Origin of the sequence: Paenarthrobacter nitroguajacolicus (genome assembly GCF_029952445.1) — a bacterium.
Taxonomy (GTDB): Bacteria; Actinomycetota; Actinomycetes; order Actinomycetales; family Micrococcaceae; genus Arthrobacter; species Arthrobacter nitroguajacolicus_B.
Window position 1 is genome coordinate 1 of record NZ_JAQPPK010000033.1, and the last position, 49,009, is coordinate 49,009.

The 49,009-nt window shown below is 61.4% G+C and carries 54 protein-coding genes; 30 read left to right on the plus strand and 24 right to left on the minus strand.

Going from position 1 to position 49,009, the window contains the following annotated elements:
• The coding region (locus PJL15_RS19390; protein WP_281452818.1) for an integrase core domain-containing protein at window positions 1-132 on the plus strand (132 nt) is incomplete at its 5' end.
• Between the two features lie 48 nt (window positions 133-180).
• Here the strand turns inward: PJL15_RS19390 and PJL15_RS19395 are convergent.
• Both PJL15_RS19395 and purN read right to left on the minus strand, forming a co-directional pair.
• Complete coding sequence (locus PJL15_RS19395; RefSeq protein ID WP_281452768.1) at window positions 181-1,116, minus strand: endonuclease domain-containing protein; 936 nt, start codon at window positions 1,114-1,116, stop codon at window positions 181-183.
• A gap of 120 nt (window positions 1,117-1,236) precedes the next feature.
• Complete coding sequence (gene purN, locus PJL15_RS19400) at window positions 1,237-1,815, minus strand: phosphoribosylglycinamide formyltransferase (RefSeq protein ID WP_281452769.1); 579 nt, start codon at window positions 1,813-1,815, stop codon at window positions 1,237-1,239.
• 11 nt (window positions 1,816-1,826) lie between these two features.
• Between purN and PJL15_RS19405 the strand changes: the two genes are divergently transcribed.
• Window positions 1,827-2,276 (plus strand): hypothetical protein, encoded by a 450-nt coding sequence (locus tag PJL15_RS19405; RefSeq protein WP_281452770.1) that lies wholly within the window; start codon window positions 1,827-1,829, stop codon window positions 2,274-2,276.
• A 55-nt stretch (window positions 2,277-2,331) separates the two neighbouring features.
• Here PJL15_RS19405 and PJL15_RS19410 read toward each other — a convergent pair whose 3' ends face one another.
• Window positions 2,332-3,663: a cell division protein PerM gene (locus PJL15_RS19410; RefSeq protein ID WP_281452771.1), complete on the minus strand. Its 1,332-nt coding sequence runs from the start codon at window positions 3,661-3,663 to the stop codon at window positions 2,332-2,334.
• 874 nt (window positions 3,664-4,537) lie between these two features.
• Here PJL15_RS19410 and PJL15_RS19415 point away from each other — a divergent pair.
• Both PJL15_RS19415 and PJL15_RS19420 read left to right on the plus strand, forming a co-directional pair.
• Window positions 4,538-6,007 (plus strand): flotillin family protein, encoded by a 1,470-nt coding sequence (locus PJL15_RS19415; RefSeq protein ID WP_281452772.1) that lies wholly within the window; start codon window positions 4,538-4,540, stop codon window positions 6,005-6,007.
• Entirely contained in the window at window positions 6,000-6,254 is a 255-nt protein-coding gene (locus tag PJL15_RS19420; RefSeq protein ID WP_281452773.1) for a hypothetical protein, read from the plus strand. Before PJL15_RS19415 ends, PJL15_RS19420 begins: the two co-directional genes overlap by 8 nt.
• A 70-nt stretch (window positions 6,255-6,324) precedes the next feature.
• On the opposite strand, the gene PJL15_RS19425 is transcribed toward PJL15_RS19420, so the two are convergent.
• From PJL15_RS19425 to PJL15_RS19435, 3 genes are all read right to left on the minus strand, one after another.
• Window positions 6,325-6,702 carry a hypothetical protein gene (locus tag PJL15_RS19425; protein ID WP_281452774.1) on the minus strand — a complete coding sequence of 126 codons (378 nt, stop codon included), beginning with the start codon at window positions 6,700-6,702 and terminating at the stop codon, window positions 6,325-6,327.
• Window positions 6,699-7,091 (minus strand): J domain-containing protein, encoded by a 393-nt coding sequence (locus tag PJL15_RS19430; protein WP_281452775.1) that lies wholly within the window; start codon window positions 7,089-7,091, stop codon window positions 6,699-6,701. The genes PJL15_RS19425 and PJL15_RS19430 overlap by 4 nt, the downstream gene beginning before the upstream one ends.
• A 227-nt stretch (window positions 7,092-7,318) precedes the next feature.
• Complete coding sequence (locus tag PJL15_RS19435; RefSeq protein ID WP_281452776.1) at window positions 7,319-7,741, minus strand: Hsp20/alpha crystallin family protein; 423 nt, start codon at window positions 7,739-7,741, stop codon at window positions 7,319-7,321.
• 141 nt (window positions 7,742-7,882) lie between these two features.
• On the opposite strand from PJL15_RS19435, the gene PJL15_RS19440 reads away from it, so the two are divergent.
• Window positions 7,883-8,320, plus strand: a complete 438-nt coding sequence (locus PJL15_RS19440) for a MerR family transcriptional regulator (protein WP_281452777.1) — start codon at window positions 7,883-7,885, stop codon at window positions 8,318-8,320.
• A 27-nt stretch (window positions 8,321-8,347) separates the two neighbouring features.
• Here PJL15_RS19440 and PJL15_RS19445 read toward each other — a convergent pair whose 3' ends face one another.
• On the minus strand, window positions 8,348-10,240 hold the full coding sequence (locus tag PJL15_RS19445; protein ID WP_281452778.1) for an FG-GAP-like repeat-containing protein: 1,893 nt from the start codon (window positions 10,238-10,240) through the stop codon (window positions 8,348-8,350).
• Between the two features lie 228 nt (window positions 10,241-10,468).
• Between PJL15_RS19445 and PJL15_RS19450 the strand changes: the two genes are divergently transcribed.
• Together PJL15_RS19450 and PJL15_RS19455 are read left to right on the plus strand one after the other, a co-directional pair.
• Window positions 10,469-11,629: a glycosyltransferase family 4 protein gene (locus tag PJL15_RS19450; RefSeq protein WP_281452779.1), complete on the plus strand. Its 1,161-nt coding sequence runs from the start codon at window positions 10,469-10,471 to the stop codon at window positions 11,627-11,629.
• Entirely contained in the window at window positions 11,626-13,008 is a 1,383-nt protein-coding gene (locus PJL15_RS19455; protein WP_281452780.1) for a UDP-glucose dehydrogenase family protein, read from the plus strand. The genes PJL15_RS19450 and PJL15_RS19455 overlap by 4 nt, the downstream gene beginning before the upstream one ends.
• Before the next feature lie 23 nt (window positions 13,009-13,031).
• Here the strand turns inward: PJL15_RS19455 and PJL15_RS19460 are convergent, their stop codons facing one another.
• Window positions 13,032-13,727 (minus strand): uridine kinase, encoded by a 696-nt coding sequence (locus PJL15_RS19460; RefSeq protein WP_281452781.1) that lies wholly within the window; start codon window positions 13,725-13,727, stop codon window positions 13,032-13,034.
• Window positions 13,728-14,107: 380 nt separating this feature from the next.
• On the opposite strand from PJL15_RS19460, the gene PJL15_RS19465 reads away from it, so the two are divergent.
• From PJL15_RS19465 to PJL15_RS19480, 4 genes are all read left to right on the plus strand, one after another.
• Entirely contained in the window at window positions 14,108-14,614 is a 507-nt protein-coding gene (locus tag PJL15_RS19465) for a hypothetical protein (protein ID WP_281452782.1), read from the plus strand.
• Between the two features lie 69 nt (window positions 14,615-14,683).
• Window positions 14,684-15,100: an SRPBCC family protein gene (locus tag PJL15_RS19470; protein ID WP_281452783.1), complete on the plus strand. Its 417-nt coding sequence runs from the start codon at window positions 14,684-14,686 to the stop codon at window positions 15,098-15,100.
• A complete protein-coding gene (locus tag PJL15_RS19475) occupies window positions 15,100-15,528 on the plus strand; it encodes a MarR family winged helix-turn-helix transcriptional regulator (protein ID WP_281452784.1) in 429 nt (142 codons plus the stop codon). The genes PJL15_RS19470 and PJL15_RS19475 overlap by 1 nt, the downstream gene beginning before the upstream one ends.
• Before the next feature lie 80 nt (window positions 15,529-15,608).
• Window positions 15,609-16,022, plus strand: coding sequence for a hypothetical protein (locus tag PJL15_RS19480; protein WP_281452785.1), 414 nt, complete (start codon window positions 15,609-15,611; stop codon window positions 16,020-16,022).
• A gap of 238 nt (window positions 16,023-16,260) precedes the next feature.
• Here the strand turns inward: PJL15_RS19480 and PJL15_RS19485 are convergent, their stop codons facing one another.
• The 4 genes from PJL15_RS19485 to PJL15_RS19500 all read right to left on the minus strand — a co-directional run bounded on the left by PJL15_RS19485 (window position 16,261) and on the right by PJL15_RS19500 (window position 21,543).
• Window positions 16,261-17,523 (minus strand): APC family permease, encoded by a 1,263-nt coding sequence (locus PJL15_RS19485; RefSeq protein ID WP_281452786.1) that lies wholly within the window; start codon window positions 17,521-17,523, stop codon window positions 16,261-16,263.
• Between the two features lie 74 nt (window positions 17,524-17,597).
• Window positions 17,598-20,156, minus strand: coding sequence for a helix-turn-helix transcriptional regulator (locus PJL15_RS19490; RefSeq protein ID WP_281452787.1), 2,559 nt, complete (start codon window positions 20,154-20,156; stop codon window positions 17,598-17,600).
• A gap of 389 nt (window positions 20,157-20,545) precedes the next feature.
• Window positions 20,546-20,749: a transcription antiterminator/RNA stability regulator CspE gene (cspE, locus tag PJL15_RS19495; RefSeq protein WP_011773907.1), complete on the minus strand. Its 204-nt coding sequence runs from the start codon at window positions 20,747-20,749 to the stop codon at window positions 20,546-20,548.
• Between the two features lie 245 nt (window positions 20,750-20,994).
• Window positions 20,995-21,543 (minus strand): hypothetical protein, encoded by a 549-nt coding sequence (locus PJL15_RS19500; RefSeq protein ID WP_281452788.1) that lies wholly within the window; start codon window positions 21,541-21,543, stop codon window positions 20,995-20,997.
• Between the two features lie 163 nt (window positions 21,544-21,706).
• Between PJL15_RS19500 and PJL15_RS19505 the strand changes: the two genes are divergently transcribed.
• From PJL15_RS19505 to PJL15_RS19515, 3 genes are all read left to right on the plus strand, one after another.
• On the plus strand, window positions 21,707-22,006 hold the full coding sequence (locus PJL15_RS19505) for a hypothetical protein (protein WP_281452789.1): 300 nt from the start codon (window positions 21,707-21,709) through the stop codon (window positions 22,004-22,006).
• A 62-nt stretch (window positions 22,007-22,068) separates the two neighbouring features.
• Window positions 22,069-23,313 (plus strand): flavin-containing monooxygenase, encoded by a 1,245-nt coding sequence (locus tag PJL15_RS19510; protein WP_281452790.1) that lies wholly within the window; start codon window positions 22,069-22,071, stop codon window positions 23,311-23,313.
• A gap of 377 nt (window positions 23,314-23,690) precedes the next feature.
• Window positions 23,691-23,966: an HNH endonuclease gene (locus tag PJL15_RS19515; protein WP_281452819.1), complete on the plus strand. Its 276-nt coding sequence runs from the start codon at window positions 23,691-23,693 to the stop codon at window positions 23,964-23,966.
• A gap of 37 nt (window positions 23,967-24,003) precedes the next feature.
• Here PJL15_RS19515 and PJL15_RS19520 read toward each other — a convergent pair whose 3' ends face one another.
• Together PJL15_RS19520 and PJL15_RS19525 are read right to left on the minus strand one after the other, a co-directional pair.
• Window positions 24,004-24,624: a dihydrofolate reductase family protein gene (locus PJL15_RS19520; RefSeq protein WP_281452791.1), complete on the minus strand. Its 621-nt coding sequence runs from the start codon at window positions 24,622-24,624 to the stop codon at window positions 24,004-24,006.
• A 403-nt stretch (window positions 24,625-25,027) separates the two neighbouring features.
• Window positions 25,028-26,488: a hypothetical protein gene (locus tag PJL15_RS19525; protein ID WP_281452792.1), complete on the minus strand. Its 1,461-nt coding sequence runs from the start codon at window positions 26,486-26,488 to the stop codon at window positions 25,028-25,030.
• Between the two features lie 600 nt (window positions 26,489-27,088).
• Between PJL15_RS19525 and PJL15_RS19530 the strand changes: the two genes are divergently transcribed.
• Complete coding sequence (locus tag PJL15_RS19530; protein ID WP_281452793.1) at window positions 27,089-28,465, plus strand: MvaI/BcnI family restriction endonuclease; 1,377 nt, start codon at window positions 27,089-27,091, stop codon at window positions 28,463-28,465.
• 45 nt (window positions 28,466-28,510) lie between these two features.
• Here the strand turns inward: PJL15_RS19530 and dcm are convergent, their stop codons facing one another.
• Window positions 28,511-29,755: a DNA (cytosine-5-)-methyltransferase gene (dcm, locus tag PJL15_RS19535; protein ID WP_281452794.1), complete on the minus strand. Its 1,245-nt coding sequence runs from the start codon at window positions 29,753-29,755 to the stop codon at window positions 28,511-28,513.
• Window positions 29,756-30,388: 633 nt separating this feature from the next.
• Here dcm and PJL15_RS19540 point away from each other — a divergent pair.
• Together PJL15_RS19540 and PJL15_RS19545 are read left to right on the plus strand one after the other, a co-directional pair.
• Complete coding sequence (locus PJL15_RS19540) at window positions 30,389-31,612, plus strand: DUF262 domain-containing protein (RefSeq protein WP_281452795.1); 1,224 nt, start codon at window positions 30,389-30,391, stop codon at window positions 31,610-31,612.
• 5 nt (window positions 31,613-31,617) lie between these two features.
• Window positions 31,618-32,226 (plus strand): HEPN domain-containing protein, encoded by a 609-nt coding sequence (locus PJL15_RS19545; protein WP_281452796.1) that lies wholly within the window; start codon window positions 31,618-31,620, stop codon window positions 32,224-32,226.
• A gap of 96 nt (window positions 32,227-32,322) precedes the next feature.
• On the opposite strand, the gene PJL15_RS19550 is transcribed toward PJL15_RS19545, so the two are convergent.
• Together PJL15_RS19550 and PJL15_RS19555 are read right to left on the minus strand one after the other, a co-directional pair.
• On the minus strand, window positions 32,323-32,529 hold the full coding sequence (locus PJL15_RS19550; RefSeq protein WP_281452797.1) for a hypothetical protein: 207 nt from the start codon (window positions 32,527-32,529) through the stop codon (window positions 32,323-32,325).
• A gap of 184 nt (window positions 32,530-32,713) precedes the next feature.
• Entirely contained in the window at window positions 32,714-33,634 is a 921-nt protein-coding gene (locus PJL15_RS19555) for an alpha/beta hydrolase fold domain-containing protein (RefSeq protein ID WP_348651499.1), read from the minus strand.
• A 36-nt stretch (window positions 33,635-33,670) separates the two neighbouring features.
• On the opposite strand from PJL15_RS19555, the gene PJL15_RS19560 reads away from it, so the two are divergent.
• The 7 genes from PJL15_RS19560 (at window position 33,671) to PJL15_RS19590 (ending at window position 37,707) form a co-directional block, all read left to right on the plus strand.
• Window positions 33,671-33,988, plus strand: a complete 318-nt coding sequence (locus PJL15_RS19560) for an ArsR/SmtB family transcription factor (protein ID WP_281452798.1) — start codon at window positions 33,671-33,673, stop codon at window positions 33,986-33,988.
• A complete protein-coding gene (locus PJL15_RS19565; protein WP_281452799.1) occupies window positions 33,981-34,388 on the plus strand; it encodes an SRPBCC family protein in 408 nt (135 codons plus the stop codon). Before PJL15_RS19560 ends, PJL15_RS19565 begins: the two co-directional genes overlap by 8 nt.
• Before the next feature lie 377 nt (window positions 34,389-34,765).
• Window positions 34,766-35,410, plus strand: coding sequence for an FG-GAP repeat domain-containing protein (locus tag PJL15_RS19570; RefSeq protein ID WP_281452800.1), 645 nt, complete (start codon window positions 34,766-34,768; stop codon window positions 35,408-35,410).
• Between the two features lie 39 nt (window positions 35,411-35,449).
• Window positions 35,450-35,599, plus strand: a complete 150-nt coding sequence (locus PJL15_RS19575) for a hypothetical protein (protein ID WP_281452801.1) — start codon at window positions 35,450-35,452, stop codon at window positions 35,597-35,599.
• 95 nt (window positions 35,600-35,694) lie between these two features.
• Window positions 35,695-35,934, plus strand: coding sequence for a PLDc N-terminal domain-containing protein (locus PJL15_RS19580; protein ID WP_281452802.1), 240 nt, complete (start codon window positions 35,695-35,697; stop codon window positions 35,932-35,934).
• Between the two features lie 127 nt (window positions 35,935-36,061).
• On the plus strand, window positions 36,062-37,135 hold the full coding sequence (locus tag PJL15_RS19585) for a hypothetical protein (RefSeq protein ID WP_281452803.1): 1,074 nt from the start codon (window positions 36,062-36,064) through the stop codon (window positions 37,133-37,135).
• A gap of 44 nt (window positions 37,136-37,179) precedes the next feature.
• The gene (locus PJL15_RS19590; RefSeq protein WP_281452804.1) at window positions 37,180-37,707 is read left to right on the plus strand and encodes a hypothetical protein; all 528 of its coding nucleotides are present in this window, start codon (window positions 37,180-37,182) and stop codon (window positions 37,705-37,707) included.
• Between the two features lie 101 nt (window positions 37,708-37,808).
• Here PJL15_RS19590 and PJL15_RS19595 read toward each other — a convergent pair whose 3' ends face one another.
• Both PJL15_RS19595 and PJL15_RS19600 read right to left on the minus strand, forming a co-directional pair.
• A complete protein-coding gene (locus PJL15_RS19595; RefSeq protein WP_281452805.1) occupies window positions 37,809-38,114 on the minus strand; it encodes a winged helix-turn-helix domain-containing protein in 306 nt (101 codons plus the stop codon).
• Window positions 38,111-38,554 (minus strand): hypothetical protein, encoded by a 444-nt coding sequence (locus PJL15_RS19600; RefSeq protein WP_281452806.1) that lies wholly within the window; start codon window positions 38,552-38,554, stop codon window positions 38,111-38,113. The genes PJL15_RS19595 and PJL15_RS19600 overlap by 4 nt, the downstream gene beginning before the upstream one ends.
• Window positions 38,555-38,723: 169 nt before the next feature.
• Here PJL15_RS19600 and PJL15_RS19605 point away from each other — a divergent pair, with 169 nt between their 5' ends.
• The 5 genes from PJL15_RS19605 to PJL15_RS19625 all read left to right on the plus strand — a co-directional run bounded on the left by PJL15_RS19605 (window position 38,724) and on the right by PJL15_RS19625 (window position 44,284).
• Window positions 38,724-40,238, plus strand: a complete 1,515-nt coding sequence (locus tag PJL15_RS19605) for a purine-cytosine permease family protein (RefSeq protein WP_281452807.1) — start codon at window positions 38,724-38,726, stop codon at window positions 40,236-40,238.
• Window positions 40,231-40,836, plus strand: a complete 606-nt coding sequence (locus PJL15_RS19610; protein ID WP_281452808.1) for a TetR/AcrR family transcriptional regulator — start codon at window positions 40,231-40,233, stop codon at window positions 40,834-40,836. Before PJL15_RS19605 ends, PJL15_RS19610 begins: the two co-directional genes overlap by 8 nt.
• A gap of 83 nt (window positions 40,837-40,919) precedes the next feature.
• The gene (locus PJL15_RS19615; protein ID WP_281452809.1) at window positions 40,920-41,909 is read left to right on the plus strand and encodes a nitrilase-related carbon-nitrogen hydrolase; all 990 of its coding nucleotides are present in this window, start codon (window positions 40,920-40,922) and stop codon (window positions 41,907-41,909) included.
• Window positions 41,906-42,925: an agmatine deiminase family protein gene (locus PJL15_RS19620; RefSeq protein ID WP_281452810.1), complete on the plus strand. Its 1,020-nt coding sequence runs from the start codon at window positions 41,906-41,908 to the stop codon at window positions 42,923-42,925. Before PJL15_RS19615 ends, PJL15_RS19620 begins: the two co-directional genes overlap by 4 nt.
• A gap of 171 nt (window positions 42,926-43,096) precedes the next feature.
• A complete protein-coding gene (locus PJL15_RS19625; protein WP_281452811.1) occupies window positions 43,097-44,284 on the plus strand; it encodes a TerC family protein in 1,188 nt (395 codons plus the stop codon).
• A 78-nt stretch (window positions 44,285-44,362) separates the two neighbouring features.
• Here PJL15_RS19625 and PJL15_RS19630 read toward each other — a convergent pair whose 3' ends face one another.
• The 5 genes from PJL15_RS19630 to PJL15_RS19650 form a co-directional block, all read right to left on the minus strand.
• Entirely contained in the window at window positions 44,363-44,701 is a 339-nt protein-coding gene (locus PJL15_RS19630) for a YciI family protein (protein WP_281452812.1), read from the minus strand.
• A gap of 28 nt (window positions 44,702-44,729) precedes the next feature.
• Window positions 44,730-45,704, minus strand: coding sequence for a TIGR03086 family metal-binding protein (locus tag PJL15_RS19635; protein ID WP_281452813.1), 975 nt, complete (start codon window positions 45,702-45,704; stop codon window positions 44,730-44,732).
• On the minus strand, window positions 45,664-46,080 hold the full coding sequence (locus PJL15_RS19640) for an ArsR/SmtB family transcription factor (protein WP_281452814.1): 417 nt from the start codon (window positions 46,078-46,080) through the stop codon (window positions 45,664-45,666). The genes PJL15_RS19635 and PJL15_RS19640 overlap by 41 nt, the downstream gene beginning before the upstream one ends.
• A gap of 46 nt (window positions 46,081-46,126) precedes the next feature.
• Complete coding sequence (locus PJL15_RS19645) at window positions 46,127-47,491, minus strand: MFS transporter (protein ID WP_281452815.1); 1,365 nt, start codon at window positions 47,489-47,491, stop codon at window positions 46,127-46,129.
• 167 nt (window positions 47,492-47,658) lie between these two features.
• Window positions 47,659-48,396 (minus strand): ANTAR domain-containing response regulator, encoded by a 738-nt coding sequence (locus tag PJL15_RS19650; RefSeq protein ID WP_281452816.1) that lies wholly within the window; start codon window positions 48,394-48,396, stop codon window positions 47,659-47,661.
• A gap of 278 nt (window positions 48,397-48,674) precedes the next feature.
• On the opposite strand from PJL15_RS19650, the gene PJL15_RS19655 reads away from it, so the two are divergent.
• On the plus strand, window positions 48,675-49,009 hold a 335-nt coding region (locus PJL15_RS19655; protein ID WP_281452817.1), incomplete at its 3' end, for a hypothetical protein.

Genomic DNA, 49,009 nt, shown 5'->3' on the forward strand with positions numbered 1-49,009 from the left:
GGCACCGAAACCACCCGACGAGAGGCCCTACCCGCCTGGATCCACTATTACAATCACCACAGGCCCCACACCGCACTCGGGAACAAACCACCCGTCAGCCGGCTAACCAACCTCCCTGGGCAGTACAACTAGGTGACAGCACCTGTTCCATTGAACGCTCATTGGGACAGGTGCTGTTACCTACTTGGGTGTCCACCCGTGTTCCTCGAGCGCCCGACGGACCTTGCGTACCGCTGTTACTGCGTCGGTGGACATATGGCTCTTCGAGACCCTTACCAAGGTCCATCCTGCACGCGCAAAGTCCTCCTCCCTCTGGATGTCCCGGACAATCTGCTCCGGCCGCGAATGGCTTTCTCCTTCATATTCAACTGCGACCCGCCACCGGCGATAGCCCAGGTCAGGATGACGCACGACGCCGGGACTCAGCTCGGTGCGCACGTTGACTTCCGGTGTGGGCAGCCCAGCCCGGACAAGTGCCAGCCTAAGTCGCGTTTCCGGGGCCGAGTCGGCGCCAACGCGGGCTTGTTCCAAAGCCAAACGGGCCTTTCGGATGCCCGGTGTCCCCCAATGCCGGTCCAGCATCTCCTCGAGTTGGTCCATGGTGCAGTGGGGCGCCGTGCGGTTCTCAAACTCAGGCCTGGGGATGCGGAGCAAGTGATCCGCCACGACCGTGATCTCGTCAATGTCCATCCTTCTGGCGCAATCCAGCCACGTCCGGGCACGGCTGGTGATGTGCAGACCGTTCAGCGTGGTGATTTCGTCTTCAAAGAACTGGCCTCGATGGCCGATGACGCCCCTGCGCCGCGAGATACCCATGGTGTCCGGCCGCGAGATGTGGATCCTTGGCTCGTGGCTCCCCGGCAGGAAACCCGGAAACTCCCACAGGAGGAATGCGGTGGCATGGGAGGCGGCAGAAAAGGATGTCACGAGGGTCAACGGCCGCGTGCGGTCTGCAAGTGGGCCTTCGGCCCTTGAGCCGGGAACAAATATTTGCCGGCTCGGTGAGTCCAGGTCCCTGAAGCGCAATCGCCCCACTGTTACTCCGGCGTTGAGCGCTTCTCGTCGCGTGAAGGGTTTCGATGAAAGGTTTGCCGGCAGCGGCCGAGGGATCTTCATCAGCCCATGCTGGCAAATGACCCGAGTCCGTGGGTCGTTATCCACAGCCTCATGGCAGCGAGATGAAACTGGGTGACAGCAAACGTCGCTCTGAGCTCTCAGTGCGACGTTTGCTGTTACTTAGTTGGGTGAGGGGGAAGCTGCGGCGAGGTCGGCGAGCGTCTGAACCAGGAGTCGGCGCTCCACCACCTTGATGCGCTCGTGCAGGGTCTCCTCGGAATCCTCCGGAAGCACAGAGACGGCTTCCTGCGCGATGATGGGGCCCGTGTCCACCCCGGCGTCGGCCCAATGGACCGTGCAACCAGTCACCTTCACTCCGTACGCCATGGCGTCGCGGACACCGTGCGCGCCCGGGAAAGAAGGCAGCAGGGCAGGGTGCGTGTTGACGTACTTGCCCCCGAAAGCATCAATGAAGTCCGCGCTCACGATCCGCATGAACCCAGAGGACACCACAACGTCCGGCTTGTAGGAGAGCACCTTGTCACGCAGGGCCGCGTCCCACTCCGCACGGGTTTCGAAGGAATTGAAGTTCACCACAAATGTCTCAATACCGGCTTCGTCAGAGCGCTCCACGCCATAGGTGTCGGGGCGGTCGGCGCCCACAGCGGCGATCTCGACGTCCAGTTCACCCGACTTCACGGCGTCGATGACTGCCTGAAGATTGGAACCGGTACCGGAGACGAGGACAACAATGCGCATTGCACTAGCTTATGGGCGGCTCGCGTAGGCTGGAAAACATGAATCCCGACGTCGGTCCCGCCCCGAGCCAGCAACCTCGCTCCGAGGCCGAAAAGTCCGCCTTCGGCGTGACCCAAATCCTGTTCCGCGCTTTCCTCTTGTCGGCTTTGGGCTCGTTCTTCGTGTTCTCCCTGAATGTGAACTACGTGTGGTTGAGCGCCATTTTGACGCTGGCAGCTCTGGTGTTGGGGATCGCGGTGCTGGTGCGGACCGTCAAGTACAAGCACCCCCGGTTGATCCTTTTCGGAACGATCTCGGGCCTGGTTGTCACAGCTGTCATGTGCCTGCTCATCCTGACCACAGCGCTCTTCTTCCGGCAGGTCAGCACTTACCAGGATTGCGCCCGTGCGGCACTGACGGAATCGGCCAAGACCCAGTGCCTCACGCAACTGGAGAAGTCCATGCCGGGCTCGCTCAGGTAGCCACCCGGAACCGGGCCGACCGGAACTCAGCCCGACCGGAACCGGGCCCGACCGCTCAGGCGTGTTCGTCGTCGTACGCTGCTTCGTCAAGGTTGGCTTCGCGCAGCTTCTGGCGGCGTTCCAGCCACGGCCCCACTGCGTAGCCAATCACGACGCCGATCCCAACTTCCGCGGCCAGCCAGACTGCCGTCCACAAAGGGTGGGGTCCGATTTCCGTGAGCCGCCCAATGCCGGCAGAACCGCGTGCGATCCACGCCAGTGCGCCGCCGAGCAGGCCAGCGACGGAGCCAATGAACGCCCCCAGGAACAGGGTGGAAACGGTGGCCGTGAACCAGCGGGCCTTGATCTTGATGGAGAGCCACTCGTCAAAGTGGTTCTCGCCCTCCCGCAGGAACCACCAGCCAGCCAGAACCCCGGCAACTACCGGCAGCGCCAGGGCCATCGCTCCGAAATCGAGCTGCCCCGCGGGAAGGCTGCCGAGGATGGGTACGGCCGGAAGTGGGCCTACGGCGGTGCCCAGCGGACCCACTGTGGAGCCGATTCCCAGCGAAAAGCCTGCCCCGGAGGACCACGCCAACGCGAAAATCACCAGGTTCGGCAGGAACCCGAGCTGGGCGATCGTGAGCACAGCGCCGCCCAGGGCTCCTGCTTGCAGGCCCTCATAGACAGCGATGATGTCGGTCCAGTGCCACACAATGGTCACGGCCAAGAGCACAGCGGCCAGGCATACCGCGGCCATCGCCGCCACGAAACCGGCCTTCAACGCAGACCCCACGTACGAGCCCGCCCACCGCGAATGCTGGCTGGTCTTCGCGAGCCAGGCAACGGCGTCGACGCCGATCAGCCGGCTCCATGAGCCCGCCTCGCGTCGGGCACCAACGATCATGCCCAGGCCAAACGAGATCAGCGGTATGGCCGTGGCGAACCACAGGTTGATCACTACTTCGGGGGTGCGGCACACAAATCCGGTGGCTGCACCGAAGGCCGCGTACACAAGGAAAGCGCCAAGGAACGCCTGCCACAGCTGATCGGTGTATGAGGCGCGGGCCAGACGACGGCCTGCGCGCCACGCCAGGAGGAACGGGATGAGCGTCAAGCCCAACGGAATCAAGGACAGCAGCCCTGATCCCGGCTGCGCGGCGGTGCCGATATTCACGTGGGCAAGCTCCAGGGGAACGCCGTGAATCAGCAGCCACGCCTGGCCGGCCAGTCTCGCCAGGGAGTCCGCGTTGCGGTCTTGGAAACCGTCGGTCGCCCACACCCCGACCAGCGGAAGGACCACCACGATGGCCGAAATGAACGCTGCCTGGGCCGCCTCCAAGCCGCCCTGCAGCCAAAGGGGCATGGGGAGGCCACGGTTTCCGGTCTGATCAGCGCGCAGTTTCATCGTGATCCATCGTGCCACGAGGACCGCCGCTCCCCCGTCAGGCGCCCCTGAAATACCGCGAATTCCAGCGCTTTTTCCTGTGGGCCGCCGTAAGATGGGAGGTGTTCTCCCGGGGCAGCCCACCGCCCCCGACCGACGTTGAAGGCCCGGAAACAATCGAAGCCGGGAACTAGGAGCGGCCAATGGATAGGTGTCACAACTCATAACAGAAAGTCGTACTAGCAGCTGGTGCAGCCGCCTTTAGGATTCTTTCCAAGGCTGCACCAGCCTTCTTTTTGCCCTCGTCCCTTTCCGCCCTCACCCCACCTCCCGCCTCCCGCCGAGGGGTTAGCTCTCAACCCTTTGACGCGCCCTTTCAGTCGAAACCTCACCCCTCACCGGCACCACCCCCACCTCCCGCCGAGGGGTTAGCTCTCAACCCTTTGGGGCGCCCTTTCAGTCGAAACCTCACCCCTCGGCAATACGACCTCAACCCACCTCCCGCCGAGGGGTTAGCTCTCAACCCTTTGACGCGCCCTTTCAGTCGAAACCTCACCCCTCGGGGCACACCAAACGCTCGACGGCGGGTGGTTGGCTCGGCACCCCCGTCGAGGGGTTAGCTCTCAACCCTTTGACGCGCCGTTTCAGCCGAAACCTCACCCCTCACCGGCACCAACCCACCTCCCGCCGAGGGGTTAGCTCTCAACCCTTTGGGGCGCCCTTTCAGCCGAAACCTCACCCCTCGGGGACACACCAAACGCTCGAGCACAAATGACGCACAAATGTGCTGGACTTCCCCGCTCCAGCGGAACGAGACTGTTTACACGAGCAACCATTTGGCCTATTGGGGGTCAACCAAAGTGCGGAGCTCACACCGTCTGAAGGGACAAGGTCAATGGACGACCTCTCGGCTTTCTTTCCCCTGATTGCAGTCATTCTTGGGGTCGTTCTGGTGATCGGCTTTATTTGGCTTGCCACCAAAGCCATGTGGAAGGTGGCGGAACCGAACGAGGCGCTCATCATTTCAGGCCTGACGCGCGGAACACTGGAAAATACCGACGGCATGGACTTCAAGATCGTCACTGGCAAGGGAGCCCTGGTGATCCCTGGTCTTCAGACGGTGCGTCCCTTGGCCTTGACGTTGAACGAGACCGAACTCAAAGTTTCCTGCGTCACGTCCCAAGGCATCCAGGTGATTGTCGACGGCGTCGTGATTTACAAGATCGGCGACGCACCCCCGTTTATTGCCAATGCTGCCCGGAGGTTCCTGGGCCAGCAGCCGAAAATGGAGAGCCAGGTCTACAACGTGTTCGAAGGGCACCTGCGTTCGATCATCGGCAGCATGACCGTGGAGGAGATCATCCGCGAGCGGGACAAGCTTGCCTCGCTCGTGCGCAGTGCCAGTGGCGTGGAAATGGAAAAGCTCGGCCTGGTGGTCGACTCCCTCCAGATCAAGGACCTGCAAGACCCCACCGGGTACATCCAAAACCTCGCGAAACCGCACATTGCGCAGGTCAAAATGGAGGCCCGCATCGCCGAGGCTACCCGCAACCGGGAAGCCGCGGAGAAGGAAGCGGAAGCCGCCGCACTGATCGCGGACGCACAGAGCCTTTCGGCGATCAAACAGTCAGCCGCGCAAGCAAATGCCGAGCAGGCCCGCGCCCAGGCTGCCCAGGCCGGACCGCTGGCCGATGCCACAGCCCGCCAACAGGTGGTGGTTCAGGAGACAGAAGTTGCCAAGCTTGAGGCGGACCGGGAGGAGCAGAAACTGCAGACCACCATCCGCAAACCGGCCGACGCCAGGGCCTACGCGCAGCGAACTGACGCCGAAGCCAAGAAGGCTGCAGACATCAGCGCAGCCGAGGCTCTGGCGAAGCGCACCGAACTCGAAGCGCAGGCAAACGCCCGACGAGTTGAATTGGAGGCCCAAGCCGCCGCTGGCGCTGCCGCCGCCATGGCAGGAGCGACGCGGGTGACCGGTGAAGCGGAGGCAGCGGCGACGACGGCCCGAGGCAACGCGGCCGCCTCCGCCGTGAAGGCAAAGGCGTTGGCGGAAGCTGAAGGCATCAAGGCCCGTGGTGAAGCGCTGGAGACGAACCAGGATGCAGTTATCTCGCAACAGATCGCCGAGAACATGCCAGCCATTGTTTCTGCTGCGGCGGAGCCATTCTCAAGGATCGGGCAGCTGACGGTGCTCAACGGCGGCGAGGGATTGAACAGCATGGTCGGTGGAATTTTGTCCCAGGTGGGGAGCTTCCTGCCGTCGCTGGCTTCGGCGCTGCGCGGCAAGGAAACACCCGCTGCATCTCCACGCCAAGCTCCGGTAAAACAACCGCCGGCCCAGTCCAAGGCGCCCGATGCATAAAGGGGTTGACCGGAGCCTCACGGGCAAGATCGGCAGGGTCACCGGCACCATCGCGCCGGGCACAATCGGCGAAGTCATGCTCCCCTTCCACGGTGGTACAAGCGCGTTCTTCGCGCACCCCTTCGACAAGACCAGCACCTTCCCCGTGGGCGAAAAGGTGCTGGTGATCTACTACGAACCACCACAGACCGTGTTTGTTGAGGAGCTCCCCGAGATTTTGCGGGAGGAGGACTCGCCGAGGGGTTAGCTCTCAACTCAATAAGTCACGTATTCAGTCGAGATCTCGCCCCTCGCGCACACGCCCAAAGGATAAGCGCTCACAACTGCGGCCCGTAAATGAACTCCTTGGCATGGTTGACCGCTTTCTTGAAGGCGTCGTTGCGGAGAGTCACCTGCTCCTGGTTGGCTCCACCTCGTGGTTCCAGGAACGTGGTGGGACCAGGCCGCAGCATCCAGATGTCACCCGCGGGCGGGAGGTAGAACACCCCGAATGAACGGTGCTCGGGGTCCTCTGTCCAGATGGGGACGACGGCGATCGCGGCCCCGGTGTCCGGATTGATCCACTGCGCGCGGGGCAGGGGTTGCTCGTGGACTTCCGGGTCCAGGAACGGCGCTGTCCCTCTCCCCCAACGTTGTTCGAACCGTTCGTAGAACGCGGGAATGATGTGGTCGTCGTACGGACGCCAAGCACTCATGAATTACTCCTCGGGGTTCTCAGGTTTCCGGAAGAAGGTTCCCAGCGGGGTGGCCCGAATGAGAGCGGTGACTGCTCGCGGTTCGTCCCGGGCCGGGGTTCGTTCCTGTGTACCCGCACCTTCACGGGCGTTCCACCAGCACCAGCCGGAGATCGACGCGCCCGATCGTATGCCGCCCGCTTCCCTGGGTCCGACAAAACGACGTACGCCTGCATGATGGCGTGCAATTCCTGGAGGTCGTCCGCAGAGGTGGTGTCGCCGTCGTCGACCTTTTGGCGGGTGTCCGGGTGATGGGTCCGAAGCAGCGTGCGATAGGCGCGGGCGATCTCACGGGTCGTCGCGTCGGGAGGGACGTGGAGCGTGGCGTAGTGGTCGGGTTGCGTGTTCACTGCTGGTTCCGGTTCAGGCTGCTGATCAGGAGATGGCCCCCGGCCTGGACCGGGGGCCATCAATCGGGAGACGACGGGCGGGGACCGCTTTCATGTGCGCTAAGAAACGCTGTGACGTGGCGCGAAGCCTGCGCCCAACTATTCCGATGCGGCCGCCTCCGTTGTTCCCGGTCGCTGCCCTGCCGGTGGGCCACCCCCGGGTGGGTCTTCCGGCAGGACGGATGGGACTAGGCGTTGATTTCCTGCTTTTGCCCGCTGGAGGTGATCTCGATGCGCCGCGGCTTGGCCTTCTCGGCGACCGGGATGCGGAGCGTGAGCACGCCGGCGTCGTAGTTGGCCTGGACGCCTTCGGTGTCCAGAGTGTCACCCAGGATGAGCTGCCGGCTGAACACACCTTGCGGGCGTTCGGCGGCGATCATCTCGGTGTTCTCGCCAGCAGGCGACTTGCGTTCGGCCTTTACCGTCAGGACGTTGCGTTCGACGTCCAACTCCACCGAATCAGGACTTACACCTGGCAGATCGAAGGCAACAACGAATTGTCCGTCCTCCTGCCATGCATCCATCGGCATTCCGGCCGGGCGTGCTGTTGTGCCAAAAACCTGTTGGGCGAGCCTGTCGAATTCGCGGAACGGGTCAGTGCGCATCAGCATTTGGTTCTCACTCCTTTGGATCTTGATGCTGATTCTGTTGTTGGTACCAGCCCCCGGATCTGTGGTGGTTGGTATAGATTTTTTATAGCACTGGTGAGAGAGTGGTGCAAGTAGGTTTTGGGAAGATTTTCGGAGGTTTTGATGGCAGCTTCGGATGGCGTAACTGTTGCCGGGGAGCACGACGGCGGATTGGTCGCCGCTGCTGCCAGCGGCGGCGCGGCGGGATCCGGGGACACGGGTGTCTACGCGATCTCGGTTGCCGCTGAACTCGTGGGAACGGGACAGCAGAACATCCGGCAGTACGAGCGAAAAGGCCTGCTCACCCCTGAAAGGACCGACGGCGGCACGCGCCGCTACAGCGAAAACGACCTGACCACGCTACGCCGGATCGGGGTGTTGCTGGACGAGGGGTTGAACCTGGCCGGGGTGAAGCGGGTGCTGGAGTTGGAGGCGGCGAATCGGGGTCTGACCGAGGACAATCGTGGACTGAGTGAGCACAACGAGGAACTGCGCGCGGACAACCGTGGGCTGCGGAAGGATTTGAAGGCGGCGCGGGGCGGGACGGACTCTGAGCGATAGTCGTCGCACTGCTGCATTGCGCAGCGATCAAAGAATCGCCGTCATCCCGTTCCATCCCGTACCCACACGAGAAGGCGACGGCCACGCCATTCCCCCGCTGCCCGCATACAACCACAGCTCACCGAAGGTGTTCCGGGCCAGGATGTCCGCACGACCATCCCCGTCGAAGTCGCCCGGACCAACCAAGGAGTTCATGACGTTCCAGCCCTGCCCGATGACCCGCTGTGGCAGCCATCCGCCTGAGCCGTTGCCTGGGTAGAGCCACAGCACGCCCGAAGAGTCCCGCGCAGCAATGTCCGGGGTGCCGTCGCTGTTGAAGTCGCCGACGCCCGTCATCTCGGTCATGGTGTTCCAGCCAGTCCCCACCTGAATAGCGGGCAGCCAACCTCCGGAGCCGTTACCGCGGTACACCCACAGCACTCCGAACGTGGTTTGGGCCGCCACATCCACAAAGGTATCGCCGTCGAAATCCCCGACGGACTCGATCGCGATCATACCGGCCCAGCCCGTGCCCACCTGAACGCGGGGCAGCCAACCACTTGAACCATTGCCGGGGTAGAGCCATAGCAAGCCATCGCCATCTCGGGCAAGGACATCGCCGTTCCCGTCGCCGTTGAAATCGCCGGGAGTAAGGATTGCGGTCATGACATTCCAACCCTGCCCGACCTGAGCACGAGTCAGCCATCCACCCACGCCATCACCGGGGTAGAGCCACAGCACCCCGGAAGCCTCACGAGCCAAAAGGTCGGTATAACCGTCGCCGTTGAAGTCGTTCTTGACGGGCCGCTCCACTGCCCCGTCGATGATGCGCACGGAGGAGGTGCCATAGCTGACCACGTAAGCCCTGTTCGTGGCGGGGTTCACCGCGACGGCGACTGGTTGGCTGCCCGTGTATACGGCGTAGCTGCTCTGGCTATCCCCATCAATGATGACGGTGCCACCGCCGCCGGTGGGCACGTAGACCTTGTTACTCGTGGGATTCACTCCGATCCCACTGATAGCCGTGGCGGTACCGATGGTGGTGATTTCCGAAAAGGTTGTTCCGTCGATGATCTTTATGAAGCCGTCGGAGTCATCCCTGTCTGCAGCAACGTAAACCTTGTTGGACGCTGTGTTGACGGCCAGGATCTCCACTTTCCGCAATGATTCGATGGTTCCCGTGGTCTTGTCGGTGGCACCGTCCATCACGTGAATGTTGGCTCCGTACCTGCCCAGTGTCGTGAAGTAGATCTTGTTGGTGACCTGATTGACAGCGAGGGCTCGAACGAAGCCAGCGCCGATGATGACTTCTCCGATGACCGCGCCGCCGGCGTCCAACACCCGAATCGTTCCACCGGAAAGAACGTAAACCTTGCCGGTCACAGGATTCACAACAATGTCTTGGGCACCCCCGAACAGTGCCACGGAAGTCGTAGTGTGCGTGCCTCCATCGATGATCGTAATGCCGGTCTGTACGCCCACATAGATCTTGTTGTTTGCTTCGTTCACAGCCACGACACCCGGTTCTGCGCCGACGGGAACCGACGTCACGGCGTGGGTGGCCCCATCAACAACAGCAACGGAACCGCCGGCCCCGCTGACATAGACCTTGTTGGTCGCTGAGTTCACGTCAACGTCCACCGGCGCGTCAATCGAAGGCAACGTTCCCGCACCCGTCACACCATCGATGATTGAGACGCCTTCGGCCGAGGCAACGTACGCCTTGTTTGTCACAGGGTTCACAGCGATTGAACCAGGCATATCGCCTACAGAAACAACGTGCGTGACCGCGTCAGCAACGGCGGGCGGTACGGCCGGAGCCAAGGTGCCCAACAACAACGCCAACGCCATTCCGACGGCGGCTGACCGCACCGCCGCCCGGCGCCGGCGTCGTGTGTGTACTCGCCGAAGCGCGCGTGAATCATCCCCAGCAGCAAACATGGCAAGACCCCCCAAAGTCATGACGCCCCAGTGCGTCGATGGGCCAGAGTCTACGCGCGCACTACGACAAAATGGAGCCGTTCCCGGAAAGAGACCGGTCTTCAGAGAATCGCGGTCATGGCGTTCCAGCCGGCCCCGAACACCCCAACCCACCTGTTAACCAACTCTTCCCCCACCGGCCACCCCCGCGCACCCAGTAAGCCAACCGCCCCCAGCACCGTTGAAGGCGTGAGGATCGCAATCGTCGCCGAATCATTCCTGCCACTGATGAATGGGGTAACCCACTCGATACTGCGGGTGCTGGAGCATCTGCAAGAGCGTGGGGATGAGGTGATGGTGATCGCGCCGTCGACGTCGGACACTGATGTTTCGAGCGTCGAGAAGGGTGCGTATGTGCACCGGCTTCCCTCGGTGCCGCTGGCCGGCTATACGAATGTGCGGGTTGCGTTGGGTGGTGTGAATCGGGTCAAGCGAATCCTTGCCGATTTCTCGCCCGACGTCGTTCACCTCGCCTCCCCGTTCGTCCTCGGCTGGCGCGCCGTACAGGCCGCGCACCAACTCGGCATCCCGACTGTCGCGATCTACCAAACCGAAGTTCCCAGCTACGCCGCCCGCTACGGCGTGCCATTCCTGGAGAACTGGGCCTGGAACCGCGTGGACAACATCCATCTCCTGGCCACCCGAACCCTTGTGCCGTCCACGTTCGCGCTGAACCAGTTGCGCGGACGCGGCATCCTGCGCGTGGACATGTGGCGCCGCGGTGTGGATACCGCGCGCTTCAATCCCGCCAAGCGTTCAACGGCTTGGCGCAGCTCAGTGGCGCCCGACGGTCAGCGGATCATCGGCTACGTGGGCAGGCTCGCCGTCGAAAAGCAGGTTGAGGACCTCGCCGTGCTGGCCGACGTGCCGAACACCAAGCTGGTCATCGTTGGCGATGGCCCGCAGCGCGAAGCCCTCCAGGCCGCGCTTCCCAACGCGCATTTCGCGGGTTTCCTCGGCGGCGATGCCCTCGCGGAAGCTGTGGCGGGCTTCGACCTCTTTGTCCATCCCGGCGAGTTCGAAACCTTCTGCCAAACCATCCAGGAAGCCATGGCTTCAGGTGTTCCGGTGGTGGCGACCGGTCGAGGCGGCCCCTTGGACCTCGTGGAGAACTCGCGCACCGGCTGGCTGTACGAACCAGGAAACCTCGCCCAACTGCGCACTTACGTGCAGGACCTGATGGGCGACGACGCCAAGCGCCGCGCGTTCGCAACGGCAGCCACCGCTTCGGTTCAGGGCCGGACGTGGCCGGTGCTCAGCGCGGACCTGGTCCGGCATTACAACGAGGTCATCGCCGGCGTCACCAGCGAAGCACCAGACCTAACCTCAAGCAAAGGACCCTCTTCATGAAGATCTCCGTGATCGGCTGCGGCTACCTGGGCGCAGTCCACGCAGCAACCCTGGCGTCCATGGGCCACACAGTGGTGGGGATCGACGTCGATTCCACCAAGGTTGAGCAGCTCAACAAGGCGTTGGCCCCGTTCCACGAACCGGGCCTGGATGAGCTCCTCAAAGATGGCCGCACCACGGGCAGGCTCGAGTTCACCACGGACTTCGCCGAAGCTGCGGACGCGCAGGTGCATTTCCTTTGCGTGGGTACCCCGCAATCCAAAACCTCCGATACCGCGGACCTTTCCTACCTGATGGGCGCCACGAAGAGCCTCCTGCCGCATCTGGCGAGGGGTGCCGCCGTCGTCGGTAAATCAACAGTGCCAGTAGGCACGGTGGAAACCCTCCGCGCGGTCCTGGCCCGACGTTCAGACGTGCTGCTCGGCTGGAACCCGGAGTTCCTGCGCCAAGGCACCGCGGTAAAGGACTCGCTGGTCCCGGACCGGCTGGTGTACGGCGTCCCCGGTGGCAAGGGTGCGGCTGCCGGCGCACCAGTTACCGCCGTGCTGGATGCGGTGTACGAACCCCTGATCGCGGCAGGAATTCCGCGGCTGGTCTGCAACTTCGCGACGGCGGAACTGATCAAGTCGGCGTCGAACGCCTTCCTCGCTACGAAGGTCAGCTTCATCAACTCCATGGCTGAGTTGTGCGATGCGTCGGGCGCGGATGTGGGCGAACTGAGCGAGGCCATGGGTCTGGATCCGCGCATCGGCAACCGCTACCTGCACGCCGGCCTCGGCTTCGGCGGCGGCTGCCTGCCCAAGGACATCCGGTCGTTCCGTGCACAGGCCCGAGAACTTAACGTGCCGTCCGTGGATGAGTGGATGGCGTTGGTTGATTCGGTGAACCTGGATCAGCGTTCCCGCACCGTGGAGATCGCACGCGACATGTGCCGCGGCTTCCTGTCCGGCCGCACGGTGACCATCCTCGGCGCGGCCTTCAAGCCCGACACCGACGACATCCGCGACTCCCCCGCCCTCGACGTCGCACAGCAACTCGCCGACGCCGGCGCCCACGTGACCGTCACCGACCCCAAAGCCATCAACAACGCCTGGATCCGCTACCCGCAAATCCGCTTCGAGGCCTCCACCAAACGCGCCCTCGAAGGCGCCGAATTGGTGTTGCTGCTCACCGAATGGAACGAATACGTTTCGCTGTCGCCGTCCGTTGCCGGATCACTCGTACGACGCCGGATGGTGCTGGACGCTCGAAACGTACTGGACGCGGACGCCTGGCGGAATGCGGGGTGGACTGTGCGCGGCTTGGGAACGGGCGCATCAGTGGTTGAGGCTGGCAACGCTCCCAAGCCTGCCGATAGGAAGAAGCACGCACGGGCGTGAGCGCCTGATCGGTTGCGCCAAGATCAGCGGCGGCGCCCGGCGGCTTCGCCCGGCACCAGCAACCTGGGCTGCTCCGGATGAGTGTTATCGATAACTCTCGTGGCACGTGTCCATGGCCGGGCCTCTTCAAAGTACAGCCTTTGCCCGCCGACGTACCGGCGCATTGACGGGTGCTCGGGGTCAAAGCTGCTACCGTCCCTGATGGACATGCGTCGGGCGGTTTCCTCGAAGGGGACATCCAGGAAGAGGGAGTAATCCCACCTGCCCCGCAGCTCATCGCGGTGGAGGAACATTCCCTCCACAAGGACAATCGCATCTTCCGGGGCTTTCACCGGTTCGATGTGGAGCCGCAGGTTTTTTCGGGGATCCATGACTGCCGGACGATACTCGCCGTCGCCGCCCTCCCCCAGCGGCGTGAGGACGTACTGTTCCAAGGCTTCGTAGTCGTAGGTGTCCAACCAAAAACCCTCAGGGGATGTCCTGCCGCGACGATGGCGAACTTCCTGCAGGTTGAGGAAGTCATCCACGTGGATCGTCAGGACGGGCCGGTCCATGAGCCCCGACGTGAGCGCCGCCGAGACTGCTTGGGCGAAGGTCGATTTTCCGCTGCCATCAACGCCGTCGACGCCCACCAGTTTCCACCCTGGTCCCAGCGCCTCCAAGTCCGCTGCGAGGACATCAAAGAGCCGGGCCTTCGCGGCGATATGTTCCCCAAGCATCCACCCATGGTGGCACAATGCGCCGCTTGAACGCCGCGAAAGTCATACCCGACTTTTTCTGGCAAGATTTCCCGGCGGGTGTTAGGGTCACACCACGCGCCATCGCATCGGCGCATTTACAAGGGGGCATTACTTTGAACAAACAATTTTCGCGCGCCGAAAAACAGCCAGTATCCGCATGGGGTCCTCGCTCCAAGGCATTCGGCATCGCTGCCACCGGATCACTCTTTATCCTGCTGACCGCCTGCGCTCCAGGATCCATGGGAAATGCCAGCTCAGTGAGCAGCACCCAAGGGTCAAGTTCCGCAACATCCTCACCCACACCTACTCCCAGCAAGATCGCTGGGACGTCGTGCTCGACGGAGAAGAAGACCCAGTTAGTGTCAAGCCAGACGTACGTGTGCGCCGTGGATCAGGCGGGCAAGTTGACCTGGTTGGACTCAGCCACTGCACAGTCACTGTCTGACCAGCGTTCCGCGTCGGCAAAGGCGGTGGCTGACAAAGCGGCAGCGGACAAGGCGGCGGCGGACAAGGCAGCCGCAGACCAAGCTGCAGCGGCGAAGGTTGCTGCAGACAAGGCTGCTGCAGACCAGGCCGCGGCGGATCAAGCAGCGAAGGCCGCGGCCGATCAGGCTGCGGCAGCTCAGGCGGCAGCCAACGCCGCTCCGAAGGCCGTCCCTGCCGCACCCGCTGGGCCCGCCGCACCCGCTCAAAGCGGTTGCGACCCGAACTATGCCGGTGCCTGCGTGCCGATTGACTCCGATGTCGACTGTTCCAGCGGCAAGGGCAACGGCCCCTCGTACGTGCGCGGGCCAGTGACGGTGATCGGTTCGGACATTTACGGCCTGGACAACAACCACGACGGCATCGGCTGCGAAAACGGCTGATGCTCCTCTGGACAAGATGATCTACGCACAGATAGTCTGTGCGTAGATCATCTTGTCGAGGAGGCAGTTATGTGGGAGTACGAATACAGCGTTGAAACCAGCGCGGCACCCCAGGACATCTGGCGCCTGTGGTCCGACGTCGAAAATTGGGGTGACTGGAACGCCGAGATCGAGCGGATCGAGATTGACGGGCCCTTTGCAGTAGGCACCAACATTCTGATGACGCCACCGGGCGAGGACCCCATCCCGTTACAGCTGGCCGAGGTGGAGCCCGGCGAGCTCTTCGTTGACGAGGCTCGATTCGACGGCTTGCTCCTGCGTACCATCCACCGCATCGAAAAGCTCGACGGCGGCCACGTCAGGGTTGTGTACCGGATGGAGATCACCGGCGCCGGGGCGGACGAGATTGGGCCGGAGATCGGCCCGGGCATCACGGCCGATTGGCCCGAGACCATGGCCTCGCTCGTCGAACACGCGCAGCGCTGATGCCGCTCAGCCCAGGCGAAAGCCCCGGATTCCTGCTGTGGCACGCCACCCTTCGCTGGCAGCGCGAGGTGGCGGCAGCCCTGTCTCCGTATGGGATCACGCACGTGCAATTTGTCCTGCTGGCATGCACTTGGTGGCTCAACAAGGAGGGCGAACACCCCAATCAGTTGGCCGTCGCCCGCCAAGCAGGCACCGATGTGAAGATGGCGTCCCAGGTCATTCGCGCACTGGAGGTGAAGGGGCTCATCGAACGTGAGGTGGACCCTGCAGACACCAGGTCCAAACGGCTCCGCGTCACGGATGCAGGGGCCGAGCTGGCTCCCCGCGCCATCGCCGCGGTTGAAGACGCCGACGAACGGTTCTTCGGACAGGCTTCCGGCGGCGACCTCATTCCTCTGTTGAAACGGTTGGCTCATCCGGCTGATTAGCGCTTTCGCGTCATAGGTTCGCAGTTCGTGGCACTACCCCTATGCCCGGGGGTAGTGCCGACGAACAAAGAGGACCTTCAGTGATCACGCACTTCTACCCAGCCGCCCTACGAATCCTGACCTGCATCGTGGCAGTGTGTTCGGCGGTATCAGCCACTCTGCTCGGAACGGCGCCGCCTCCTGAGGGATTGAGTGTGCTCGACCCTGCCGATCTAAGGACCACCGTGGTGGTGCTGACCATGGCGTTGGGTGTCGTAACGCCGGTAGCCATGATGATTGCGGACCCGCTCAAGTGCCTGCTGTTGAAAGCGGGCGTGTTTGCCGCTTCAGGATTCGGTAACGCCATGATGCTGAGCCCCTTGCTTGTGGTTCCGTTCCAGCAAACTCCCACGGCCGTGGCCGTGACCAGCTCCGTGGCTGTGACCCTGGTCAGTATCGTCACGTACATGGAATCAGTTGAGCGCAGGAACGCCCGACGACGCGCCAACACCTAGACGCGTTCGCGCACCACCTATTTTTCAGGCTTCTGACCACTCAATTCGGCCCAAACGCCACCTATTTTCGGGATTTGAACACCTAGGGACCCGAACCCGGCCATAGTCTTTTGCTGTGCCGCCGGAGCGGGACTCCCGTTGTCCGGCGGGTTACCCCACCTGCTCCAGGCGTTGGCGGCATGACGGCACGGCTCCACTCGACTACCCCCGAGGTGGAGTCGTGCCCAGTCCGCCTGGTTCATTCGTTGTGCCGGTCCCGGCGCAGTCGCAGGAAACGGTAAACGATGCCCATGGCGAACATCAGAACGCCCAGCCCCACGGACAGCGGCGGTAACGTCACCACGAGCCCAACGCAGGCCAGCCCACCAGCCACTTGCAGGAACTTCGGGTAGCGCCGGTCTTCGCGTGGTTGCGTGTAGGCCGCCACATTGGCAACCAGGTAGTACAACAGCACCCCGAACGAAGAGAAGCCAATGGCGCCGCGAAGATCGGCCACCGCGATCACGATACAGGTCACTATGGCAAGTGCGGTTTCGGCGCGATGCGGAACCTTGTATTTGGGGTGGACGGCCGAGAGCCAAGTTGGCAGGTCATGTTCCCGAGCCATTGCCAGGCTGGTGCGGCCAAGGCCTGCTATCAGTGCCAGCAGTGCGCCCAAGGAGGCCACGGCAGCGCCGATCCGAACCACGGGTGCTGCCCATGACATTGATCCCGAATTCACGGCGTCCGCCAGCGGTGTTGGTGTCCCCGCCACTCCTTGGGGACCGAGCACTCCAAGCAATGTGAGGGCGATGACTGCGTAGATCACGATCGTGATGCCCAAGGCGATGGTAATGGCCTTGGGAATGGTTCGCCGGGGGTCACGTACTTCCTCGCCCATGGTCGCAATCCTGGCGTAGCCGGCGAACGCGAAGAAGAGCAGGCCCGCCGACTGCAGGATGCCGTACCAGCCATGTGCCAGCAGCCCGTCCCCCAGGATGCCGCCGAAGTCAGGTCCGGAACCGCCCCACACCGCAGCAAGCGCAATCGCCAGGGCAAGGAGCACAGCAATGACCAGTACCCTGGTGAGGCCCGCAGTCCGGGTCACGCCGTGATAGTTCACAGCGGTCAAGAGTACGACGGCGGCAATCGCCACCGGGCGCTCCCAGCCTTGCGGGGCTGCATAGGCGGCGAAGGTCAGGGCCATGGCTGCTGCGCTGGCCGTTTTCCCGATGACAAAGCCCCAGCCGGCCAGGAACCCGGACCAGGGTCCTAGCCGTTCCCGGCCGTAGACGTAGGTACCGCCGGAAGTGGGGTAAGCCGCGGCGAGCTGGGCTGAGGAGGTAGCGTTGCAGAAGGCAACGAAAGCCGCCACGACCAGCCCGATGAGCAGGCCTGACCCTGCCGCTGCTGCCGCTGGGGTGAACGCCGCGAAGACACCGGCACCGATCATGGAACCGAGCCCAATGAGTGAAGCGTCGAACGTGCCTAGTCTGCGGTCCAAAGCCGGGTGGTTGCTCACTGAAACCCTTCAAGAACCGGCACGGAACAGGCGCCGGAAACCGATGTTAGGAAGTGGTTTCAGCCTATCCCGGGTCACTGCGGCGGAAGTAAATTCCCGACGAGCATGAAGAGTCCATTGCGGGATGTTGCCCTGGTCTTCCGGAGGGCATTTGAAATGTGGTTCTCCACCGTCCTGGCGCTGATTCCCAAGTGCTCGGCGATCTCCACGTTGGAACGGTGTCCTGCGAGAATTGCCACTTCGATCTCCCGTTCCGTCAGCGGTGTAGTCCTGAACGAGTTGAAGGACATCTGCTCACTGGCCGATGGAAACTTGACGGCAAACATGGACGATGCCTGAGCCAAGGCGTCAGCGGCAGCAGCGTCGCCCTCAATGACGTGCCTTTTGAGTGCACCCCGCAGCAGCATCCCCACTTGGTAGGTGTCGATGTCAGGTTCGTAGTGTTTCAGGAGCAGCCCCAACAGGTTGTGGTCGCCTTCAACCACGGCGTTGGCGATGGCGATGAGCTGATCGTGGGCAGTGATCGCGCTTTCACGCACGATTTTTTGAAGGAGGTCCAGGACCGGCCTTCCGGGGTTCAGGCAGGTGCACAGAAGGGCGGTCATGGCTGCTTCGAACACGTAGCCGCTTTTGAGCTGGCGTCGAACGAGTTTGGTGACTTTGCGATCGAACGTTGAAGGTTGGGCACTGTTGTTAGCCACCAACTCATAGACGCCTTTTCCGATACCGGGCAGGGGGCCAATCTCCGGAACGTCGGTTCTGGCCTGCGCCGCTATGGACAGCGCAGGCGGTGTTGCGGTGGTGGTGTGCCGGAGTCCCGCGAGCCGCAGCATGGCCTCATAGAGCGTGTCCACCACGAATCCCGGCCTGCCCATGGCGAACACACTGCTCATCAGGTACTCGGCTTCTTCGAAGTGCCCGCGGTAAAGCAGCCCGTGGGCCGCTATGTAACTGCTGGTGATAACTCCGAACTGGTCCAGGTTCTTTCGCGCTTCGCCCCGCCAATCCAAGGCAAACACCAAAGACTCGTCAACGCGGCCGGCAGCAAAGAGGGCAAAGCCGTGAATGAACGGGCGCAACTGTTGGAACATGTCGTCATCCCCGGTGCCCTTCACGGTTTCGATCGCCGCCAAGGGTTGGAACCGGTAGAGCTCCAGCAGGCCCTGCACCAGGCTTCCCATTCCGGGGCCTTGATCCTCCTGAGCTGCGCGGGGCCTGCCCATGTCTTCCCGAACCGGCCCATTGGAAGCGGTGATGAACAGAACCGCGGCTTCGGCGTAGTCGTGGAATTCCGGGTAGTCCGCAGCGAAGTTGCGGATGATTTCGACGGCGCGGCCCAATCCCTGCCTTGCTTGCAGGGCGAGCATTGCCCTGGTGATCGCCATGAACATGAGGTCCCCGGGTTCAGCACCTTGTTCCGGCGTTTCGGTGCATACCCGCAGTGCCCGCATGGTGTTGACGGGTGCGCCCCAGTAGATCCTGAGCAACGACACAGCGTTGGTCACGGATTTGTTCGCTTCCCATCTCTCAAAACGGGATTGCTCGCGGGACGCGTTGTGTTCGTGGAAATGCCGCGCGGTGACGGCGTCGTCGTCGCCCTTTTCCAACCGCAGGGTGGACAGCACCCGCGAGAGGCAATCAGCAGTGGTGACGCCTTCCGGGGCGGTTTGCGGCGGTGCCTCCAGCACGCCGGCTACCTTGCTCCGAAGAAGATGCCTGTCCCTCAGCATTTTCTGGCCACGAAAGTAGTCGGCCACCACGGGCGGGCTGATCGCGGCGTTGGAACCGTTCTGGTGGTCGTCCAATACGGTGAGGAAGCCTTTGCGTTCAAGGTTCTCAAGGTCGTCGGGTTGGATGACTTTGTGCAGGACGTCGATCCTGGCCGTGCCGAGGATCGCCATGATGTGGAGGGCGGTGAACTCGCCGGGGGTGAGTTCCGCTAAGAGTGCTTCCAGCGTTCCCCTCAGGTGGTCATTCCAGAGGGTGTTCGAGGCCATCCGCCACTGCTTGTCCTCCAGAACCAGGAGGTTGCTGAGGAGTGCCGTCTCCACGATCCGTACGACCAGACGCGGGTTCCCTGCGGATTTGGTGAGGACACGAGCCGTTGTTTCCGCATCAGCCGGAGATCCGAGCACTTGGGCAATGAGTGTGTGCACCTGCTCGTAGTGCAGCGGGTCCAGTTGAAGGTGTGCCTCGGGCCGGCTGTTGAGGACCGCCAGTTGACCCTTTGAGAACGCCCACGTCTCCGGCGCCGTGGCCACCATGGGGCAATCGGATCTCCGCCGGACCGCTTCAAGAACAGCCAAGGACTCGTTATCCACCAGATGGAGGTCATCCACCACAATGAGATGCTTTCCGGCTGTGCCCAAGCGGCTGGTGAAGACATCAGCGAGGTCCAGGACGCCGCTGCGGCCCGGCCTCATTTCGAGCCCAAGGCCCTTGATGGCAGCGAACGGGATGGTCCGGTGCGTGCGGAGCCCACTGATGAAGTGGACGGCGACGCCGGTCTTCTCCAGATTCGTCACGACGGTTCGCACAACGGTGGTCTTCCCGCTGCCGGGAGCCCCAACAATCCGTGAACCAATACCGCGTGCAATAAAGTCCAGGATTCGCTGAACCTCTGAATCGAACACTCGACCTGACCTTCTGTTTCTGTGGACGCCCGACACGCGGCTCACCTCGCAGGTTAGATCTGGAAAGAGGGACTAGGTGGCAAAACGGCCTTGCACAGGCTGTTTTCACCGCTTCTAGGTGGTGATTTGGGCAAATCTAGGTGCTCGCTGGCCGCGTCTAGGTGGTGAGGTGGTGTGGGAATCAGGTGATCCATGGGTAGCTCCATCAACTCTGTGGGTGGATACCTTCAAAGCTACGGAGGGCTGGATCAGAATTACATGGGTGTAATTCACTATGTGGATATGTATTCGAATCTAATCTCCACGGCTCGTACACATCTTCCAATCAGGGGGCGACAAAAAAGCAGGGCCGGTCATTGACCGGCCCTGCTTCTTGAGTTATCCGAAGACTAGATAGCCTGGATGTTTACTGCCTGGGGACCCTTGGGGCCCTGCTCGACGTCGAAGGAAACCTTCTGGTTCTCTTCGAGGGAGCGGTAGCCCGAGGAGTTGATTGCAGAGTAGTGAGCGAAAACGTCCTGGCTGCCATCTTCAGGAGAGATGAAGCCGAAGCCCTTTTCGGAGTTGAACCATTTCACGGTACCTGTAGCCATTTTTTCAGTCCTTACTGAAGGTGGAGATTCTCCCGACTTTCGGGTCTCCGGTGTGGGGTGTTCTCCACCGTTACTTCAGAAGGTCACGATCCAGAGGGACCGTGGGGACTGCCTGAACTACCAAATGCCAAACACAACAACACCGTCTAGTCTACAGAGTTCTGAGCAGATGGCTAGTGCTGGGAAATGTTTAATCCATCGGATGTTCCCGGCATGCCCAAAATCGGCATCAAATGGCCTGTCGGTCACGCAGGTGACTGGGCCACAGCACCGGACTCCAACCGCCCGTCCACGCCGCGCACCCACTCCAATCCATCGCTGTCCATGAAGCGGACTGTCGCCATGTAGTCGATGTTTCCCGGGATCGGCTCCAACGTCTGGTGCGGGTCAACATAGCTCGGCCACCGCTGGGCATCGCTGAAGAAATAGCGGCCGGGCGGCAGGATTTTTGCTGTTGCCTTGATTTCCGGGATGACCTTGCCTTGCCGGGTGGCACCCTCCGCCCTCTCGATGGACAGGCGGAACACCGGTGCCTCGCTGGAGTTGACCAGTTCAATTCCCCACTGCGTCCGTCCTTGAATGGTGCCCCGCACCGGCCAGAATGCAACCCGCCCAGCCTGGCGACGCGCCGCCGTCGTGATTGCTCTTTCGTCCCGTTCTGCCTCCAAGCGGCGCATCCGCTGGGATTCCTCAACCGTCTGCCGCGAATGACGCGTTGCCTTCGCCACGAAGAACAGCGCCAAAGACGTAGCCAATGCCCCAATGATTTCCGCAATATCGACCCAAAAATCCATGCCCAGCCTTTTCTAGATCCGTTTTGACATGCCCGTTTCTGGTGCAAGGCACCTCTTGTTAGTGGTCCAAGGCGGGCGGATGTGACGCCGGCTGCGTCACGACCCGGCCCGAGCTTGCACTCCTCCTACAGGAACAGCACGAGCGCCCAGGGGGCCAGTCACATTGAGCACAACCGAATTCCCGCTGGGCGGGCTCCTGCCAGAGCACGCCAATCTCAGGAGTCTCTGGACAAGCCATTTGCTGCGGAACTTCGACCTCAGGGTCATCATTCAGATCTCCGGATGCGAGCGCAGCGCGGCTCGCCTGCTGCGCGGAGAACCGTTGTCCGGAGTCGACGTCGGACCTCTCGCCATGGCGAACCATGCCGCCCGGCACATGGGCTACCTACCCCTTTTCGACCTGAGCGGCAAGGCGCCGTCCATCACGCAAGGTGGTGAGGCGGTGCTCCGGGAGGTGCTCTGACTTGGGTCGGTCGCCGGCTGCACCCATCCCCAAACGACGGCCCCGAGCGTAAACTCCACCTCATGGGACGCTCCCAGGACACGGTTGTCATCGGTGCAGGCCAAGCCGGCCTCGCGACGAGTTACTGGCTGACCCAGCTCGGCGTTGAACATCAGATCCTGGAGCGTCGCGACACCTTGGGAGGGGCCTTCCAGGACCGTTGGGACAGCTTCTACATGAATACGCCCAACCTTTCGCTGGACCTGCCGGGGATGCCGTTCGACGGCGGCGACCGGGATGCGTTCATCTCCCGCGACGCCGCGGTGAACCTTTTCCGGCGGTATGCGGAGCTGATCGCCGCGCCGATCCACACGGGCGTCGATGTGACCCGTCTGTCCGCTGCGCCGCAGGGCGGGTTCCTTGTTGAAACGTCGCTCGGGAGCCTGCAGGCCCGGAAAGTGGTTCTGGCGACGGGCGCTTATCAGGTGCCCAAGATCCCTGCTGTCGCCGCGAACCTCGCCGCCGACGTGATGCAGCTCCACACCCACGATTACCGCAATCCGGAGCAGCTGCCCGATGGAGCCGTGTTGATCGTCGGGACCGGCCAGTCGGGCGGGCAGATCGCCGAGGAGCTCCACGACGCCGGCCGCGACGTCCACCTGGCCATCTCCGTGGTCCCCGAAGCGCCGCGACGATACCGCGGCCAGGACCTCATCTACTGGATGCTCGAAACCGGCAAACACGGCCCCGAATTCGGCGTCAACGCCCTCACCCGCGAGGCACTGCCCTCCCCCATCGCACGCTTCGCCCCCAATCCGCTGCTCTCCGGCACCGACGGCGGCCACAGCATCCACCTCCGCGAACTCGGCCGCCGCGGCATGCACCTGCATGGCCACCTTGAATCAGTCGACGACGGCGACATCACCTTCAGCGACGACCTCCCCGAACGCCTCGCAGCGGTCGAGTCCGCGTTTGGACAGCGGTCACGCAAGGCAATTGATGCGTATATCGCGGCTGCCGGCTTGGATGCGCCGGAGCAGTCTCCGGTTCCGGAGGATGACTGGCTGCCTGTTGAGCCCGTTCAGGTGAACCTGGCCGACGCGGGTATCACTGCGGTGTTGTGGGCCTCCGGTTACAAGCTCGACTTCGCGTTCGCGGACCTGCCCCTGGTGGATGAGTGGGGCTATCCGAAACATGCGCGCGGAGTCGCCGAGATTCCCGGGCTGTTCGTGGTGGGTCTGCCGTGGCTGACGCGGCACTACTCGTCGATAGTTGGGGGCGTGGGGCTGGACGCGGAGTACGTGGCGGGGCGGGTTGCCGGGGATTGACGTTTGTCCCGCCCCTCCTTATGAACGGAGAGCGTTGCTGCTAACGTCACGGCATGACCGAGGGCCAGTCGTTTCGATCTGAATTGCGACGGATCTATTGGACGCGTCAGTTTCTTCGCCTGCTTGTCGTTGTCTCTGCGGTCTGGCTTTTTGGGGCTGCTTACTTGTCCCTATCAACGCCTCGGGACATTCGCGACTTCGATACGGGATCCGTCGGGACCGTCGCACAAGGGATATTTCACGGCCTGTGGTTCGCTGTCGGGCCGCCCGCGGTCTTCATTGCGGTGCTGCTGCTTGTAGCTATGGTCTTACGGACAAGCGACGTTCGGCGTCGTGACCCGCAACGCCGGTTCACGCGGTACCAGCGCCGAGATGGAATGGTGCGAGCTGGCGGGCAATGTGAGTTGGAGTCGGGTTACCGGAGGCGCTGCACGAAAGCTGCGGAACACGGAGATCATTTCTATCCGTGGTCCAAAGGTGGAGCGACATCGCTCCGAAACTTCGTGGCCGCATGTGCTCACTGCAATCGGCGCAAGAGCGCCCGCATCCCAAGCCCTGGGATGTTGACGCGCCTCGAACGACGGCGTGCAACCTATGTAGGGACTGGTATGACGGGTGCGGTGGGCGAACGACGAAGGCCTCGATCAGCGTGACTTGCGCACCACGACTGGCCGTCCACTTTGGCAGCCCTTACGCCTGATCGATCTCCGCCATGTTTCCCACCGCCGGCGCTCCCTCAACCAATGCATAGCGTTGCATCACAGCGCCCTTCGGTGAGGCCACCACGGGCTCGATAAGCCGGAGGTTTGTTGGCACCACCCCATCGGCGAATACCTTTTTCCCGGTGCCGAGGAGGATTGGGTAGACCCATAGGTTGAGCTGATCGAACAAGCGCTCCGCGAAGAGAGTCTGAACGAAGTCGAGGCTGCCGATGACGTGGAAGTTCTGGTGCTTGTCACGGAGTTCCCGCAGTTCGGCTACCGTGTCGGCGCCGAGCAACGTGGAGCCCTCCCACTCAAGCTTTGGCGACTGACGCGAGGCCACATACTTCGGAAGGCGGTTGAACAACTCGGCGATCTCACCACCCTGGTGCGGCCAGTACGCGGCAAAGATGTCGTAGGTCCGCCGCCCAAGGAGCAGCGCGTCCATCCCCACCATGCCGGAATCGATCTGCTCGCCGACAACTTCGTCGATGAGCGGTGCCTGCCAGCCGCCGAACGCGAAGTTCTCGGTTGGATCTTCTTCCGGCCCGCCGGGCGCCTGCGCGACGCCGTCGAGTGTGGTGAACAGGTCAATATGGATGCGTCCCATGCGCGGGTTCCTTCCCAGCTGCCCATCGTCACCCCGGCGACAGGATCAAGTCGAGGGTTCCACAGGTGGGACTGTCAGGCAATGGCCGCCGGAAGTTCGACTACGCCGACAGCACCTTGTGTTGGCACCGGCGCCAAAGTCCTGCCCGGTGGTGGCGCAAAAATCACGTAAGCAACCACTATGGGGCGCCGATGCGGACGAGTGCAATGCTCCTGCACCCTTCGATCGCCTCGTAAATTGCGTACCGGTTTCAAACGTGGGGGGGGTCTCGTGGGTAAGTCGTCGCGTGGGCTACTGATGAAGCTTCGCATTGCCTAAGCTTCCTAGCTACGACTGGACCCGCGGGTTTCCCGCGATACCAAAGGGCATACCGTGGCAGCGCTGAGATCCGTCGATTGTCCTGCTAGATCAGCGTCTTGGCTAGTCGGCGTCGCCATGCGCGAGCAGAGGTTGGCATCGTATCGCTGAGGAGAACCTCCAACTCCACGCCGTAAGCCCGGATCACCCTCAGGCCGTGTTCGGGAGCCGATTCGATCATCGACGCGATGGTCAACCCGTCGCTGAAGATGTAGGCCGCAAGGATATCCAGTTCATCGCGGAGCTCAATGCTGAGGTCGAACAAGACCTTTCGGAACCGGATGTATTCTCCTAAATCCTGGCCATCTTCCATAGCCCTCGCTACGGCAAGAAGGTGGTGGATTGGGATAACTGCGAGATCTTGACTATCCGCGTCACCGTGCGGCAGGCATTCGTGACTCCAGACTGCACCTCCGTAGGAATGGAGCGGGACTGCCAAGCCATAGACGTTGGTGGCCGGAGCATCCCAGATCTCCCCGTCCACCTCCACGGCTGTGCCAGCTTTGATTGCCTCCATCCGGAGTTTGAGTTGCTTTGCCGCCTTACTGACGTGGTCTGTGAAGCTGTGGATGACAGTGCTTGGAGACTGGACAGCGGACATTGCCTTGCACTCCCCGACGAAAGTATGCTGCGACGAACTGCGAACAAGGAAATCAGTCTCCCCTTTATTCTTCGAATTTGGAATTGGGATAAAAACAGGTTTGAAGGGGATGTCCATGCCTGAAGGTATGACTTGGCTGAGCGAGCGCTTTACCGCATTTTCAAATAGGTCTGATCGAACTTTGTCATTACCGAGGCGACGACGAGCTAAGCTAAGAAGAGCCAGCTCGACTCCGTAAGTCGCTTCCCGCAAGGCAACAGGAGCAACATGTCCGTCAAGGGTAACGAACGGAAAGGACTCAATATCAAGGGTCTCCACTAGCACCTCGAACGACCCAAACCGGTACTCGTCACTTCTAACCGACAGACTGTCAACTAGTGGACGCGCGGAGGTGGACGGCATAGGCAACTGCTCGTTTGGCTTCTCGTCAGCCGGCCGGTCCATAGTGTCTACATATGCCTCAACCCATTTAAACAGGTCGGTAACAGCCCGCTGTGTTACGAGCTCCAGACCGCAGTACTTCTCCGGATCACTCTCGATCTCGCTAGCCATGGATCTGCAGAACAGCTCCGAGACCCAACGGAACTGGACATCTACGGCCCAAGTCCTTCGCTGAGTTTCCTGCAACGGATTAATCTGCACTCCGCGCGAAATCTCTTGATCACGCTCGGCGAGGACTCCCAGAATGCGCGAGGTGGCCAACCAAGCACCGCAAGCAGCTGCGTATAATTGAAAATTTCCCAAGCTCGCATCTGTCCCTTTGCCTGCAACCGCTAGGATCCACTGGAAGCGGTTGAATCCAGCCTCGCTCGCATACTTTGCGGCGGCAGACTTCTCTGTTGCGCGTTGTAAGAGCACTGCGTTCAAAGCGGTAGCAGGGTCCAATATGCCAAGGAGCCACTCCACTCTTCGGTTGGATCGCCCGCGATATTCGTGGACTCGCCTTGTAACATCAGCGCGCTCATCAGCACTGGCATGGCCCGTAAGCACCTTCAACAGACCTGCCGTAACGGCGGGAGGAAGGGAAAGTCGCTCTTCCTCACAGATACGCTGCCGTTCCGTCTCAGCCACCCAAGCCTCCGCCGACTGCCTCTGCCCCATTGTGCCCCCTCTAGATTTTCCCCAATACTATGGCTTGGCTCCGATGCGATCGGACCACCTTATTTGTACTGCCGCCGTTCAGAATGCACTTTGGCCAAAGGACATTTTCGAATTTTAGCTAGTGAGGATTAGGAGACTCCGTACGGAGGCGACCCCGGGCGCGTCGAGTCATCAATAGCGGCTTGTCAACTTCGAATCCCGGAAAAGGACGTTGGAGAGCCGATGCGGAACTCCCGGGGCGCTCCCTTGGGCGGCAACTCGGCGGTTAGGACTGTGCGTGATCTTGGGACATCTCAAGGAACCCTGTTTCGACGTTTCCTGAGATCAAATCCTTCCAGTGTCGCGCGCGGCGCCACCAGAGTAAATATGCATATCACTGTCGAGATTACGGCTACGCTGTGGTTCATGCTAACTAACCTTTGGCAGGATGAGATAACGGAGTCCAGCGTCCGGCGGCTTTTCATAGACAACGGAGTCAAGTCTGTCCAAATCAAATACCTGAAAGACAACCACAACTCGAAGAATCAGATGTACTTGGCAGGCGATCTCACCGAATTGGCCAACTTGCCAATGGGTGAAGTCACCGTTAGCAAGGGAACCTCTAAAAAGAAATCAGCAGGAGGGGAGCTGATCTACCACGCACCGGTTTCGTGGGCATGGCTAAGCCCTGGCGGATTCTCCCCGGCACCGAAAGCCCAGCTCATCGTCTATCCCCAATACCCAGAAGTCCGCTTGTCAAGCCTGCTACTGGGCTCACGGGGCGCTCCCAATGCTTTGTTTTCACAGACTCAGCCGCGGGGCCAGGAGGAGGGCCGCGTTCTAATCTTCGGGGCAAATGACGAGTTCGATACGACTTTTGCGATGATCGTATCTGGACGGTCTCCAGCCGCGAAGTCGCTGGACCGTTTTAGGGGTAAACCGGGCAAGATGGTCACCATCCCGGTGGGTTACGAGCCAAAGACCAGCCAGCGGTACGACCTCATGCGGGAACTAGCGACAATCCACAAAATGGACTGGTTAGAGGCAGTCGAGCTTCCGGCCTCGCGAGTAATGCGCGCCTGTCGCGGCCCAAGGTGTGGCGGCCACACTTTGGAAGCACATCTCGGTATCACTCTAAACGGCGCCCCCGCACCCGACTTTGGAGACTGGGAGGTGAAGCAACATGCTGTGACCTCATTCGATCGCCCCGGCACAGGGCACATCACCCTCTTTACGCCTGAACCAGACCTCGGGGACTACGCGGCCCATGGGACAGATTGGTTTGCGCGGACGTATGGGGTGCCGACAGATGATGGAGCCCGATATAACTTCACCGGGCGACATTTCGTTACCGGCAGAGCCCACGGGAAGACGGGCTTGGAGTTGAGGCTGGTGGGATACGACTCTTCCACCAATTCGATTACGGCAGACGGGTACGTCGGCCTCGTTGGCGAGTCTGGGGAACTAGTAAGCGGCTGGTCATTCGCCAAGCTACTGAAGCACTGGCAGACGAAACACGCGTACGCCGCTTACGTCCCATCGCAAAGCACCAAAGAGGTACCCCGCCATTTCCGCTACGGCCACCGCGTCCACCTCGCCGAGGGGACACGATTCGGTTTGTTTCTGCATGCCATGGCAACAGGGGCCATTGCTTACGATCCTGGCATCAAATCTGAGCGCCAAATTAATGGCACGTGGAAGCCCAAGGCCCGCAGCCAGTTCCGTGTCCACGTCAAAGCCTTGTCGCAACTCTATGACAGCTTCACCGAAGTCGATGTACTCAGCGAGGCGGGCATGGAGTGAAGAGAAGGGGGCGGCCCCAGAGGCGCCGTCCCCCACCCGTCAAAGTTAGGCCGACTTTGTAACTATGTGCTCACGCATCTTTGCCTGAGCAATATGGGGGGCCATGATGCGTGCAACTTCCTTCATCACAGGCATGACTACACTATTACCGAACTGTTTGTAAGCCTGAGTGTCACTAACTGGGATGCGATATTCATCACTAAATCCCATGAGGCGCGCGCATTCTCTAGGCGTGAGCCGTCTCGGCCGCAGGCCGTCCTGAGCTACAAGAATCTCCGATCCGTCCTTGTAGTACCGCGCGGAAAGTGTCCGCGTAGTTCCCTCCGCATGAGCGAGCCCAAAGCCAAAGCCATTTCCGGCCGCCTTGTGCTTCTCTGCGTAACGCTGCAGGTAGGACCACAGTTTCGGAGTCAAGGTGTACTTAGGCAGCACCTCACTGTTTTCGTGGTCAAAGAACCGGTCACCATCCCATTCCAGGAACGGCTCGCTCCCGTCGGTCTTATGGAGAATCGATCCCAGCTTCGGACCATGCAGCGGAAGCTCCAAGTCATCCCAACTAAAGTCAGTGGGCTCTCGGAAGCCAACTATGATAATGCGTTCACGGTGCTGGGGGGTGAAGTGCTTTCCGTTGATAACTCGGTAGTGGACCTCGTAGCCCAATTCTTCTTCCAACGTCGCCATGATGACGGCGAATGTCTTGCCTTTGTCGTGCGACTTCAGGTTCTTCACGTTTTCAAGCATGAACGCAGCCGGTCGCTTTTCATCAATGATACGAGCAACGTCAAAAAAAAGTGTCCCCTGCGTGGCATCTTCGAAACCATGGGCACGCCCGAGAGCATTCTTCTTGCTCACCCCAGCTATAGAGAACGGCTGGCATGGAAACCCGCCCAAGAGGACATCATGGTCAGGAACCTCGGACGCAGGGTAGATCTGAATGTCTCCGACGAAATTATGGCTAGGGTCCTGCTCATCGGGAAAGTTGGCCAAGTACGTCTTCTTGGCCCAGTTGTTCCACTCACTTGTAAAGACACACCGTCCCCCGTTCTTTTCGAAACCTTGTCGGATGCCGCCGATGCCGGCAAACAGGTCGATGAACGTAAAGTCATTCCCTAAAGTGTGGGAGGGCAGCCCTAGGAGTTCCCGTAGCGCGGGCGCTAGCATAGTGGGGCATTGCGTCTCCCCGCTCTCCCACCTTGCTACTGTTCGAGGTGTGACATTCAGCTGCTCAGCGAGCTGGCGTTGCGTGTACCTTGCTCGTGCCGAAGCGAGCAAGTCTATTGAGTTTTCCATTGGGTCCTATCCGGGTCATTTACCTGACATTCTGTCTTACACATGTCCCCAACGCGAAATGCCACGCCGAACGGTCGGGGTATCGTTGAACTCAGCATCGCAGCAAGGTCCGACAGTAAGCCCCTAGACTCCTCGACAGCGCTCACGGTCCGTACGTGCCGCTGCGTCTTAGGGCGGTTGGCTCATCTAAAGTAACGCTAGAAAGCACTGAATCCACCGCTGACGTTCTATCAAGATCAGACACAAACCGTACGGCCTCATCGCGGCTAACGCCTTAGCTTGGAGCCAGATGCTTTCCGCCGACATCTACTACTAGTCATGGCGCTGCGTTTACTTCGCTGCCATGAACAAACCCAACCAACCAACCACGTAGTCCTTGCCTAGCTGACGTTAAACACGACGACGGCACTCAGCAGCGCCCTCGTTTCACCGGAGGATGCGGCACCAAGCCCACGGCCACCGCGAGCAGTCTCACAACAAACGTGGAGAGTGGCCATATGTTCTAGCTGAAAGGCAACCGCGCCGGCCCGCCTATCACTATCGTCCGTGGGGTTCCGCGGATCGGTGACGCAGCGGGCACTCGCTCCTTCGAGCCATGGCACGCACCAGGGAATTCTTGCTTAGACTATCCGCATGACTACCCACGAAGACGACACCTCAGCCTTGGCAGTTGATGAAGTTCCCGATGATATTGACGAATCGGTTGAATCCCCGTCACCCGCGGAACTGAACGCCGAGACTCTGTCCGGCCTCGTCTCCTACACCCTTGATTGGAGTGTGCAGTCACTGCTCGAGCGCATAGGCAAGACATTCGACATCAACCCTAGTTTTCAGCGCCGCGATGCATGGTCAAACGACCGTAAGAGTCTTTACATCGAGTCTCTGCTCCTCGGATTGCCTGTACCTCAGATTGTTTTGGCTGAAGACCCATCCGCAAAAGGGCGATTTATTGTTCTGGATGGAAAACAGAGGCTAGTAACAATGAAACAATTTGCCTCTCCTGATGAAAATTTCAAATCATTCAAGCTCAAAGGGCTGCAGTTTGTCTCCGAACTGAATAACATGTCCTACGAGAATTTGCAAGAATCTCCAATTTACTCCGAGTATGCCGATGGTTTCTTGGCCCAACCAATCAGAACGATCGTCATTCGAAACTGGGGAAGCCCTGCAGTTCTCTATAACATCTTCGTTCGACTTAATCAGGGAAGCCTGTCCCTTTCGCCGCAGGAACTACGCCAAGCCCTATATCCTAATGATTTCACCCGCTGGATCAACACGCGATCTGCACAGAGTAATTTGATTCATGAAGCAAGGCGAATCAAGGCCGAGGACTTTCGGATGCGCGATGCAGAAATGCTGCTCCGTTTCATTGCTTTTAAACAGTCTCTCGAAGAATATTCGGGCAACTTGAGGCAGTTCTTGGATGCGGCATGCGGGGTCGGGCAGACCACCTTAGAAGGTCGGGGAGAGTGGTATTTGGAAAAGCTGGCATCAACATGCGAGCAGGCCATACAGCGAACCTTCACGATTTTTCGAAATAATGCTTTTCTGCGCTTTGAGGAAAACATATATAATCGACGGTTCAATATAGCTGTGTTTGATGTTATGACTGCCGTTCTCTCTGATCCACTCCTAGACGACAGACTTATTGAGGAGCACGCTGCTGAAATTGAGGACGCCTACAAAGATCTCTGTTTAAATGATTCAGAGTTCCAATCAGCACTTAAGGCAAGCACCAAAACGATAAAAGCAACGGCTAGTCGGATCTTGAAATTCAGTGAGCGCGTTGAGGCAATAACCGGGAAGACCTTGGAAGTAACGTCGCGCGCCATCGCTCTGGCTTTGAAGGCGAACTAAGATCGATGGCGTCTCCGCTTTATACCAGTCTCCACCAGAAGATAGACGACCTAAAGACATGTTTCATCATTGAACGTGACGATATTTCAGAATACGACGCTGACGACCACCGGAAGGCCGTGGCATTCGTATTACTAGCAAGCGCCGAACTGGAGGCGTACGTCGAGGAACGCTGCAAGAAAGCAGCAAATGAGTCGTTTGACCGACTGGTCAAGAATCAACCGACAATCGCTGGACGTGCCCTCGTCATGTGGGCCGTGATCCGTAAATCCTCGGATCCCCACCCCTTCGACCTAGCTGACGTGCAGCTACTTAGAGATCGGTTTTCCGACATACGAAAAGCCTACGTGGCTAGCGCGGCCAAGAGCCACGGAATCGATGACAAGGACTTCAAGTCCCTTGCATACCCTCTTGGTTTTAGACCGGGGGACATTCCCGAACAACTATTCGACCTGCTCAAGGAACTTTCCCAAGACCGCAATCCTGCTGCGCACGGACCCGTAAATCGCGCCAAAAGCCTGATGGAGCCTAAGCAGGAGTGGACGCGGTTTGAAAAGATTCTCAAACTATTAGAGGTGTTCGACAAGAGAGTTGACGAACTGGTTAAGGGCTAGCGGGGTCGTCCCTAGAAATTTTTGGTTTGGTCTAAACCTCTCGAGAACTTCCGCGGGAAGGTGACGCAACGCCGTGCCGCCAAGCTTTCCTGATTCTCACCGCTTGTCGCTCCCCCTATCCCCCGCGCCAGCCGAGTCACGCCGAGATCTGCGCAATACATAGACGCCATAACTCCCGAACACCAACATGAGCACGGCACCCATGGCGCGCCACCAGACGAACGGCTGCCACGTGGCGAACTCAATTGCGAGGGCGAAGAACGTAACGACTTGCAGCGGATGCGGAACCCTGCTCTTCTTCATGACAGTTACCCTTCGTCATGGGCGCTTCAAGATCATGATTGCTCCTAGCGAGTAACGATCTTGCTTCGATCCCGACATCCTGCGCCCACGAATAGCCGTCTAGGTGCCGAAAACTCCTAAACCAGGTGGCGGGCGACTCAAACTGAGTCCTGCAGTACCCAAATATGAGCACTCATTAAAGTCCTCAAGGGGTCGAAAGGCACCACGAGGCCATCAAGTCGATGGCAGTGGTGAACTCGGTGAGACGCGGTCGGTTCAGGAACGCGTGGCGGGACTCAGGCAGGACGTGGCGCTCAACCTCGACCCCCGCGGCCAGAAGTTCGGCTGCGAACTGGTCACCCGAAGCGCGCATAGCGTCGCGGTCGGCGTTGACCATGAGCGTGGGAGGGAACCCTTGGAGATCGTGCCCACCAGGAAAGGCAAACCGGTCCGTCAGAGCGGACGCCGATCCGGCATAGTTTCGGTTCACAGCATTCAGAACCCAACGGGAGTGCGTGAGTCTGCGATGGTCGCCCACTCGTCGTCGAATCTCATCCGACCGAGGGTGCACAGCATGGAAGAACCCGTACGCCAGGACAACTCCCGTCAGGTTCGGGCCCATCTCAGCGCTCCGCAATGCCGCAGCGGCAGCTAAGCACGCTCCGGCACTTGCGCCACCAAGGATCACACCTCCGGCAGACTTACCACCCACGTTCCGAAGCACAGTCAGAAGGTCTTCCATTGGCCCCGGGAAGCGCGCCCTTGGCCGAGCTCCTCCCCGCAGCGCCCAGTCCAATCCGGGAAGCGGGGCAAGCTGGTAATCGACCGAGACCACGGTTACCCCTTTATCGGCAAGGGCCGCGGCAACATCATGCGCCTCGGGCTGGTGAATCCCGCCTGCGAAAAATCCACCCCCGTGCGCCCACACCAACGTCGGACTCGGCGCCGGCAGTTCCTGACTGGCCTCCGGGCGATACCAACGGAGTCGGACCGCGCCATCCGGACCTCCCGCCAGCGACTCGACATACCTTGGACTGCTTTCACCGTTCACCGACGCCACCACGGAATCGACCCTAGCGTTAAGTGGGATGCGCAGAGCCGCCAGCGGATGCCGCACCCTCCCCACTTGTCATTTCGGAAATTTCCGACATATCATCAATCCGTGCCTACCGACGTCTTCGGCGCCCTCGCGAACCCTTCGCGGCGGACCATCCTCGACACCCTTCTCGCCGGTCCCCTTACCGCGGGCGAACTGACGGGTCGATTGGAACTCAGCCGCTCATCGGCGTCGGAACATCTGACCGTCCTCAAAGAGGCGGGCCTGATCCGCGAGGAACGGCAGGGTCGACACAGGATCTACCACTTGCAAGCCGCGGGACTCAAAGAGATCAGCGGCTGGCTGAAGCACTACGAGCAATATTGGAACCAGAGGCTCGATGCCCTGGCCGAGCTACTGGATGAGGAAAACACCCATGACTGAGAACGCGATCCGCCTCGAGCGCACCTTCACCCACCCCAAAGAATCAGTGTGGGCCGCCCTCACGACGCCGGAACTCCTCGCCCGCTGGTGGGCGCCCGGCGACATCGCACCCGTGGTCGGCCACCGCTTCACCATGGACATGGGCGGCTGGGGCCAGCAGCAATGCGAAGTCACCGCCGTCGACCCCGGCGAATCCATCACTTTCGTCTTCGCCGAAGGCGTTCTGGACACCACCATCACGTGGACCCTTGAAACGGTCGACGCCGGGACAACACTCCACTTCGAACACGCCGGCTTCAACCTGGACTCGCCCATGGGACGCCAGGCCATCGAAGGCATGGGCAACGGCTGGCCCGGCCTCCTCGCCCGCATCGACCAGGTCCTGGTCAGCGTCAGCTGAGCTGTCGGCCCACAGGACACCGCCGCACACCCCTAACAAAAGCCACTGGACTGGACTAGGCTCCGGTGCATCGCGTGATGACTATGTTGCTAATGGGGGTAACAGTGATGTTCAAATCAGAATCGGCCACGAATTCATGCCGGAAAGCGCAAAAGAAGATGCGCCCACTAGTAGCCGCGGCAACGGCCGTGGCCCTACTAATTGGGCCAGTCGCACTTCCGGCCCGCGCCGACCAAAGTGGCAGCCGCGCATTTAACAATTGGGACCGCGTCGATATAAATACCAGCTACTTTGACGACGTACTTGCCAGGGATGCAGCGGGCGATCTCTGGATCTATCCTGGCGACGGAAAGGGCGGATGGAGGCCCCGCCTTAAAATGGGCCAGGGCTGGAACACCATGACGGCCATCATCGGGGCTGGGAAGTTCCAGAGTGAATTCACCGATGATCTTCTGGCGCGGGACATCACTGGGGATTTGTGGCTCTACCCCGGTACCGGTTTCGGGCAGCTCAAGCCCCGGACAAAAGTTGGCACAGGTTGGAATGCCATGACCGCCATCATGGGCCCCGGAGACTTCGACGGCGACTATTGCGCCGACGTCATCGCCCGCGATGTGGAAGGGCGGCTTTGGTTGTATCCGGGCGACCACCAAGGTGGCTGGCACCCTCGCGTCCAGATCGGCGAAGGCTGGAATGTCATGACAGCGCTCATCGGTCGCGGCGACTACAACGAGGACGGCAAACGCGACGTTATGGCCCGCGACACCGGCGGACGGCTGTGGCTATACCCCGGCGACGGCAAGGGTGGTTGGCTGCCCCGCATGCAGGTGGGCGAAGGCTGGAACGCCATGACGGCCATCATCGCAACCGGCAGATTCGACGGCAACTACCCAGGCTACTCACAGATCATCGCGCGCGACGCCAACGGAGACCTCTGGCTCTACCCCGGCGTCGGCAGCCGCCATCTCGAACCAAGGAAGAAGATCGGGGAAGGCTGGAACGCCATGACTGCGCTGGTCTGACTTTACCGAGGCGCCACGGTGAGGTTGGGAGGCCTAGCGTTGCGCGGCTCTCCGGTGGTTGGCCACCGCTTCACCATGGACATGGGCACCGGCTGGCCCGGCCTCCTCGCCCGCATTGGCCAGGTCCTGGTCAGTGTCAGCGGAGCTTTCGGCACTAAAGCCAGCTTCCGCCGTCGTGCTTTCAATTAACGCACGACGGCGGCGGGCCGGCTTGGTCTCGCCGCGCGGATTCGCGGCGCTACCGGGGTGCTACATTGACGGGACATCTGGTCGAGGGGGACGGCATGGAAGTTTGGCAATGGATCTTGGTGCTGTTGGCGGCAGCGGCAGCAGTCTTTGTTATGGGCTCCATTATCTGGGCAATGTTCGATGTGCTCAGGGAGGTGCGCCTCGACCAAACAGCCCGGGTTCTGTGGGTGCTGCTTTTGTTTGCGGTTCCGTTGCTCGGGCTCCTGGCATGGCTCTACGCAAAGCCCCGGCTTGCGGATTCGAGTGACATCCTTCGGCTACGGAAGACGCTTTAGCTTTGGTGAGCGTGGCCTTGATGAGCTTTCGGCACAATAGCCAGTTGCCGCCGTCGTGCTTTCAAGTTGGCGACGACCGAGCGGTTGCCAACAGTCAGCCTGAACGTCGTCGCGGGATGCGCGAATAATGGCTGACGTTGAGTTTCTGCTCGGGGGTCCCCGCGGCCGCCGCCTTTCCCTGGAGCTTGCGATGGACGCGGACCCGGTCATCCGTGCGGCCGTGATGCAGGTGGCTTATGACCTGGATCCCGGGGCTGGACGGTCCAGGGTCATCCTCACGCTCAGCGGTTCGCCGGACGGCGAACCCGCCTCTGTCCCGGCTCGTCCGACTGTCGCCGAAGTAGCTGCCGGCATCGCCGCGCTGGACTTGGGGACTGTTGATCCCGACCGGGTGCGGTATGCCTTGCAGCGAAGCGTGGACACGGCAAGATACTGGCAGGACCCCGACGGTGAAGACGTTCTCGCCGCCACCGATGAGGTTGCCGCGGCGTTGGCGCATGTCGCTGCGAGCTTGCTGGAATCGCCTGCAACGCAGTGGTGGCGCCAAGGCTGCGGGCCCGGACAATGGGCCATCGACTGGCGACCTGCGAACGACGCTGCGCCACTCCCCCGGAACCCGCAAACAACCCTGGCCGAATGGGGCCGCAAGGAGCGTTTGGAAGAAGTCCGTGCTGAGCGGGAACGCCCCAAAGACCCTCGAGCAAATTTAAGCGGGGAATGGTGGTCCATCCCCCATGGACTCGTGCAAACCGTGCAGCGCATTCCCGAGGGACTCAGCCTTGTGGAAGATTCCCTCGGTTGGGAGGACGCCACCGCCATTCCCGTCACTGGAACGGGCCGAATCCTGGAAATCCGGACGGCCGAGGACTGGACGGCTCTATGCCGGGCATTCCCGTTGGAATCAACAGCGTCCCGCAGGCACGACTGGTTCCGCACCACGGGGCGTCACGGTCGTTGGCTCATCCCGGACTGGGAGCTGGCCGCCTCGGAATGGGACGCGGTGCACCTTACGGTCAGCGGCTACCTCAACGCGGCAGGTCGCGCCCTCCGCGTTGACCAAGACACCGCAACCGTCATCGCGGGTTGGGACCCGGGCAGCACCATCTGGATCACGGATGTGGCCCGGGAATCCGAACAGCCTCGACAGTTCTGGCACCGGCCCGCAAACGAGGACGACTGGACACAAATCCACGGAGGCTAGGCGATTTCCCGCAGATGACTCCAGGAAGGTGGAGAATCGCGGGTATGGGTGGATCCATGTACCAAGCGGCGAACGAAGATCCGGAACTGGGCGCCGTCCGCCGACGAAGGGCCTGGCTTGCCAAGGAGTTTGGCCAGTTCGCGTCCGGCTTCTCGCATGCTGCGTCCGGCCCTCTCTCCGTCTCCGGGCCATCGCAGGTCGAAGCGGGACTGCGTGTGGTGGCTCGCTTCGAGCACCCGCCCGTTGAGGGTGAACCCCGACTTCCGGCACAATGTCTGATCACTCTCAAGCCCACGCCGGGACCACCACTGCACACGTCCAGTCTCGTGAACCTCCTGGCCAAGGAGCTGGCCCAGTTTGCGCTTGGTCAAATGGTTGCCAAGGATCCGGCAGACCTACTCGGGTCGCTGACTGGTGTCAGTGCGCAGGCATCAACAATCGGCATCAACGGCCTCAGTACCGAGGTGTGGAGTCTTGAAATTCCTGAAGTTCGCGGCATTGTTACTGGTTCCCGGGATCGTATTACATGTGGCTCGCTACTGAAGCCCCGGCAATGCCCCAGGTCTTGGTGACCGAAGATTTTGGCTCATACCTTCGGACGCTACTCAGTACATAAGGCCGTCAGCGCCCAAAGCCGCGCCACGCCGTCGTACGCGTCCCGAAGTGCGTGCCCTCAGCCGCCCGCAATGTCCCGCAGCGTCTGCAGGTGTGCTGACCACACCGCACGCCCAGCCGCAGTCAGGCTGGCCGACGTCCGTGGCATCTTCCCCGCAAAACTCTTCTTGATCTTCACGTACTCAGCCTTCTCAAGGATGGCCAGCTGCTTACTCAAAACCGAATCACTGACCTGGATGGCATCCCGCAAGTCCTTGAAGTCCAGCGACTCGGCCCTTGCGAGCGCGGCCATGATGGAGAAGCGAACCGGAGAGTGGACCAGTTCGTTGAGCTTGTGGCGCGGGTGTTCCGCCGGCATGCTCATGCGCGCAGCTCGCGGAAGGCTGCGGCCAAGCCCACCACACCCAGCGCGATGCCCGCGGGAAGGTAGAACCACAGGTTCCCGTCCCGGAAGAAGATGGCTCCCACAGTCAGGGCCACCACATAGAGCGCAAAGTAGGCGAAGAGGGACGTCAGGAACCGCTTGGTGAAACCGGCCTTCGTGGACTTTTGAAACATCGGCCAGATGGACGCGGTGATGGCGGCCCACGCCCCGACTGAGCAGGCGAGCAGCGCGGCGCCATACCCGGTGACCAGGACGATGTGCATCCCGATCATCAACAGCGAGCCGATGATGGCCAGGCTGGTGAACATGGCGGCAACGGGCCATGCCGCCGCGTTGGTCGATGTGGCCCCGAGTGACTCGGCCCTTGCCAGCAATTCCCGCGCTTCCGCGGCGGTCAGGCCGCCTGTTGACTCGCTCATGATTTCCCCCAAATAGATTTATGTTCGATAACGCCACACTAAGAAAGTACTTTCCAAAGTGTCAAGTACTTTCCACAAGAAGCCACACAATGCCGTCTTGACTGAAATTTCAGTCAGGAATACAGTTGTCACAATCGCATCACGTGATGCAGCTCACGAAAGGCTTGCCATGATCAGCACGCGCATTCGCAAAGACGCGGATTCCGCCGGTGCAGCATCCGCGCACAAGGACCGCTTTGGCCGCATTGAGTCGGCCGGAATCGAGTACATTCCCGACGACCAACGCACCTCCCGCCCTAGGAACCTCTTCACGGTGTTCTTCGGCGGCAACTTTGCTTTTTCTGTCATCGTCTTCGGCTGGCTTCCCATCACCTTCGGCCTGGACTTCGTGGGGGCAGCCACGGCCAGCCTCACCGGGCTCGTGGTGGGAACAGCCCTCATCGCCCCCATGGCCCTGCTCGGGCCGAGGACCGGAACCAACAACACGGTTTCAAGCGCCGCTCATTTCGGCACGCGCGGACGGTTGATCGGTTCGGGCCTGACTCTCTTGTTCGCCCTTGCCTACGCTGCCATTGCGGTCTGGACCTCGGGCGACGCACTGGTCGCCGCAGCTGAGCGGTTGCTGGGGGTACCCGTTGACGGCACCACCTTGGCAATCGGCTACGCCGTGATCTCCGTCGAGATCGTTTTGGTCGCCCTCTTTGGACACGGCACCGTGGTGGCGATGCAAAAATTCGTGGCGCCCGTCGTCGGCATTCTGCTGCTCCTCGGCGTCGTCGCTTTTGCTCCTACTTTCAGCCCCACTACCGTTCACAGCGATTTCCTTCTGGGGGATTTCTGGCCCACGTGGATACTGTCCGCCGTCATTTCCGTGGGAGGGCCGTTGTCCTACGCCCCGACGCTGGGCGACTACAGCCGGCGAATCTCCCGGAAGCTCCACTCCGACCGTTCCGTCGTCGCTGCCACCTGCCTTGGCGTGTTCCTGGGCCTGTTTGTCACAGCGCTTTTCGGCGCTTTCACGGCGTCGGCCATCCCCGAACTCGGCGGTTCCTACGTCGCGGACCTGGTTAGGTCAGCCCCAGCCTGGTATCTGCTGCCGATCCTCGTCATCGCGTTGGCGGGCGGTCTTGGCCAAGGTGTGCTAAACCTCTACGCCAGCGGCCTGGACCTCGAAGCTCTCTTCCCGCGCCTGCGCCGAATCCACACCACGCTCATCACGTCGGTGATCGCCGTCGGATTGCTCTACCTGGGTGTCTTCGTCTTCAACGCCGTGGACTCCATCACCGCAATGACGTTGGTGCTCAATGGCTTCGCCGGTCCGTGGGTGGCCATCAATGTTCTTGGGTTCCTGTTGGTTCGTCGCGGCACGTACCACGCAAGAGACCTCCAACTGTTCCGTGCCAACGGCCCTCGCGGCAGGTACTGGTTCAGTAGCGGCTGGAATCTTCGCGCCGTCATTCCCTGGGCCATCGGATCCGTTTTCGGACTGCTGGCAACTGACACCTCCCTGTACACCGGACCACTCTCCCAGCTCGCCGGAGGCATCGACCTCAGCTTTATCGGGTCCACCCTCATCGGAGCGGCAGGCTACCTCCTCGCCCAACGGATTTGGCCGGAACCTGCCGCTGCCACCGAGATCGCACAGGCAGGGGGTGAGCACGTATTACTGTCAAACCATGAGTGAAAAATTAGTCAGGATCCTCAACGCCGCCACAACGTGCATCGCCCGGAGCGGCGTCCGGGGAATGCGGGTCAACGATGTCGCTGCAGAGGCCGGGGTTTCCCCAGGCCTGCTGTACTACCACTTCACTGACCGGGCCGGCCTGCTTGCCGCAACGCTGGAACACATCAACAAGCAGGTCAGCAAGGACGACCCCTCCTCCCCCAACACAGTGGATCCTTCCCGCCACGTCCGGCACCTTCTCCTCGACGAGATCAAGGACGACGCCGACATCCGCAGGAATTCGGTTGCCTGGAACGAGCTACGGGCGTGCACCATCTTCGAACAGGAACTCGCAGAGCCACTCTCCCGGACAACGGCGGAATGGAACCGGGAAATCGCCCAGGCCCTCATGGCCGCCAGCGAAGGCACCGGCGAGGAGGAAGCAGCAGTAACTGCGGAAATCCTCACCAGCCTGGTCGAAGGGATCTCCGGCCGCTGGCTCAACGGATTCATCACCACAGAGCACGCACGATCCCTGCTGACCACGGCCATCGACTCACTCACCACAACACGCCCCACGAGCCCCCAGGAAACTGCAACACAGGGGCTGGGCAAATGAACTTTCCGCACATCAAACGACGCGATTCCGCCGGAATCGAACCATCATGCAAGGACCCCTAGGTCCCGTTAGGAAGCACCACCATGGACATCATCACCAACACCGAACCGCCCGCATCCTTCGCCCGGAGCCAGGAGAGCACCCGCAATCCGCTCCGCGTGGCCCTGGTCCAGCACCACTGGCGGGAAGACCCAACAGAACTCACCTCGGTGCTCACCCAAGCCATCGGCAAAGCGTCCGACGCCGGCGCTACCGCCGTCTTCCTGCCGGAACTCACGCTCTCGAAATACCCGGCAAACATCCGGGCCGACAGCAACCCCGGCCGGAATGCCGAGGACCTGATCACCGGCCCCACCTTCGAGTTCGCCGCCAACGCGGCCCGCACCCACGGAGTCACCGTCCACGCATCACTCTACGAGCGTGCCGACGCAAGCGACGGCCTGGGCTTCAACACCGCCATCCTCGTCTCACCCAAGGGCGAGCTGCTGGCACGGACCCGCAAGACCCACATCCCTGTCAGCGCCGGCTACTACGAAGACACCTATTTCAGGGCCGGCCCCGCCGAGGACGCCTACCCGGTGTACCGTCCAGCGGAACTGGACCATGCCGCCGTCGGACTCCCTACCTGCTGGGACGAATGGTTCCCCGAGGTCGCACGGCTGTATTCACTTGCTGGCGCCGAAATCCTGGTCTACCCCACCGCCATCGGCTCGGAGCCGACCTTCCCGGAATTCGACCACCAGCCGCTGTGGCAGCACGTCATCACCGGCCACGGCATCACAAACGGCACCTTCATGGTGGTCCCCAACCGGACCGGAGACGAAGGCGACATCACCTTCTACGGGTCCTCGTTCATCTCCGACCCCTATGGTCGCGTCCTGGTTCAGGCACCGCGGGACCAAGAGGCTGTCCTGGTGGCTGATCTCGACCTTGACCAGCGGAAGGACTGGCTTGATCTGTTCCCGTTCCTGACCACCCGTCGCCCCGATACCTACGCCGAGCTCACCCTGGACGTCGACACCGAACACCCGTACGGTGCAACATCCGCCCCTTTGAGCGCGGGCCGGTCATGACCTGGATGATGCCGAGCGAAACGGCCCGCCAGGAACGCGTGTGGATGGCATTCCCGCCGGAGCGTTCCTCCATAGGTCATACCGCGGCGGAAACCCACGAGGCCCGAACCGCCTGGGCTGCCGTGGCGCACGCCGTGCTTGAATTCGAGCCGGTCACCATGGTGGTGGACCCACCGGACCCGGCCGCCGCCCGAACGTACCTTTCGAGCGACATTGAGCTGGTGGAAGCACCCCTCGACGACGCGTGGATGCGGGACATCGGGCCCACCTTCGTGACCGGCGACGACGGTCGGCTGGGTGGGGTGGACTGGGTCTTCAACGGCTGGGGGCAGCAGGACTGGGCCACCTGGGACAAGGACTCAAAGGTCGGCGCGGAAGTGGTGCGGCAGGCCGGGGCGGAGCTGATTCAAAGCACCATGGTCAATGAAGGCGGCGGGATCCAGGTGGACGGCTTGGGCACAGTCCTGGTCACCGAAACCGTACAACTGGATAAGTTCCGGAACCCTGAGCTGAGCAAGGCGGATGTCGAAGCCGAACTGGCCCGCACCATCGGCGCCACCCAGGTCATTTGGCTTCCGCGGGGGCTGACGCGGGATTCGCAGGACCTCGGAACCCGCGGACACGTAGACATCGTGGCTGCCATCCCGTCCCCGGGCGTGCTGCTTGTCCATTCCCAGCGCAACCCAGAGCACCCGGACTTCCAGGTCACCGCCGACATCATCTCGATGCTCGCCGGGACCCGGGATGCGCAGGGCCGGGCATGGGAAATCGTGGAAGTACCCGCCCCGGAGACATTGCGCGACGAGCTCGACTGGGTGGATTACAGCTACATCAACCATCTGGTGGTCAACGGCGGTGTCATTGCCTGCAGCTTCGATGACCCCGCCGACACCGAAGCCCGGCGGATCCTCGAGCAAGCTTACCCGGGGCGAAAAGTAGTCACGGTGGATGCCCGCCCCATCTTCGCCCGCGGCGGCGGCATCCATTGCATCACCCAGCACCAACCGGCCGTCTGATGTAGCCGCGGCAGCCCGCCGTCGAGCGCTTAAAGCACGACGGCGGGCGCTGGTCGGCCGTGAGTCCCAACCCGCGGCGTGATGCACGCGAAGCAATCCGGTAAATTTGATTCCACGAGTTTGACCCTCGGTGAGCAACACCATTCGCGCGCCTCACGAAAGCAGGATCATATGACCGTCTCTCCCCTCATCTGGGGCATCACCATCGTCGTCATTCTGGCGCTCTTGGCCTTTGACTACTTCTTCCACATCCGCAAAGCCCACGTTCCTTCGCTGAAGGAAGCGGCCATCTGGTCCTCCATTTACGTCGGATTGGCCGTCGTCTTCGGCATCCTGGTGCTGGTCTTTGGCGGAGCGCAGATGGGTTCGGAGTACTTCGCCGGATACATCACGGAGAAGGCCCTGTCGGTCGATAACCTGTTCGTGTTCCTGATCATCATGGCGAGCTTCCGGGTGCCGCGCGAGGACCAGCAGAAGGTCCTGTTGTTCGGCATCGTGTTCTCGCTGATCGCCCGGACCGGCTTCATTTTCCTGGGCGCCGCGCTGATCAACTCGTTCGCCTGGGTGTTCTACATCTTCGGCCTGATCCTGCTGCTCACCGCCGGCAACCTGCTCAAGCCCGGTGACCACGGCGATGACCAAGCCAACAACTTCATCATCCGCGTGGCCAAGAAGCTCTTCCACACCACGGACAAGTACGACGGCGACAAGCTCTTCACCATGGTCAACGGCAAACGGGCCCTCACCCCGATGCTCCTGGTGATGGTGGCGATCGGCGGCACGGACATCCTGTTTGCCCTCGACTCGATCCCGGCAATCTTCGGCCTCACCCAGAACGTCTTCATCGTCTTCACGGCCACCGCGTTCTCGCTGATGGGCCTGCGCCAGCTCTACTTCCTGATCGATGGCCTGCTGGATCGCTTGATCTACCTCTCCTACGGCCTCGCGGCGATCCTGGCGTTCATCGGCGTCAAGCTCATCCTGCACGCCCTCCACGAGAACAACCTGCCGTTCATCAACGACGGCGAGCACGTGGCCGTCGTCGAAATCACCACTGGCCTGTCGCTGAGCGTGATTATCGGAACGCTGATCATCACGGTGGCGTTGTCGCTCCTGAGCCCCGCCGGTAAGGCCCAAACGGCCATCAACAATGCCCGCCGGCACGCCGTGGACTACCTCGACCTTGACTACACGGCCGACGCCAACGAACGCGAGCGCATTTACCGCGCGCTGACGGCCGAGGAGGCGCAGATCGTCCAGATGCCCCTCAAGTACAGGAACAAGGCCAAAGACGTGGACAAGATCCGCGAGCAAGTGGCCGAGGCACACCGCCAGCACGAGGCCTTCCTCAACCGCTAACGGCTATCCGCCCAACCGTTAAGCAAGAAGAATGCGGGCCTCATTCTGAGACCCGCATCCTTCTCTGCGTAGCTGTCCCTACATCCCGGGAACCTGCTGCGCCTCGTGGACTTCGATCTCGCAGCCACCGGGCATCTTCAGGTGGGGGTGCTCCTTGGCAAGCTGCAGTGCGGCTTCCATGTTTTCGGCTTCGACGATGCTGTAACCGGCAACCTCACGCTTGCTCGGCGCCGTTCCACCGTCAGAGGAAACGCGGACTCCGTTAGCCAGCGGTGTACCAAAATCCACAAGCCCGTCGCCCACCTTGGCGGCCCACGCGTTCCACTGCCCCATGACGGCTTCCATCTCTTCCGGAGCCGGGGGTGCTGCTTCAGCCGGAGTCATGGGTGCGTGATAGATAAAAACAAACCTGGACATGATGGTCCTTCTTTCTGTGGTGGTGGATTTAGAGGGTGACGCTACGGCCGGTGAAGGCAACCAAGCGCTCCAGGCTGCCCGCCGTCTCCGACGTCGGCTGCTCCGGCGCGAAGCTTCCATTGGCGCGGACCTGCTCGGAAATGGTCTGGCGCGCCAGTTCGGTGACGTAATCGCTGACGACGTCGGACACGGCCACCTGCTGATCGGTCGCCTTCGCGAAGTCCCACGCGTGGACCAGGAGCTCGAGGTTCAGAATTCCGGCCAGAGTGGTTGCGGGGAGCTCAGCGAAGCCCATGTCCACAGCACCCTCAACGCCGCGGCGCGCGAACGCTTCCAAAGCAGGCTGTGCCAATTCGGCGATCCGGACCTCCGGTGCGGCGTCCTTGCGATCAACCGGCTCAGCGCCTAGGGCACGCCCAATATTCAGGAGCGAGCCCGCCAGGTGCTCCAACAACCCGGCAACGTTGAAGTCGGCACACGGGGTAGCCTTGTCAGCATCGTCAGCGGTGACGTTCCGGAGGACGCCCAGGAGAATCGCCAGCGAGGCATCGGCGGATGTCAGGTGGTCAATGGGATCGGGTGCCCAGGCCCAGTCATCCCTGCCCGCGGCCGAGGACGCTTCATCGACGAGCCGCTCCAGATAGTGGTTCCAGCCCATCGCGTGCGAGGCCGCCTGCTCCTCCGTGAGGCCCTCATGCACCATGCGCAGCGACGTGCCGGCTGCCTCGGGCTCCAAGGTAATGGTCACTGTGGACGCACCTGGCGGCAAATCCCCGCCACCTTCCCAGCCCCACGTAAAGACGACCCGCTTTCCCGGTTCAATCTCCTGAAATACTCCGGCGGCGTGATGGCCAGGGGTAACAGTCCAGCGATACTCGCCACCGACCCGGAGGTCCACCCTGGCTGCCACGGTTTGCCAGCGACGAAGCCGCTCCGGCTGGGTGATGAGCGCGAACGCTTCGTCAACTGTGACCGGCAGGTGGATCGTTTTGTCGAAACTCATGTGCGTCCTTGTCTTGGAGTTGCTGGTTGTTGGGGTGTTGTTGTGGAGTGCCGCGCTGCTCAGCCATCGCCGCGGCATCGGAGGCCAGGAGATCCAGCTCATTGGTCCAGAACTGCGAGACAAGTTCACGGAGGCGGCCCATTCCGAGGGGATTGAGCCGGTAGAACCTGTTCCTCCCTTCCTTGCGGGCAGTGACCAAGCCCGCCTTTTCCAGCAAGAGCAGGTGCTGCGAAATGGCGGAGCGGCTGACCTCGAAGTGCGCAGACAGATCGCTGACGGCTCGTTCGTTGCCGGCCAGGAGATGCAGGAGTCTACGCCGATTGGGCTCTGCGGCGATCTCCAGGGCATCCAACACATTCAATACGTTAGTGATCACTAACGCATTAAGCAAGGGCTATGCTGTGCCTTCTCCAAGGGGCGGGCTAAACCGCCGGCTTCCGCCACATCACCGCGAGCACCAGCACCACGGCACTAAGCCCGAGCATCACCAGGACCATGATTCCCCAGTTCGCCTGGTTCACTCCGGGGCCGTACAGCACACCGATCAGAACGGTGGCGGTGATGGCTCCGAGGTAGCGGCACGTCTGGAAGATTCCCGCTGCCACTCCCCTCTCCTCCGGCCGGGCGGAAACGTAGAGGCCCTGGTTGGACGCCGTGCTGACCATCCCATACGGGACACCCATCAAGGCGGTCAGGACGAACACCACCGGCGCCCACAGCGTCATGGTGAGAATCCCCAGGGTGCCGGCCGCAAGACTCAGAATCACGACCCCTGTGATCAGGACCGAACGGACGCCGAACCGCTCAATGAACCGCACGGTCAGTGGCGTCACCACAACCGACAACGCCGCAAGGGGAAGCATCAGCAGGCCCACCACGCCGGCGTCGTAATGGCCTGCTTCCTGCAGCAGCTGCGGAAGGCCGAAGAACGCAAAGTAATAAACGCCGCTGAAGACGATGAACAGCAAGTACACCAGCAGCAGCGGTCGGTTCCGGCCCAGCAGGCGGAGGTCCAGGAACGGGGGCCGGAACCTCAGCTCCCGCCAGGCAAAAAGCGCGCCGATCACTGTGGCGCCGCCCAGAAGGTACCAGCGGTACCCGGGCAGCACGTTGAGCAGCGCCATCATGGCCAGCATCAGCGAGGTAACGAAAGCGAGGATGCCGGGGATGTCGGAGTCGCGGAGGAGCGTTCCCAACGAACCCGTTTCCCGGCCGGAATCCGCGGGCGCCGTTTGGCGAACAATGAACAAGGCCAGCAACGCGATGGGGACGTTGATGGCGAACAGCGCCTGCCATCCCACCAGGCTCACCAGCAAGCCGCCGACCACCGGACCAATAGCTGCGGCGGACGTGTTCGCCATCTGGATCCGTCCCAGCGGTCGGGTGGACGGCAGGTTGGCAAGCTTGCTCAACTCCGTCACCATCACGACGGCGGACGGGTAAGCGGTAGCGGTCCCCACCGCCATGAGCGCGCGGGCAACACAGACGAGTGCGAAGTTGGGCAGGAAGGGAGCGATCGCGCAGGTGACAGCCACCAAGGCCATGCCGAACATGAACAGACGACGTGGTCCGAAGCGATCAGCAAGCCTGCCCATGAGCGGCTGGCCCGCCGCCGACGCCAAATAGAACGAAGTGATGACCCAGGTGACTGTGGCGACGTCCAGGGAGAAGTGCTCCCGAAGGACCACCAACGCCACGGCGATCATGGACGAATTCAGCGGATTCAGCGCCGTCCCCAGGCTCAGCGCGGCAATCGCGAGCCCTGGACGGGGTTTGTTGGCAGTCACCCGACCCAGTCTGCTCCATGGTTGCCTCGGGTTACGAAACGGGTTCGGTGGGCGGACTCTCTGGTTCAGGCAAATTTTGCTGGATCATCTGGCGTAGCAGCGGCACCCAACCCCGGAATTCCGCGGGTGCACCGAGGGGCGGGCGCCGATGATCCAGCAGAATCTACTCACTCCTCAAAGTGCGTGGTGATCTTCCCCGAGGAGACGGCGGCGATGATGGACTTTGCCAGATGCCGCAGTTTGATATTCCGGTTGCTCGAAGCCGTGCGGAGGATGGTGAACGCTTCCTCCTGGCTGCAATGGTTTTGGGCCATGATCGCGCCAACCGCCAAATCGATGACGGTACGTGACTGCATGGCCGCTGCCAGGTCATTCCGCGCGTCGCTGAGCTGGGCGATTTTCAGCGCGAGCCGCAGGGATTTGGAAGCATGGGATGCGAAAATCTCGGCGCGCTCCACATCGTCATCGCTGAAGGCGTCTGTTCGTTCCGAGTAGAGGTTCAAGGCAGCGCGGGTATCGCCTTCCACCAACAGCGGGACGCTGAGGATCGAGCGAAGGCCCTGGTCCGAGGCAGCCTGGATATATTCGGGCCAGCGATGCTCGGCCAGGAGGTCCCGAACCAGCACGGGCGTGAGCTTGTCCATTGCCGTGAGGCAGGGACCCTCGAAGGTGCTTTGGAGTTGGTCCATGACGAGGGCGCGCTCGTCGCTGCTCGCCGCGGTTGCGGACTTCTTGCGACGTAACACGGTGATGCCGCTGAAGACCGGGCTCTCCGGGTGGGAGAGGCTCTCGGCGGAGAAGGCTGCAAGATCGCTGAGAAAAGCCTCAACGTCTTCGCTGCCCAGAACCAGATCCAAAAAGTATCCGTTCTGGAGAGCGTCCTGCTCGGGGAGGGGGTTGACCATGCACGTTCCTACTGACTGAAATGCGTCCCCAGCAGACAGCAAAGGAGCGAAAAGGGCCGCCCTCTGCAAAACGGTCTGGCAATACCTTATATCCCAACGATCAACGGTACAAAGTGCAATTCAAAAGGGCTTGACCTGCGGCAACGCCCACAGCCTGATCCCGCTTTGTCAACTGAGGCAACGCTTTCATGACGCGCAATAAGTAAGTAGGCTTACTATGCAATCGTGATCCGACAGGTCGCGGTCCGACAAGGACCATCATGAAAAGGAGACATCAGATGGGCGTGGAAGACAGCATCCGCAAGGCAACCGAAAATGCCATGGAAGATCTGGCCGGCACCTCCGACCCCGTGAACGACCGCAACGTCCCCGAGCCCGGCGAGAAGGACGACGACATCCAGGTCCACTCATCCATCAGCGAAGGCTCAAACGCCATGGATGAGGACATCTCACCCAAGGAGGATCGCCCCACCGGCCGTCGCCGCGCTCCAGGTGAACCCGACGGCGGAACTCCAGCCCGCGGACAGGGCGACGACGCCGGGACTCACCAGGGCGACACCGACGCCCCGGCCGCTTCGGGCGACGTCGCAGGCCCAGCTGGGCTGCCCAGCGG

Coding starts and splice junctions, on each gene's coding strand:
- PJL15_RS19425 (WP_281452774.1), bottom strand. CDS start 6,702: ATGAGTGCTTGGCGTCCGTACGACGACCACATCATTCCCGCGTTCTAC.
- PJL15_RS19570 (WP_281452800.1), top strand. CDS start 34,766: ATGGGCCAGGGCTGGAACACCATGACGGCCATCATCGGGGCTGGGAAG.
- PJL15_RS19620 (WP_281452810.1), top strand. CDS start 41,906: ATGACCTGGATGATGCCGAGCGAAACGGCCCGCCAGGAACGCGTGTGG.
- PJL15_RS19545 (WP_281452796.1), top strand. CDS start 31,618: ATGGCGTCTCCGCTTTATACCAGTCTCCACCAGAAGATAGACGACCTA.
- PJL15_RS19540 (WP_281452795.1), top strand. CDS start 30,389: ATGACTACCCACGAAGACGACACCTCAGCCTTGGCAGTTGATGAAGTT.
- PJL15_RS19630 (WP_281452812.1), bottom strand. CDS start 44,701: ATGTCCAGGTTTGTTTTTATCTATCACGCACCCATGACTCCGGCTGAA.
- PJL15_RS19410 (WP_281452771.1), bottom strand. CDS start 3,663: ATGAAACTGCGCGCTGATCAGACCGGAAACCGTGGCCTCCCCATGCCC.
- PJL15_RS19590 (WP_281452804.1), top strand. CDS start 37,180: ATGGGTGGATCCATGTACCAAGCGGCGAACGAAGATCCGGAACTGGGC.
- PJL15_RS19605 (WP_281452807.1), top strand. CDS start 38,724: ATGATCAGCACGCGCATTCGCAAAGACGCGGATTCCGCCGGTGCAGCA.
- PJL15_RS19500 (WP_281452788.1), bottom strand. CDS start 21,543: ATGGATTTTTGGGTCGATATTGCGGAAATCATTGGGGCATTGGCTACG.
- PJL15_RS19440 (WP_281452777.1), top strand. CDS start 7,883: ATGGCAGCTTCGGATGGCGTAACTGTTGCCGGGGAGCACGACGGCGGA.
- PJL15_RS19515 (WP_281452819.1), top strand. CDS start 23,691: ATGGTGCGAGCTGGCGGGCAATGTGAGTTGGAGTCGGGTTACCGGAGG.
- PJL15_RS19580 (WP_281452802.1), top strand. CDS start 35,695: ATGGAAGTTTGGCAATGGATCTTGGTGCTGTTGGCGGCAGCGGCAGCA.
- PJL15_RS19530 (WP_281452793.1), top strand. CDS start 27,089: ATGCTAACTAACCTTTGGCAGGATGAGATAACGGAGTCCAGCGTCCGG.
- PJL15_RS19615 (WP_281452809.1), top strand. CDS start 40,920: ATGGACATCATCACCAACACCGAACCGCCCGCATCCTTCGCCCGGAGC.
- PJL15_RS19550 (WP_281452797.1), bottom strand. CDS start 32,529: ATGAAGAAGAGCAGGGTTCCGCATCCGCTGCAAGTCGTTACGTTCTTC.
- PJL15_RS19600 (WP_281452806.1), bottom strand. CDS start 38,554: ATGAGCGAGTCAACAGGCGGCCTGACCGCCGCGGAAGCGCGGGAATTG.
- PJL15_RS19420 (WP_281452773.1), top strand. CDS start 6,000: ATGCATAAAGGGGTTGACCGGAGCCTCACGGGCAAGATCGGCAGGGTC.
- PJL15_RS19520 (WP_281452791.1), bottom strand. CDS start 24,624: ATGGGACGCATCCATATTGACCTGTTCACCACACTCGACGGCGTCGCG.
- PJL15_RS19435 (WP_281452776.1), bottom strand. CDS start 7,741: ATGCTGATGCGCACTGACCCGTTCCGCGAATTCGACAGGCTCGCCCAA.
- PJL15_RS19610 (WP_281452808.1), top strand. CDS start 40,231: ATGAGTGAAAAATTAGTCAGGATCCTCAACGCCGCCACAACGTGCATC.
- PJL15_RS19565 (WP_281452799.1), top strand. CDS start 33,981: ATGACTGAGAACGCGATCCGCCTCGAGCGCACCTTCACCCACCCCAAA.
- PJL15_RS19650 (WP_281452816.1), bottom strand. CDS start 48,396: ATGGTCAACCCCCTCCCCGAGCAGGACGCTCTCCAGAACGGATACTTT.
- dcm (WP_281452794.1), bottom strand. CDS start 29,755: ATGGAAAACTCAATAGACTTGCTCGCTTCGGCACGAGCAAGGTACACG.
- PJL15_RS19415 (WP_281452772.1), top strand. CDS start 4,538: ATGGACGACCTCTCGGCTTTCTTTCCCCTGATTGCAGTCATTCTTGGG.
- PJL15_RS19585 (WP_281452803.1), top strand. CDS start 36,062: ATGGCTGACGTTGAGTTTCTGCTCGGGGGTCCCCGCGGCCGCCGCCTT.
- purN (WP_281452769.1), bottom strand. CDS start 1,815: ATGCGCATTGTTGTCCTCGTCTCCGGTACCGGTTCCAATCTTCAGGCA.
- PJL15_RS19470 (WP_281452783.1), top strand. CDS start 14,684: ATGTGGGAGTACGAATACAGCGTTGAAACCAGCGCGGCACCCCAGGAC.
- PJL15_RS19395 (WP_281452768.1), bottom strand. CDS start 1,116: ATGAAGATCCCTCGGCCGCTGCCGGCAAACCTTTCATCGAAACCCTTC.
- PJL15_RS19455 (WP_281452780.1), top strand. CDS start 11,626: ATGAAGATCTCCGTGATCGGCTGCGGCTACCTGGGCGCAGTCCACGCA.
- cspE (WP_011773907.1), bottom strand. CDS start 20,749: ATGGCTACAGGTACCGTGAAATGGTTCAACTCCGAAAAGGGCTTCGGC.
- PJL15_RS19510 (WP_281452790.1), top strand. CDS start 22,069: ATGGGACGCTCCCAGGACACGGTTGTCATCGGTGCAGGCCAAGCCGGC.
- PJL15_RS19595 (WP_281452805.1), bottom strand. CDS start 38,114: ATGAGCATGCCGGCGGAACACCCGCGCCACAAGCTCAACGAACTGGTC.
- PJL15_RS19625 (WP_281452811.1), top strand. CDS start 43,097: ATGACCGTCTCTCCCCTCATCTGGGGCATCACCATCGTCGTCATTCTG.
- PJL15_RS19635 (WP_281452813.1), bottom strand. CDS start 45,704: ATGAGTTTCGACAAAACGATCCACCTGCCGGTCACAGTTGACGAAGCG.
- PJL15_RS19475 (WP_281452784.1), top strand. CDS start 15,100: ATGCCGCTCAGCCCAGGCGAAAGCCCCGGATTCCTGCTGTGGCACGCC.
- PJL15_RS19445 (WP_281452778.1), bottom strand. CDS start 10,240: ATGTTTGCTGCTGGGGATGATTCACGCGCGCTTCGGCGAGTACACACA.
- PJL15_RS19460 (WP_281452781.1), bottom strand. CDS start 13,727: ATGCTTGGGGAACATATCGCCGCGAAGGCCCGGCTCTTTGATGTCCTC.
- PJL15_RS19405 (WP_281452770.1), top strand. CDS start 1,827: ATGGGCGGCTCGCGTAGGCTGGAAAACATGAATCCCGACGTCGGTCCC.